Below are 57671 nucleotides of genomic sequence, written 5' to 3'. Positions count from 1 at the left end.
TTGCTGCTTACCGTTGCAATTTTTGTATTGCTGCTTCTGTAAGTGATCTTTGCCTTTGAAGTAGCTGTCGCCTTGATGGTTGTTGTTTTCTTTGTCTTTACAGTTACCGCAGTTTTAGACGTGATCTTCAGGCTGCCTTTTTTAACAGTGATCTTGCAGGTTGCTTTGTAACTTCCACATTTTACTGTGATCGTAGCTGTTCCGGCTTTTTTCGCTGTTATCTTTCCGCTTGTACTTACTGTGGCAACGGATTTACTGCTGCTTCCATAAGTTACTTTTCCGGTAAGCCCTGTTCTGTCCACCTTAACCTGACTTGTCCCGCCTACAAATAAAGTGTTTACGGATGCCGTAGCTTTTACAGTTGGTTTTTTAACGGTAATTTTGCAGGTTGCTTTATAATTACCACATTTTGCTGTAATTACAGCAGTTCCTGCTGACGCAGCAGTTACTTTTCCTTTTGCGTCTACAGAAGCAACGGAAGATTTACTGCTTGTATAAGTTACTTTTCCGGTAACACCTGCTGTTGTTGTTTTCAGTGTAACAGTAGCCGGAGTTCCTTTTACATAAAGTGTTTTTGCTGAAACATTCAGTTTCACGGATGGAGTTTTTACCGTAAGTTTGTACTGTGCAGTCTTTCCTGCTGCAGATGTTGCCATGATCACGGCTGTTCCCGCTGCCTTTGCAGTTACTTTTCCGTTTGCGTCCACAGATGCAACTTTTTCATTGTTGGAAGAATATGTTACATCTTTGCAGTTCTCACCTGTAGCTTCAAGCTGTCTGGAACTTCCAATGTAAAGAATTCCCGACTTTTCTTTAAAGGCAATTGTTCCATACACCAGCTGAACAGAAACATCCGCATGATCATCACTGGAAACTCTTACTGTATAGGTTTCATTTTCCGGTCTCGCTACAGTGGAATCCAGAGCAACCACTCCATCTGTAGTTACTGCATCCTGTACAAGATATGTTGTCTCTGAAGCATGTCCGACACCTGTTGTATAGAAAACAGATACCTTCGGATTTTTGTATTTATCAAGATTTGCAAGCTTAACATGGGTGCTGTCCGTAAATTCCGGAGAAACAGCCATCTCTTCTGTTGCCTGCGGTTTAACATAAATACCATCTGCAAATTCATATACATACGCGCCGTCTGCCATAATGTACGTGATCTTGTTTACGGTTTTTCCCTCAAGACCTGTATCTTTTGCAAAGGCAACCTTATACACCTTCAGCCACATCTCGTTCATATGACGCATGCCATATTTTCCGCCGTCTGTTGTTTCCAGGATCATTCCCTGAATCCCGGAGTTAACTGCAAAATCGGAATCACTCTTTGTATTGCGGAGATATTTTGTGCTGGTTTCTTTTACATCAATCTCATAATCTCCCCAGCGAGAAGATGTTTTGAGTGTTGCCTCCGCATCTGTCACAGTTGCTTTTACATTAAATTTTGTAGCACTATATGTTCCATCTGTATTCAGTGTTTTATACTGCCCAGGCTCTACCGTCGGAGTACGTCCCAGGGTGATCCCTGCTGCTTCTGTATATACTCCGCTTTCCGGAAGTTCTCCCGCTTCTGAAAGGATCTGTGCTTCTACATATGTTTTTGCATCTGCAGCAACACTAACCTTTTTTACTCCTGCGATCTCATAGCCATTTTCTGTCAGATTCTGAACATCTGCATTTCCGAAAGCAGTGCTTTTTCTGGTTGTGGCAGATGTAACGGAATCATATTTGCGGCTCGTTGCATCTCCTGCATAAAATTCCTCATATGTCAGAGTCGCTGTACCATAAAGATTTCCTGTCAGCGCTTCATGACCGTTTGCCACTTTATAATAAATATCACTTCCCGGAATCTGTGTATATCCTTCTGTTGCTCCTTTTACCCAGTAATAAGATACATTGGCAACTGTGATCGGCTCTCCTGTCAACGTGATATTCTTTGTCATATCCACGTAATTGTCGCTTAAGATCATAACTGTGTAGATCTCATCTTCTGCTCTGGCAACACTGCTGTCAAAAGTTACAATTCCGTTTTCTGCCACTGCATGGTCTACGACATAGGTTGTTTGCTTTCCATGTCCGCTTCCTGTTGTATAATAGACAGAAACTTTTGGATTTTCATATTTGTCAAGTCCGTCCACTTTAATCTGGGTTGTACTCTCTTTTACAAAAGCCGCCTGTACTTTCATTCCCTCTTCAGGCTGTTTTTTTACAAGAGGTGCTTTATCTCCAAACTCATATACGTAGGAACCATCCGGAGTAATATAAGTCACTTTTGAAATTTTTTCCCCGATAAGCCCGGACTCTGCTGAAAATGCAAGTTCATAAGGCTGTACCCAGATTTCATAGGTATGACGAAGTCCTACTTTTTTCCCACTTGCAGTCTCAAGGATGACTCCCAGTGTATTTCCACCCACTGCAAAATCATCTTGTCTGGAATTACGGAGATATTTTGTGCTGGATTCTTTTACTACCAGCATGTAATCCCCCCAGATCGACGGTGCCTGGATCTCAGCGGATGCATCTGTGACTGTTGCTTTTACATCAAATTTTGTTGCGCTGTATGTACCATCTGCATTCAGTGTTTTATACTGTCCGACTTCCTGTGATGGTGTTTCATTCAATGTGATATCAGCTGCTTCCGTATAAACGCCCTCTCTTGGAAGTTTATCCGCTGCTTTTAATGCCTGTGCATCTACATATGTCTCCGCCTCCACTGCAACACTTACATTTTTCACACCCTGGATCTGATATCCGGAAGATGTTACTTCTGTACTGTCCTCATTTGCAAAAATCTGACTTTTTCCAGTTGTTGCAGAGGTGATGGCATCATAGCTCTCCTGTGTGGTATCCCCGGCATAAAATTCCGAATAACTTAAAGTTGTCGTTCCGTACAGTTTTCCGTTCAGAGCGGTCTGTCCATCTGCCACTTTTACATAAACGCCTGTTGTTCCTATCTGTGTATATCCCTCTGCCGGCTGCATGGACCAGAGATATTTCACTCCTGCAACAGTGATCTCAGAAGCATCCTGAAGAACCTCGCCTGCTTCTGCCATAAATGCTTCTCCATCACCGAATACCTCTTCTGTATCCTCCTGGATCTGCGGTTCCTCTTCCTGTTGAATCTCTTCTGCTGAAATTTCTGCTACTTCTTCCTGAATAGCTTCTGCATCACTTTCTTCCGGCTCTTCCGACTGAATATCAGCTTCACCAACTTCCAACTGGTCCTGGGAAACCGACTCCTGATCCTCGTTCTCTCCTTCTTCCTGTGCTGTCTCTCCTTGTGTTTCTCCTGACACATCACTAAAAACTTCCGCCTCAGACGCCATTGCCGTTACCGGCACTCCTGACGCGATTACCGCTGAACTCAGAACGAGTGCAGCTGACTTCTTAAAAAGCTTCCACTTATGCATACCTGTCCTCCTCTTTGTCTTTTATATTACACGACTTTATACCAGATCATGACCTTACAGCTGCTCTGGTTAATTGAAATTTCTTCTGCAGAATATTCAACATATGTCATTTTCTGCAGAAGTGCTCTGTCAAGCACACTTTAGTTTGTTCAAACTAACATATCGTTATTTTATCAATGCCGGAATTATTTGTCTATACATATCTGCCAAAAACATCTCACGGTTATTGTTGTTTTTTTCTCAAGTAAAAATTATTTTCAAAATATTTCACATTATTATCTGATAATTCCAAAAAATAAAAAAAGTATATACCCCAAGACATCATTTCAGGAAATGGAACAGACATTGCCATTTCCTCCGACATTCTCAGATCATATACTTTTTATATTTCTATATTTTTGCTTTTTTTTATGCCCAGCGGCTCTTCTGTTCTTCGCAGATGCTGTTCCACTGGCAGTTTCCACAGATTTCCTTACGTTTATCCGTCGCAAGGATTTTTTCCTGGACTTTTTTTGTAAATTCGCTGAAGTGCAATGTCTGTCCGGCCTTCAGTCCACATTTTTTCAGCACGGCATTGTCATACTCTGCCACTTTATCTCCGGCTTCGCAATGTCCGCCCCGATTATTCGGACAGGCAGAGCAGATCTCATCCGTATCCGCATGAAGCCTTATTTTCTTTCCCTCCAGAAAAATCTTCAGCATCTCGGACATATGTGCAGTAAAACCGTTACTGTAGCCTTCCCCCTTAAAATATGCCAGGCACATACCATGATGAGGGCGCAGCGGAATAATCTTTCCCTCTGTGCCCTCATCGGAAGCATATGCCGTGGCAATGCTTTTATCTTGCATATTTACGTACCTTTCCTGATAAAACATAAGCCAGTGCGATCTTGATAAGATCCGGAATGATAAACGGGAATACGCACCAGCCAAGAACTGCCATCAGACCTACCGGACCTGTGCTTCTTGTGTAAGCAAACATAAACCATGCGGTTCCAAATGCATAGCATACGATCAGTCCAATGATCATGGAAATGATCTGAACAACCGGCTTTCTGCCAAAAACACTTTCAATGGCCCACATAACAAGTGCGGAAAAGATAAATCCGATAATATATCCACCTGCATTTCCAAGAAGAGATCCGATTCCTCCGGAAAATCCCGCAAATACCGGAACGCCTACAGCTCCAAGAAGAACGTAAACCAGAACTGCCAGAGTTCCCCTTTTTCCTCCAAGTACACCTACTGCCATAAATACACCAAATGTCTGCAAAGTAAATGGTATCTGTGCCGGAATGGAGATCCATGAGCAAACTGCCATCACTACTGCAAAAACCGCGATATAAACAAGATCGTAAGTCTTGCTTCTGGTTGCTGCCACTGTTGTCATAATAACCTAAGTCCTCTCTTTCTTTTTCTGCTTTCCCTGACGGAAAAACGTCTTACATCTTTTCCTAATGATTTCCGTCTTTTGCTGTTAATAATTTAACACAGCGTGTTTAGATTGTCAACCAATTTTCTCTCTTACAGTTTACGTTTTTTCTGCTTTCAAAATTTCTTCTCCGATGTTATACTGAAAGTAATGATTTTTCAGCCTAAAAAGGGGGATTTTTCCACATGGATATACATGATATACACAACATCAGCACAACCTGCACCCGGACAGAATTCGTGGGAACTGCAGTCCTTGACACCATCGGACTTGTGATTTCCGGAGTTGACGATTCCCTTCTTCAGCAGATGAATGTCGGCACCAAATACCACTGTCTCGGGCTTTTCAGTTCCCGTACAGGTGCTGCAGGCCAGATCACCGCCATTGACGATGCAGTAAAAGCAACCAACACAGAAGTGCTTTCCATTGAACTTCCAAGAGATACGAAAGGCTGGGGCGGACACGGAAACTACATTGTACTTGGCGGAAATGACGTATCCGATGTACGCCACGCCATTTCAATGGCCCTGGAACTGACCAACAAAAATGCCGGCGAAGTTTACATCAGCGAATCCGGACATCTGGAATTTGCTTTTTCTGCCAGCGCAGGCCCTGCAATCCATAAAGCTTTCGGCACACCACTTGGGGAAGCATTCGGATTTATGGCAGGCTCTCCCGCCGCGATCGGACTTGTTATGGCTGACAATGCCGTAAAATCCGCTGCTGTTTCCATCACAAAATACATGACCCCGGATATCGGTACCAGCCATTCCAACGAAGTGATCATCGCCATCTCCGGTGACGCCAGTGCTGTAAAAGCAGCTGTACTGGAGGGCCGTCAGACAGGGCTTGAACTCCTCATCGGCATGGGAACCTATCCGGAGATTCCAGGTATCCCATACCTGTAAAAATTTCCTGCATTCTTTTTTCAACACCCGGATAACAAGACAGGGCCTCTTATTTTTTAACCAAATCAAGCAAGTAGCGAAGCGGATTGCGAATATCCGCTTGACCCTTATTACTGCAAAAAGCGCCACAGAAGATCGTAACACGATCCTGTGGCGCTGCTTTCGTTTTATATATTTTCTCCTCTGTCAGAATCAGCCAACCTGATATACATCTGCAGACTGAAGTCCGAAGCTTAATGCCTCCTCATGGCTTCCGCAGTAGATATCCACATGTCCATAAGGAGTTCCAAGATCCTCTACCGTATACACATTACCATTGATCAGAAGCTTGGTTCCAAAAGGTACTCCTGCCATTGCAACTGTACGTCCTGCTGTCGGAACTGTACCACTGGCTGTAAGATTGCCTGCTGTACCACAGCACTGTGCACAGTTACAGTATGCTGTCAGTGTAAAGTTTCCAAGGTAGGTCCCCTGGCTGGAAGAACCGGAATCTGAAGTATCTGCCGCTGTATCTGAAGTATCTGCAGATGCATCAGAAGTATCCTCATAACTCTCATCTGTATCTTCTGATGCGCCACCAGCCTGTGCCTCGTCTTCCTCCGCATCCTCTTCCTCTACAACCACATCGGAACTTGTAGAACTGCTGGAAGATTCTGTAGTATCCTCATCCGGATCATATCCATAATCATCATAATTATCTCCTGCATCTTCAGAACTGCTGTCAGAAGAAGAATTGTCTGTATCTTCGTAACTGCTGTCAGAAGAAGCATCTTCTGTATTCTGCGCTTTTTCCTCTTCTGCCGCTTTCGCTGCAGCCTGTCGTTCAGCTTCCGCTGCCGCTTCGGCCCTGGCTTTCTCTTCTGCAGCTTTCTCAGCTTCTGCCTGCTGCACCAGTGCAGTAATATTACTGTCCGCATTACTGATATCTGCCATCAGCTGCTGTGCCTCTTCCTGGCTGGCGCTGATCTGATCTACATAAGAATTGATATCATCACTTGTACTTGCCGCCATGGACTGTACTTCCTGCTGCTTGGATGCACGCTCAGTCATCAGATTATCAATCTCTGCTGACTCTGTCTCGACCTTCTTCTCATTCTCCTGGATATTCTTCTGGAGGCTGACATATTTATCCAGCATATTTCTGTCATATGTAGAAATCTGGATCGCATTCTCCGCGCGGTTCAGAAATTCTGCAAGGCTCTCGGATGAGAGCAGTGTCTCCAATGCAGAAGTACCTGCATTCTCATACATATATGCGATTCGGAGTTTCATGGATTCATACTGATCCGCTGAAGCCTTCTTCGCCTTCTCAAGTTCTGTTTTTACTTTATTTAATTCGTCTTCCTTCTCAGCAGCCTGGATACTCAGTTCAGAAATGCTGTTGGTAAGATCTTCATACTGTGCGTTTAAATCGGCCAGATAGCTCTCCAGCTCCTGCTTCTTGCTCTCAAGGCTTCCGATGCTGTTCTGTACCTGTGCAAGTCCCTCCTGTGCGGCCTGTTTCTCCGCCTGAGCTTCTGCGATCGCAGCGTCTGTACCTGATGCATATACAGTGCTTCCCATGGAAAGGGTGAGCATACCTGTCAGCAGTAATGTGAAAACTTTTCTATTCTTCATATAAACACCTTTCGTCCTTTCATGGGTTATAGTATAACACATTTTTCACAGAAAGCAATACTTTTATTTTATTTCTGTAACAAATACGTAATAATTGAAATTTCTATGCAACAAAAGCACACCAAAAAAGCTGCTGTTTTGCAGATTTTCCACGCAAAACAGCAGCTTTTATTTATCTTATCCTATGCAGTCTCAATTCCCAAGTTGTCAGCTATGCGGATCTTTCTCCGCTGTCATTGCCATACACCCTAAGGCTGTGTCTACTCTGCAGCCTCCATAAGAACTTCATTCTCAGCTTCTTCAGCCATTACTTCCTGATACTTGTCCAGGATGATCTTCTGGATCCGCTCTCTTGTTGCAGAGTTAATCGGATGCGCGATATCGCGGTACTCTCCGTCACTTGCCTTACGGCTTGGCATTGCGATAAACAGACCTTTCTCTCCTTCGATCACCTTAATGTCATGTACCACAAACTCATCATCTATAGTAACCGACACAACGGCCTTCATTTTCCCTTCTTTTGCTACCTTTCTCACACGTACATCTGTAATATTCATTGTTACTTGCCCCTTTCATTTCGCTAAACATATCTGCGGGAATTTCTGCATTTACAATACGTAGCGCTCGTTTTTCTCCACGACGATCTTTACTTCTCCTTCTTCGCCGCAGTAATATGAATTCGCCCGGATAGTATCCCGGCTCTCAACAATGCAATTCTCAATGTGCGTATTATCTCCAAGGTATACGTCATTAAGGATCACAGAGTTTTTGATCACACAGTTATTGCCTACAAATACATCTCTGAACAGAACAGAATTCTCCACGGTTCCATTGATAATACATCCGCTGGATATCAGACTGTTCTTCACAGTTGCTCCCGGATTATATTTTGCCGGTGGCACGTCTGCAATTTTGGTTTTGATCGCAGGCTCCTGCTTGAAGAAATAATTGCGGATCTCCGGTTTCAGAAAATCCATGTTTGTCTGGTAATAAGCCTCTGCAGTAGAGATGTTATTCCAGTAGGTATCGATCTTATATCCATAAATTCTCTTCAGATTCTTATATCGGATGAGAATATCATTTACAAAATCATGTCTTCCCTCCTGGGCGGCACGTTCGATCAGCTCGATCAGCTGTCTCCTGCGGATGACATAGATACCTGTAGACACTGTATTATAAGAAGAAACAATCGGTTTCTCCTCAAATTCCTCGATCCGGCAGTCCTCATTCATGCGGAGGACACCAAATCTCTCAACCTGACTCTGATCCTGGCATGTGGTACATACAACGGTAACGTCTGCACGTTTTGCAATATGATACTCCAGAACTTTATTGTAATCCAGCTTGTAGATTCCATCGCCGGAAGCAATTACAACATACGGTTCATGGCTGTTCTTAAGGAAAGTCAGATTCTGATAAATCGCATCAGCAGTTCCCTGATACCATAAACTGTTGTCTCTGGTAATGGTTGGCGTAAAAACATAAAGCCCTCCCTGCTTTCTTCCGAAATCCCACCATTTGGATGAGCTTAAATGCTCATTGAGGGAACGGGCATTATACTGTGTCAGCACAGCAACCTTCTGGATATGTGAATTCGCCATGTTACTGAGGGCAAAATCGATCGCGCGGTAGCTTCCTGCAATAGGCATCGCCGCAATCGCTCTTTTGTTTGATAATTCTCTCATACGGTTATTGTTACCGCCTGCCAAAATAATACCTATCGCTCTCATTCTTTCCCACCGTCCTTTGCTGCAATTACCTGGCCAGCTGCCAGCTCTCCGTCAGGGTAGTCTTCTTTCGTTGTAACGCCTGAGATGGCGGTATTCTTACCGATTTTAACATTATCCGGAATCACGCTGTTTTCTCCGATTGCCGCAAGGCCGAAGGAATATACGGCAGGTTTCAGAACATTCGGTGCTTCCTCACCACAACCGATCACAACATTGTTTCCTACAACAACGTCCTCTGCCACAATGGCTTTATCCATAACAACATTCTCACCAACAGATGTGTTCTTCATGATGATAGAATCACGGATCACACTGCCCTTGCCAATAACAACATTCGGACCGATTACTGAATTATGTACTTCACCGTAGATTTCGGTTCCCTCACCAATGATGCACTTATCCACAACTGCATCCTCGGAAATGTACTGCGGCGGAATCACATCCCCCTTGGTGTAAATCCTCCAGAATTCTTCATAAAGATTAAACTCCGGAATGATGTCGATCAGCTCCATATTTGCTTCCCAGTAAGAACCAAGTGTTCCAACATCTTTCCAGTAGCCATTGTACTCATAGGCAAAAAGACGCTGGCCTTTTTCCTTACAATACGGAAGAATATGTTTACCAAAATCACATCCGTTCTGATCTTTCAATGCGATCAGCGCATCCTTAAGAACCGGCCATGAGAAAATATAAATACCCATAGACGCAAGATTACTGCTTGGATGCTCCGGTTTCTCCTCAAACTCAGTAATACGGTTACTCTCATCAGTGACCATAATACCAAAACGGCTGGCTTCCTCGATCGGAACAGGCATACATGCAATGGTAATATCTGCCTTGTTCGCCTTGTGGAAATCCAGCATCACTTCGTAATCCATCTTATAAATATGGTCACCGGAAAGGATCAGTACGTAGTCTGGATTATACTGCTCCATATAAGCCAGATTCTGATAAATCGCATTGGCAGTTCCTGTATACCATTCACTGCTTGTACTCTTCTCATATGGAGGAAGGACTGTAACACCACCTTCATTGCGGTCCAGATCCCACGGAATACCAATCCCAATATGTGTATTCAGGCGGAGCGGCTGGTACTGTGTCAGCACACCCACCGTATCAATTCCCGAGTTAATACAATTGCTCAGTGGAAAATCGATGATACGATATTTACCACCAAAAGCGACTGCCGGCTTTGCAACCTTTTCTGTCAAAACTCCTAACCTGCTGCCTTGCCCACCGGCCAAGAGCATGGCAATCATCTCTTTCTTAATCATGCGATCACCTCTTGTATGTTATGATTATTTAATTATAGCATACTTTACCGTATTAGTGAACATTTTTTACAATTATTTTGATTGTGTTTTACTTTTTTTATCGCTATTGTATACCACGAATTGGTAAGACTTGTCGTTTTTTTCGTTCTTCTGGTAATTTTCAACATTTTTTGATATTATTTTCTGGTTACTTTTATATTCCACAGAGAAGCATTTTTTTAGCCAAAAGTACCACTTTTCAATTGTTTCTGTTGGCGTTATAATAAAGCAGACAAAAGAACCCCGAAAATAACATATATATAAGGAGATTATTATGTATCAGATAGACTTTCATAAACCGCTTCATATTCATTTTATCGGTATCGGCGGCATCAGCATGAGCGGCCTTGCCGAGATCCTTCTTGAGGAAAACTTCCGTATCTCCGGTTCCGATGCCAAAGCCAGTCCTCTTACACGTACACTCGAGGAACGTGGTGCCGTCATCTACTACGGACAGCGTGCAGCCAATATCAAAGATGATGTCGATGTGGTTGTCTACACAGCAGCGATCCATCCGGACAACCCGGAATTTGCCTGTGCAAAAGAAAAAGGGCTCCCAATGCTCACACGTGCGGAACTTCTCGGCCAGATCATGCGTAACTACGATACACCGATCGCCATTTCCGGTACCCACGGAAAAACCACCACAACTTCCATGGTTTCCCACATCCTTCTTGAGGGCGACTGTGACCCCACTATCAGTGTAGGCGGAATCCTTCCTGCCATCCACGGGAATATCCGTGTCGGCAACTCTGAAACTTTCGTCACAGAAGCATGTGAATATACCAACAGCTTCCTGAGCTTCTTCCCTAAGATCAGCGTGATCCTGAACATGGATGCCGACCATCTGGACTTCTTCAAGGATATTGACGATATCCGTCATTCCTTCCGGAAATTTGCTGAGCTTCTTCCGTCTGACGGAACTCTGATCATCAATGCTGATACACCGGAATACGAGACTATTACCCGTGGCCTTCCATGTCATGTTCTCACCTATGGTCTGGAGCATGAGGCAGATTATACAGCCGCAGATATCACCTGGGATAAATACGGACATCCTTCCTTCTCCGTTCTCTTCCAGGGCAAAAAAATCGGCAGCTATTACCTTCGTGTACCGGGCATCCACAATGTTTCCAACGCATTGGCTGCCATTGCCGTAGGACGCCTTCTGGATCTTCCGGATGAGGTAATTGTCAAAGGCCTCGGAAGCTTTACAGGCACAGACCGTCGTTTCCAGTACAAGGGAGAAATCGGCGGCGTTACCATCATTGATGACTACGCACATCATCCAACAGAAATCGAAGCTACCCTTCACGCAGCGAAGAATTATCCGCATCAGAAAGTATGGTGTGTATTCCAGCCTCATACCTACACACGTACCAAGGCTCTTCTTCCTGAATTTGCAAAAGCCCTGACTCTGGCTGACCACGTTGTACTGGCTGATATTTATGCCGCACGTGAAACAGACGATCTTGGTATTTCTTCCCAGGATCTCCAGAAACAAATCCAGGAACTTGGAACCCCCTGCGAATATTTTCCGACTTTTGATGAAATCGAGAGCTTCCTCTTAAAAAGTTGTGCACATGGTGATCTGTTGATAACTATGGGCGCCGGAGACGTTGTAAACATTGGAGAACACCTCCTCGGAAAATAGTTATCCACATTATCCACATGCTTATGCACATTCCAGACGTGCCTGGCATGTGGATTTTTTTGTGCATAACCCACTTGACATAATTCAACGGCCAAATTCCACAAATACCGCATTTTCCCTGTAAAATCGAGGTTTTTATTAGTTGCTGATAATTTTATCCTCAAGGTTATCCACATTTTCCACATTTTCCACATGCTAATTGGTGCACAACCTCTGTGAAAATAAACTATTCTCAAGTAAAAGTGGTTGTGCTATAATCCTTTTTAGCAAACGCGGACTTTTAAATACCACATGACCATTGAAGAAAACAAAGAAAGGGAGCTGCTGATCATGAGCCTGATTTCACTTCAGAATTCCTCTGAACTGGAGGTAACGATTCTTTCCAATCGTTTTATTGACAATTTCATGCCTCGCGCCAATGGAGAATTCGTGAAAGTATATATCTATCTTCTCCGGGCAGTATCTTCTTCTCCTTCTTCTTTCAGTCTGGAGCATATGGCGGATCGCCTTTTCTGCACAGAAAGGGATATTTTCCGTGCACTGAAATACTGGGAAGGTGAGAAAATACTCTCATTAACTTATACCACAGACCGACAGCTTTCCGGAATCACTTTACTGGAACCTTTTGCGGATGTCGGTCATATGGAAAGCAGTGCTTCCAGTGAGAACATTTTTTCCACCGCCGGAACTTCCTCATCGCCAGTTTCCGCCCAGATGGCAGCCGGCATTTCACAGCCTGTGGCTCTTACCGGTTCAGCCCCAAAAAATGTCTCCCTCAGTTCCAGTAATTCTGCTGTTTCCGGCGGTACTTCTTCAGAACTTTCAACCTCTGCGGACTACATCCGCAGCCTTACACCTGACCACATCAGCGAACTGAAACAGAATGAAGAGGTCAGTCAGCTGCTTTATATTGCCGAACAATATCTGGCCAAGACGCTGACTCCTACAGAAATGCAGAAGATTTTTTTCTTCTACGATGAGCTCCATATGTCCGCAGACCTTATTGAATATCTGGTGGAATACTGTGTTTCCAGGGGCCGCAAGAGCATGCGTTATATCGAAACTGTTGCCCTTGCCTGGACCAGGGACGGTGTCACTACAGTTGAAATGGCCCGTGATGCCAGCTCCCGTTTTTCCAAAGATTATTACACGATCCTGAAAGCAATGGGAATCAGTGGACGTAATCCTGTAGAAAATGAGATCAGTTACATCGATACCTGGCGTAAGACCTACGGCTTTGATCTGGAACTGATCCAGGAAGCCTGCAGCCGTACTGTTCTCTCCACCGGCCAGCCAAGTTTCCAGTATGCAGACAAAATACTTTCCGGTTGGAAAAAGAAAAACGTACATACGCTGGAAGATGTCCGGCTTCTGGATGCCGAACACAAGAAACGTCAGCTTGAGAAAGCAGTTTCCCGTAAGAAGCAGCCTGCGGCTCAGTCCCAGAGCAATAACCGCTTCAATAACTTTCACCAGCGTGATTATGATTTTACAGAATATGAGAAACGTCTTTTAAATAACCAGTAACAGAAACTGGAAGGAGCTTTTTATGCCTTTACAGAATTTTCAGTATGATACTATAATGAGAGAATACAGCCGCAGGCAGGCACAGAATCACCGGATTCTGGAGAAACGCACTGCCGAGGCCTACGGAAAGATCCCCCGCCTGAAGGAAATTGATGACGAGGTGGCTACATTAAGTGCTGATAAAGTACGGCGTCTCCTGAACAGAGAAGAAAAGGGTACCGCAGATCTGAAAGCCGCCATTCAGGAACTTTCCGATGAGCGCATCACCCTTCTTGTTGCCAACGGCTTCCCCGGAGATTATCTGGAGATGCCTTATACCTGTCCTGCCTGCCAGGACACCGGCTATATTGGCAGCAAAAAATGCACCTGTTTCAAGAAAGCCGAGATCGAACTGCTCTATGCACAGTCCAATCTGAACGAAATTCTCGAAAAAGAAAATTTTGACAGCTTTTCATTTGACTATTATTCTGCTACAATAAAAAACGAAGCCACAGGACTGTCTGCCCTGGAAACAGCCAGACGGGCCTATGATACTGCACAGCGTTTTGTGCAGAACTTCGACCATAAATTTGAAAACCTGTTTTTGTATGGCGATACCGGTGTTGGAAAAACTTTTCTTTCACACTGCATCGCACGGGAGCTTCTCAGATCCACACACTGCGTCCTGTACTTTTCAGCCTATGATCTTTTTGATATGATGGCTGCAAATTCTTTTTCCAGAAAAGATACCGGCACGGATGAGGAACTGATCTATGACTGTGATCTTCTGATCATTGATGACCTGGGAACGGAACTTACCAACAGTTTCGTATCCTCGCAGCTTTTTCTCTGTCTCAATGAACGGATCATGCGCAGGAAATCCACGATCATTTCCACGAATCTGACGCTCAAAAATTTCTCGGATACCTATTCCGAGAGAACATTTTCCCGAATTGCCAGCAACTATCAGATGATATCGCTGATCGGGAAAGACATCCGTATACAGAAAATATTTTTAGGAGGAAATTAAAATGGCACAGGTAACTACAAAAGATTTTTCCACACTCCCGGTAGGAAGACTTGGACTGATTCCCCTTCAGAGCTGCAGCTCATTAGGTGCGAAGGTGAACGATTGGCTGGTTAAATGGCGTGCCGAAAGACAGTATCCTGGAATGGATTCCTTCGCATTCGAGGGATACAAACGTGATTCTTACATCATCGATGCCAAGACTCCACGTTTCGGCTCCGGCGAAGGTAAATGTACCATCAATGAGTCTGTCCGCGGTGATGACATCTACGTTATGGTAGATGTAACTAACTATAGCTTGTCCTATCCGATCGGACCTTACACGAATCTTATGTCCCCGGATGATCATTTCCAGGATATGAAGCGTGTTATCGCCGCTGTCGGCGGAAAAGCCCGCAGAGTCAATGTGATCATGCCATATCTCTATGAGAGCCGCCAGGACAAACGTGTCGGAAGAGAGTCTCTTGACTGTGCCAATGCACTTCATGAGCTGATCGATATGGGTGTTGAGAATATCATTACCTTTGATGCACATGATTCCCGTGTACAGAACGCAACTCCTCTTCACGGATTTGAGACTGTACAGCCATCCTACCAGTTCATCAAGGCTCTTCTTAAAAATGAAAAGGGTCTCCACATCGACAAGGATCATTTCATGACGATCAGCCCGGACGAGGGAAGCATGAGCCGTGCAATCTATCTTGCCAACGTTCTGGGTGTTGATATGGGTATGTACTACAAACGTCTGGATTACTCAAAATATGTAAACGGCCGTCATCCGATCGCTGCATATGAATTCCTCGGACCGAAGATCGAAGGCAAGGATATGATCCTCATCGATGATATGATCTCTTCCGGTGATACAATCCTGAAAATCGCTTCTCTCCTGAAAGAGAAAGGTGCAGGTAAGGTTTACATCTGCTCTACATTCGGATTCTTCACAGACGGTCTTGATAAATTCGATGATGCTTACAAAAAAGGCTACTTCGACAAACTCCTCACTACCAACCTGGTTTACCAGGCACCGGAGCTTCTTGAGAAGCCATACTACATCAGCTGTGATATGAGCAAATACATCGCACTGATCATTGATACCCTGAATCATGATACTTCTGTCAGCCACCTCCTGAATCCGGTAGACAGAATTAAACGCTGTGTAGCAAACTACATGAGCCAGTATGAGAAATAAATAATAATTTACAGGCGGCTGCATTTTCAGGATCACAGACTGATTCGCTGGAAACGCAGCCGCTTTTTAACCAAATCAAGTAAGTCCCCTGTGGCTTTTACGAATATCCACCTGACTTCTGCATAAAAAAGCAAAGCGGATATTTATTCCCCGCTTTGCCATATATTCCATAAAATTTCATAAAAATCTACATGGGAAGTTTCTGATATGGAATTCCTTCCTTATCCAGGATCTCCATTTCTCTCTTGTGGCAGGTACTTATGATCACCTGTCGTTCTTCTTTGTGAAGCCAGCGAAGAGCTGCTGCAAGACGTTCTTCATCATACATCCCAAACACATCATCCAGGATCACCGGAAACGGTTCTTCTTTGCAGAAAAGTTCACCTGCCGCCATACGAAGGGCAAAATAGATCTGTTCAAGAGTACCTCTGCTCAGACGTTCAATGGAAACCGTCCTCTCTCCGGTATTCACAGACATATGTAATTCCTCATCCATCAGAACTTCCCGGTACTTTCCTCCCGTAATCTCACTTAAGATCTGTGAAGTGCGCTGTTTCAGGCGAACTCCCACCTGATCTGTAATATTCCCGGAAAGTGCCTCTATCGTTTCCATAGCCATATTTAAAGCCTGAATCTCTGTTTCTTCCGGAGTAAGTACCTCTGTATTCTCTTCACACTCCTGAAGTTCTGCCTGAAGATTGGAAAGTGCAGTATGTTTTTCTTCGTGATCACTGTCCAGACTGTTCCGGTTCCAGGTCAGCTCATCGTGTCTGGAAAGCCATCGTTCTCTCTGGCGTTCCCTCCTGTTCAGCTCCCTGCTCAGACGAACACGGAAGAACAGAGCAGCTACCGTTATCCCCGCTGTCAGCACACCGGTAAGGATACTCAGGATCAGCTGGCTGGAAAAAGCGGCCAGACATCCGGTTCCGGCAATACCTGCCAGCAATACAACTGCCAGAACCGCCCCGTTAAGCTCCCGTCGTCTTTTTACCCGATCGATCCGGAGTTCCAGAAGATCTTCGGTACTCTTATCTCTGGTTCCCATATTCATTCCATCCTGCTGCTGCGTGATCCTGTCTCTTTTTTCATCCAGCTCCCTGATTTCTTTACGGATATACTCTATATTTGCAGAAATTTTTTCTTTTTCTTTTTCGAGGTCTTTTTTACGGCGGGCCGCCTCTGTCAGATATCCTTTTCTGGACATTTTCAACATCTGCATGGCACGTCCCATATCAACAGAGCTGTCGCCGGTTCCCTGATAGCTGGCCATATAATTCTGCAATTCACGGACAAGATCCTTTCCGGTAACACTTTTCAGCTGTGCCACGGATACGGTATTATCATAGACCGCCTCACTTACATTTCCGAGAACAGACTCAAGAGCTCCCTGTTCCGCATCCACAAGGCTTCCGTCATCTTCACAGAGAAGTTCTCCCATTTTCTTTTCTTTATAAAAATTTCTTGTAAGGCGATAATTCTTTCCTTTACTTGTAAACCACATGATCCCACCATATTCGGCAGGATTTTCCCAGGGTTCATATTTCGTATAAGTATCATTCTGTGCAGCTTTGCCACGGAGTCTGCGGACACCGTAAAACATGGATCGTATAAATGTATGCGTCGTTGTCTTACCGCTCTCGTTTTCTCCGTAAAGCACATTGATCCCGGGAATAAGCTCCATATCCCTGTTCCGGATCTTCCCGAAATTTTTTATTTTCAAACGTCTGATAACCATCTTGCGCTATCCTCCCGTGCTGTCCCTTTTACCGCCTGCTTCCGGTTTCAAGCAATGCCTGAAGACCATAATACAGTGCCTTTTTTTCTACCGTATCCATTCTGCCCTTTGCGAGAAAATAGCCGATATAATCACCGATCAGCGTACCACTGTAGCGTTTATAAAGCTCTTCCAGATCATATGCAGGCCAGGACTCATCCACAACATCGGTAATATTACCCAGACTCTTTAATTTCTCCGGAATCAGCAGAAGATCCGGCGAACGCATTCCCTGCAGAATAATGCGGTAAATATTACGCCCTCCCCGGCGGAATATCTGAGATTTCACAGCCTCTTCCAGCGATATCTGTGTCGTCTCTTCATGAAGCGGCATCACAAGTTGCTGATAAGACCGGCAGGCAAAAGGTACAAATTCTGTGCGGATACGACCGTTTACTACCCGTCCCTCCATATATCCATGTTCTCCGGTATCATTTCTGTCTATCGGTTCCAGAGCTCCGGAAAAAGCAGCCTGATCGCGGATTAGGATCTGTGGCTTGTGAATGTGTCCCAGTGCCACATAATCAAAGCCTGCTGCTGCCAGGGAAGCTGCACTAAGCGGAATGTGTTTCTCATCTCCGCCATGTGCAAGAAGAATATGGATTCCCTCCTCCTGCACCGGTACCGCCTTGTCATACAGGCCTTCTCTGATCTCACGGTCGTAATAGCTGAGTCCATACACATAGACATCCAGCTCCGGGTCCTTGACACAGGTCAGTTCTCTGTTTTTGAAAAAAGTCACATTGGAATTCCACTCAAAAGTACGATAAAAAGAATCACGGCTGATAAAATCATGGTTTCCTGCCATAAGATACACTCTGGTATCCGGAATAGTAGAAAACAGATAATTCACTTCCTTAAGTTCTCTCATAAGCGGCTGACGGTGGAACAGATCTCCGGATATAAATAACAAATCCACCGGGTCTTCGCGGATACCCGCAATAACCCGGCGGAAAGTGCTCCAGATCTCTTCCTCCCGCTCTTTGCTCCATGGGCATCCCCTGTCAGGAACAGCTCCCAGATGCAAGTCTGCAAGATGAATAAATCTCATGATGTTCTCCCCTGTGTATCAGTTACACATAGTCAATACTTATTGTCAGTTCCTCTCTGAGGTCTGTGATCAAAGATCGCAGTTCTTTACAGTTCTCGGGAATGGAATTACGTCGCGGATGTTACCCATACCTGTAAGGTACATTACACATCTCTCAAAACCAAGACCAAATCCGGAATGACGTGTAGAACCATATTTACGGAGATCCAGATAGAAATCATAATCCTCCGGTTTCAGGCCAAGCTCGTCCATACGTGCTTTCAGCTTGCCATAGTCATCCTCTCTCTGGCTTCCTCCGATAATCTCTCCGATTCCCGGTACCAGGCAATCCATAGCAGCAACAGTCTTTCCATCCTCATTGAGTTTCATATAGAAGGCTTTGATTTCCTTCGGATAATCGGTAACAAATACCGGTCTCTTATAAATCTGCTCTGTCAGATAGCGCTCATGCTCTGTCTGAAGATCGCATCCCCAGAATACCTTGTAATCAAATTTGTCGTTGTTCTTCTCAAGGATCTCAACAGCTTCTGTATAAGTTACATGTGCGAATTCAGAATTAAGCACATGGTTCAGTCTGTCAAGAAGCCCCTTGTCCACGAAGGAATTGAAGAAGTTCATTTCCTCCGGTGCATTCTCAAGAACGTAACGGATCACATATTTCAGCATAGCCTCCGCAAGTTCCATGTCATCCTGAAGATCCGCAAACGCACACTCCGGCTCGATCATCCAGAACTCAGCAGCATGACGGGTTGTATTGGAGTTCTCTGCACGGAAAGTCGGTCCGAATGTATAAATATTACGAAATGCCTGTGCAAAAGTCTCACCATTCAGCTGTCCACTTACGGTAAGATTGGTCTCCTTTCCAAAGAAATCCTGTGAATAATCAACCTTTCCGTCTTCTGTCATCGGCATATTCGCAGGATCCAGTGTCGTTACCTGGAACATCTCTCCAGCACCCTCACAGTCACTTCCTGTGATCAGTGGTGTATGCACATAAACAAATCCTCTTTCCTGGAAGAATTTATGGATTGCATATGCACAGAGAGAACGCACACGGAATACAGCCTGGAAGGTGTTTGTTCTCGGTCTTAAATGTGTCATGGTTCTTAAATACTCAAGGCTGTGACGTTTCTTCTGCAGCGGATAATCCGGTGCGGAGCTACCCTCTACAAATACCTCTGTCGCCTGGATTTCAAATGGCTGCTTTGCCTGTGGGGTAGCTACCAGTGTACCTTTTACAATGATGGCTGCTCCAACGTTCAGCTTGGAAACCTCTGCGAAATTCTCCATGTTATCATGATATACGATCTGAAGAGTTTCAAAAAAGCTTCCATCATGGAGTACGATGAATCCAAAAGCCTTGGAATCACGAACGCTTCGTACCCATCCGCCTACCGTGATCTCTTTATCAAGATACTGCTCACGGTTTCTGTAAATTTCTTTCACTGTTGTCAGTTCCATAATCTATACCTCATTCCTCATATTCAGGATTACACGTCCCTGCGGACCTCCAAATGTCCGTATCGAATTAAGTATAGACTATTCTTATGGTTCGTGCAAGGAGTAATTGCCCTGATACACAGAAAAATCCCGCATACCGGAAGCAGTCCGGTACACGGGATCATATGCCTGATCAGTAGATTGATGCATCAATGCTTCCTGTGTTCAGATATGTGATACAGTAATAATAAATTCTCTTAAATGTTTTGGTCGTGTAATGCAGTCCGTCATCAGAAGCAGCATCCGTTCCGGAATAAGAGGAATTCGTTCCGTAGCCCTTCTTCATCAGTACACTGTAAGTATCAATATACTTATAATTCAGTGAAAGTCCGGAGTGGATCTTACTGTTAAACTCTCTTACCTGCGCTTCTGTACGTGCACCTTTTCCTGCTTTCGTGATCATAACACTGTTGATCGGATTGACAGACATGTAAAACAGTTTACAGTTTTTGCTCTTCAGTGTAGAAGCAATGTCGGACATATAACTGATGTAATTGCTGATGTTTGCCATGTCGTTGATGCCCAGATTGAAAACAACCGCAATCGGTTTGCTTCCTTTGGTTTTGTTGATTTCGTTTATAAGCTGAGTATATCCTGTGCTCTGAAACCAGCTAAGTCCCTGTCCGGCTTTTGCAATAAAAGAAACATCGCTGGTCACGGAACTGCTTACCTGTTTATTCAGAGTTGCCTTCATTCCTGCAGTACGGGAATCTCCTACGAAGATCACCTTACTGTACTTCATTCCAATGGCAGGTTTTGACATATTTGCAGAACTGATATCTTTTTCCATTGTACGGTTGAACACCGTTGCATAAAGGGTCGTAGTCTTGCTTATTTTAACCAGCTCTCCGGCTTCATAATCCGGCGATGTTGCAGATCCTGTACGTCTGGTTTTTGACCATCCCATGAATGTATAACCCGTTGCATTGGAAGCTGACGGAAGCTTCAGGTATCCGTCTTTACCAAGTGTTACTGTTTTCCATACGCTTCCATTTGCTTTACAGAGATTCACACTTACAGACTGCATCTGTACTGCATAGTACTTGATATTTCTACTGATCTTAATCTTTGTTCCAGCCTTCTTTGCAGTGGATGTCTTTCCATTTACTGTCGTAGACCATCCAAGGTTCACATAGCCCGATCTGGATGGCACTGTCGGGAGAGTATAATAAGTGCCCTCTTCTACTTTTTTCTGAAGTTTCCGATATGTGGAATTACTGCTTCCATTTCCCAGATAAAAGCTTACTGTATAATACCTGCTTTTTCTGCGGACTGCGTACAGATTCATATCCCTGGTGACTTTTACACTTGCTCCGGCTTTATATACCACTTTGGTACTGCCTTTCTGTGTCGTCCACCCAAGATTCTGATATCCGACTGCCTTCGGAACACTTGGAAGCTTAATCGTGGTATTTAATGTTACGTTTCTTGTCAACGCTGTATATGTTTTGCTTTTGCTGGTACCTGAATTATTATTAAACTTCACAGTATAGACCATTTTGGCTGCCGATACTTTCTGGGAAGCTGCCGGCATTATGATCAGTGCTGCTGCGAAAAGTGCCAGCAAAAGCCACTTCATGTAAAAGGCTTTTCCGGTTCTTTCTGTTTTTTTCATTTAAACAAACTCCTTCTGAAATCCATATCCAGTCCCGGTGTGCCTCCTTTTTTACAGAGTGCTGATAAATCTCATAAATGCATCCCTGCCCTCTGGTGTGCATTTATAAACACCGGCATCCTCCAGAACATGAACAAATACATTGCCCACCTCTTTGCGGAGAACATCCTGAATATTATCTTTGTCAAGTTTCTCGTATTTCGGCAGAAATTCTGCAACCCATGCAGCATGTTTCTCGATCTTTTCATTAGAAGCGATATCCTTGCCGCTCAAAATATACTCTTCCAGAAGTTCCAGTTCTTCTTTCAGACGTGCCGGAAGAACGGCCAGGCCCATAACTTCAATGAGACCAATATTTTCCTTCTTGATGTGATGGTAACATGCATGTGGATGATAAACGCCAAGCGGATTCTCTTCTGTTGTAATATTGTTTCGAAGTGTCAGATCCAGCTCAAAAGTATCTCCCACCTTACGTGCGATCGGCGTGATGGTATTATGAGGCTCACCGTCTGTCTCTGCAAAAACAAATGCAGCTTCGTCTGTATAGCCTCTCCAGTTTTCCAGCACATGTGTCGCCAGATCGATCAGTCTCTTCTCATCTTTACTCCGGATACGCAAAACAGAAAGCGGCCATTTCACGATACCGGCTTCTACATCTTCATATCCTGGAATCGTCACATGCTTCTCGATCTCAGCCTTCGCCATGGCAAATGTATAATGTCCGCCCTGGAAGTGATCATGGCTCAGGATAGAACCACCAACGATCGGAAGATCCGCATTGGAGCCAAGAAAATAATGCGGAAACAGTTTTACAAAATCAAACAGCTTGATAAACGTGTTTCTCTCGATCTTCATAGGTGTATGTTTACTGTTAAATACAATACAGTGTTCATTGTAATAAACATATGGGGAATACTGAAAGCCCCACGGACTGTCATTGATCGTGATCGGGATAATTCTGTGATTTTCTCTTGCCGGATGATTTACTCTTCCTGCGTAACCTTCATTCTCCGGACAAAGCAGACATTTCGGGTAACTACTGGATTTCACAAGTTTGGCAGCTGCGATGGCTTTCGGATCTTTTTCCGGTTTGGAAAGGTTGATGGTGATATCGATCTTACCATATTCACTGTCTACTGTCCACTTCTGATCTTTTTTTACACGGTAGCGTCTGATATAGTTGCTGTCCTGACTCAGTTTATAAAAATAATCCGTTGCTTTCTCCGGATCTTCTTTATAAGCATCCCAGAATTCTTTCTGCACCTGCGCCGGACGCGGCATCAGACAGTTCATAAGTTTTGTATCGAAGAGATCTCTGTATACAACGCTGTCCTCAATAATCCCTCTCTTTACAGCTTCATCCAGAAGCTCATCGAGAGTCGCCTCAAGATCAATTTTAGCATACTCTGTCTCGGGTTCTGTATATTCACTTTCCCCAAAGGCATCCAGAAGAAGATTCGTCGCATAGATTCTTTCACATTCTGGTGTTATTCCTGTCTCCACTCCATACTGCACCAGTTTTTTGATACTTTCACTTAACATTACATTTTCCCCTTTCCTGTCGCGCTTTTTCCAAAAAAGGACAAATACACCTGTCCTTTTCTGATTTATGCCAAACGGGTCTTCCCGATTTGTCATCTCTGCTGTTACCCCACGGCTTTTATCCGGCCATTTATCTGCGTCACTCTGTAACGTTTTCTATATAGGTCAGGAATACATTTCCCGCACTTTCAAATAATGCTGTACTGTCATTCATTCCATATGGGCTTGTCTGTCCTGTAGACGGGTCATAAAGATACGTATTATATTCATCATAGCCTACGATCACAACGCTGGAATTCTCTCCGGTTTTGGCCACTACCGGCCTCTGGGCGCTGACCTCATAAAGGACATTATCAAGACTGCATCCGGTCAGATCGATCACAGTTCCTGTATCTCCCAGTCCATCCTGAAGTTCCTTCTTCTTCCAGTTAGCTGTCAGGATCGTATCCGGTACATCTTCTATATCCATCTGGATCTTTGTCTTTTTATTTCCACGTTCCCAGACATACTGCTGAGCACGGTTCAGGACAACTCCGGTCTGATTATCCGCACGTTTTACGGCTGCTGCCGGATCTGTATAAATCCGGTCAAGAGATCCATATGCATAAACATAATAAAGTTCTCCCTGCGGAACAGTCGTATCCAGTGTCACCGGTGAATCTTCTGTACTCTCGATCTTGGAATAAACAAGCAGCGGGCTGTCCGTCTCCGGCTTCTGGGTCATGGTCAGGCGGATCAGTGTTCCTGCGCGGTTTGTAGTGATCAGAGCCACATCTACCTGACTTCCGGATGCCTTTTTGTTATTCATGATATTATCTTTTTTCTGGACTGTATAAGTATTTCCTGATTTTGCGGAAAGCTCAAATTCCATCATGGTACTTCCAACCGTCACATTTGTGACATAAAGGCCATCCTGATGATATTCTTTCTTTACTTTACCCTTAAAGCTCTCAATGCGGAATGTACTGAGTCCTTCTGTTTCATGTCCGTTGGCATCTGTAAGAATATCCTCATCAGAAAGGATTCCATATACCAGATCTTCATTCATAAATCCCAGAGTTCTCAGTTTCTGCCCGCTTTCCGGCAGGAGATCTCTTGTTTTCAGTGAATCAAACTCGATTTCTCTGATCTTTCCTTTATCATCTCCGGAAGTGATCAGCCATGCCGCATGTGCCTTGGTCTCAGATACTACAAAATAATTCTGTTTAATACCATCTTCCAGGATCTCAGAAGTTCCTGTTTCAATATCTACCTGATACAGCTTCTGTGCAAAAAGAAGAAACAGCTGATTATTTTTGTTTACATAAGTAAGTGTTCCGAGATCTTCCTTCAGGAATTCGTAGGATTCTGTGCTCGGTATGAAAACCTTTTCTTCCACTACATTACGGTCACTGTTGTAATGATAAACACAGACTCCGCTGTATCCTTCATGAACACCACGGTTCATATAACCATAAAGTACAAAATCCACATCTCCACTGTCTGACACGCGGATGATCTTAATATCATGTTCCGTTCTCACATATCTGGAATCATTATTTTCATCTTTACGGAAACTGAAGATCCTTGTGATCTTACCGCTGGACGGTGCATAAGACCAGAGATCACCATCCTGCTCAAAAACAACGATCTTTCCATCACTGTTAGACGCATAGGTGACATTTTTATTTCGGATTCCCAGAAGAAGTCCCGCATCGGAAACAACCGTCTGAGAAGGATCAAAAACTTTTGTTGCAGAACGCTTGAAGTCCAACAGCATGATCCTGGTCTCCGTATAACGCATACGATAAAATTCCGTAACATCATAAATTTCTGTTTTATCCTCATCATCCTGTGCAGAAACCTGATAATTCAAAGTAATACTTGCGGTTGTTTCGTTGATATCATCGATCAAAGGCACACCTTCCATATACATTTTGGGTGAAAGTGATCCCCAGCTGATATTGGAAAGGCCTGAAGAGATGGTAATATTATTGAAATTGGTTCCACTGGTCGTATCTTCTGCCTCCAGATATCCCGTCAGAGTATCTGCCTGCTCTTTATCCAGACATTTGGAGGAAAAATCTTTTACAAACTGCAAATACGCCTCTGTATTTAACTGCGTTCTGGAAACAACTCTTGTATAGTAATAAACTTCCCCCTCGCTGGTATCCAGCGTGATCTGAAGAGAATATTCCTGGTTCATACGAAGATCACTGCCAATTTCGATCTCTGTACTTAAATATCCGTTTTCTTCTTTGGTAAGATTCTTGATCTTACGGTTCTCCATAACCTTGCTTCCATCTGAAGTACGCACCTCATACGCAAGGCCTGTTACTGTATCTGTGTATGGATTGATCTCAAATGTCAGCTTTTTCGTCGTATCCAGAGGTGTAATACTGCCTCGCATGAAATCGGTCTGCATCTGCTGCCTGTATCCATACATTTTATTTGCCTGTGTACTTCCCAGCTTTACCATAACTTCCGGAAGCGTGGCGTCATTCATATCTGAACGGTTATCCGTAGACTGACTGTTCATCAGAAGTGATGTACAGGCCACTACTGCTACGAAGATCACCAGAAGTATAGCTCCTTTACGTAGGATCTTTTTCATGTCATTCTCCCTTCTGTGAGATCGACTCTTCCGGATAAAGAAGCCTGTCCAGTGTAGGATTTACATGAAGCGCCTTCATGGAATCCGCAAAACTTTCTCTGTTCTTTTTCTTTCCGGTTTTTACTGCGCGGATCAGGATATTCTTTGGTGTATGCTCCATATCAATAAACTCAAGAAGCTGTGTCTCATAGCCTTTACTTTCCAGAAGCTCTGCCCGCAGGCCATCTGTGATCAGCGCAGCCATACGTTCTTTCAAAATTCCGTAACGCATGATCGGCTGCAGCATTTCATTTTTGATCTGGCGGTTCAGTTCATGCTGGCAGCATGGAACAGACAGGATCACCTGTGCCCCCCATTCCACGGCTTTCGCCAGGGCAAAATCTGTTGCTGTATCACAGGCATGAAGTGTCACCACCATATCTACGGAAGAAACTCCTTCATAGCCGGCAATATCTCCCTGATAGAAATGCAGTTTATCATACCCATAAGATCTGGCAAGCTCGCTGCAGTGTCGGATCACATCTTCTTTAAGATCAAGGCCTATGATGTTCACATCAAAACCCTCAAGCTCTCTGAGATAATAATACATCGCAAATGTAAGATAGGACTTTCCACAGCCAAAATCCAGGATTGTAATCTCCCGGTCTTTCGGAAGTTTGGGAAGAATATCCCGAATAAATTCCAGAAAACGGTTGATCTGCCTGAATTTATCATATCGGGAAGCAACTATCTTTCCATCTTTTGTCATAACTCCCAGATCCACCAGAAACGGAGCTGCGGTTCCCTCTTTCAGAATATACTGTTTCACACGGTTATGCGGTGCGATTTTTACACTTTCATTCTGAACAGCTTTATGATTTTTTGTTTTAATCGTTGCCTTGCCTTTTTTGCTTATGAGGATGCTTCCATCCTGGCTGCGTCCGATTACCTGAAGCTGACGGAATTCTTCCATTGCCTGCTCCAGATAATCGATAATCTCTTCCCTTGAATAATTTTTATGGTAAACCTTCGTTCCCTCTGTCACAGACGCCTGGTAACAAAGTTTCCCTTTCAGTTCCACAGGACGAAGCTTCACCTTGGAAGGTCCCTCACCAGTCCTGCGGCCACTTACAACAGCCTGGATCAGCTGTTCATTGATCTGTTCTTCTAAAAATTCCCTTATTGTCTTCATCATACTTCCATTATATTCATTTTCGTTTTTCTTGTATATGGACAGATGTTGGAGGAACCTGTCATTCATATTCTGTCATTACTGTTATCGCGGAAAATACTGTCGACATCTCCGGCGTCGGCATCTTCTCCGGGAAATTTCCTGATATACCAATACCTGGATAAGATCATCCAGAAATCCGCCCGGCATTTCCTGGGCACTGGCATCTTTGGTCATCTCATCTTTCACCAGACTGCAGATATGATACAGCATAAAACGATCCGGATACTCGTCATACAGGCGGCTTCCCTCATAGTCCAGAAGCTGACACTGCATTTCCGCCTTCTCCTGGATCTTTCTGGCTGTATCTGGGTAATAGGATTTCATCAGGTCAAACTCTCTCTCCTGTTCCCGCTCCTCATTATAAAAAACAGGATTTCCCTGTGCAGCATAAAACGGATAAAAGTCTCGATAAAGCATAATCGCTGCTGTCCTCTCTCTGCTATCTCTTACAGTATATGCAGAAAAGATATGACGGTTCCCCTGTTTCTGCAATTATGCCATGCGTTTCAGCATTCCCTGAGTCAGGCGCACGCTATGCTCAATGGCAAGTTTCTCAAATGCCGGATAATCCATGTTTGCGCTGTTATCAGCCTTGTCAGAAATCGCTCTGATGATCAGGAACGGGATTCCGTTAAGAGCTGCTGCCTGTCCGATCGCCGCACCCTCCATCTCAACTGCATATGCGCTGAACTCTTTTACAATGTTGTCCTTTACACCCTGATCACATACAAACTGGTCTCCAGAAGCAATTCTTCCTTCAAAAACCTGGATCTCCGGATTCACTTCCTCGCATACATCACGGGCGATCTTACGAAGACCCTCATCTGCCTGGAAAGAAAATTCTTTCATCTGAGGAATCTGTCCCTTCGGATATCCAAATCCTGTAGCATCCATATCATGATGAAGAACATCTGTAGAAAGTACGATATCTCCGATATTGATGTCGTTATTCAGGCTTCCTGCAATACCGGTATTGATCACAGCTTCCACCTGAAAAAGATCTGCCAGGATCTGGGTACACATACCTGCATTTACTTTACCGATTCCGGACTGCACTACAACAACTTTCTTTCCTTCCAGAACTCCCTCATAAAAGTCCATGTTTGCTCTTGTAGTGATGGACACATCTTCCATCACTTCTTTCAGTCTTGCAACTTCCTGTTCCATTGCGCCTATAATTCCAACACATTTCATGATCTGTAAGTCCTCTCTTTCAATATAATATCCTGCTGAATTTTCATTTTTCTTCTGTTCAACAGTACTTTTTCTTTTTCTACAACGTTCATTATAACAAATTTTATTTTTTATGGAAACTTTTTTTAAGAGATGATATAATTGGTAGATATGATACTGCTCTCCGGTACAAAACCATATAGATATTCTCTGTACCGGACGGCAAATAAATACAGGAGGAATTTTTATGACATATAAAACAAAAGGTGTCTGTGCTCAGGGAATTGAGTTCGAGATCGACGACAATAAGAAAGTACACAATATTAAATTTACAGGTGGATGCTCCGGAAATACACAGGGCGTTGCACATCTTGCAGAAGGAATGGATGCTGATGAAGTGATCAGCCGCCTGGAAGGTATCCGCTGTGGTTTCAAACCAACTTCATGTCCGGATCAGCTTGCAAAGGCAATCCGTCAGGCATTAAACGAAGGCTGATCTGTAAGATCAATCGCCACCCTGCAGAATCTTTTTTCTGCAGGGTGTTTTTTATATTTGTTTCTTCTGTCAGATATCTGTTCTGTCCCATTTATCACACAATGACTGGATATCTCTTGCAAAACGGTCCAGATCTTTGTTTGGGCAGCCTTCATTCTTACGGATAATCGTCATCAGGCGGCGTCCCATAGCCAGAAGCTTCTCATATGCACGGGCGGCTTTGGTCGTTTTGGGTGAAGCAGTGGCTTTCACAATGCGGACACCAACAGCTTCGTGGATACATTTGTTCTCCAGAAGATCATATTCTGTTCCGCTGAACGGCGCCGTTGCGTCATATCCCAGCTCTTCTTTCAGTCTCTGGGCAAAAACCTCCGTTACCGTATCATCTCCGTGAGTAACAAAGACATGCTTCGGCTTCGTTTCAAATGCTCTTGCCCAGTTCAGAAGGCCATTTACATCTGCATGACCACTGATTCCGGGCATTCTGCTGATTTCCGCTGCAACCTGCACCGTCTCTCCAAACAGTTTCATCTCTGTGGCCCCTTCCAGAAGTGCCCGGCCAGGGGTTCCTATCGCCTGATATCCAACAAAAAGAATGGTATTTCTTGGATCCCACAGATTATGTTTCAGATGATGTTTGATACGTCCGGCATCACACATACCGCTGGCAGAAATGATCACCTTGCAGTCTTCATCGAAATTAATCGCTCTGGAATCATCGGTAGTAACGGATGTCTTCAAGCCCGGGAATGACAGTGGATTGATTCCTTTGTTCAAAAGATCCATTGCTTCTTCATCGTAGCAGGTATAGGCATTTTCACTGAAAATCGTAGTTGCCTCATTGGCAAGAGGACTGTCTACATACACAGTAAAGCCATCATGCCCGTGAACAAGCCCCTGTTCTTTGATCTGACGGATAAAATACAGCATTTCCTGCGTACGGCCCACAGCAAAGGATGGAATCACCAGATTACCGCCTCTGTCAAAAGTTTTCTGAATGATTTCCGCAAGCATGACTGGATAATCCGGTCGTTCTCCATGACTTCTGTCTCCATAAGTAGACTCCATCACAACATAATCTGCCTCTTTAATATATACAGGATCCTTGATCAGAGGCTGATTAAGATTTCCGATGTCTCCGGAAAATACGATTTTCTCTTTCTTGTCATCTTCGGTAAGCCAGATTTCAATACTGCTTGATCCCAGGAGATGTCCCGCATCCACAAAACGAACCTCGATTCCTTCAGCAGGTTTGATAATTTTATCGTATGGACATCTGACAAAGTTTCGAAGAACACCCATTGCGTCTTCCATCGTATATGCAGGAATAAATTCCGGTTTTCCTTCTCTGCGCCCCTTACGATTTCTCCATTCAGCCTCAAACATCTGGATATGTGCGCTGTCACGGAGCATGATATCACAGAGATTACAGGTTGCTTCTGTGGCGTAGATTGGTCCCTGATAGCCTTTTGCATATAATGCCGGAAGATTACCGGAATGATCCATATGAGCATGTGTCAGGAGCACAAAGTCCAGGTCACCCGGAGCTACCGGTAACTCTTTATTCTCGTAATAATCTGGTCCCTGCTCCATTCCATAATCCACCAGAAACTTCCGCCCTGCTGCTTCCAGATAATAGCAGCTTCCGGTCACTTCGTGTGTTGCACCGATAAATGTTATCTTCATGCACAAGCCCCCTTTTCCGCTCTGCTATATGTTCATAAACGCAATCGACTTACGTTTAAGCAGAAATAATCGACTTTCTGTTTATTAACAGTTTTATTGTATTTATTATACACGAAATGTTTGGATTTTGACAGTCTTTTTGTGAAATATATGGAATTTTAAGAATTTATCTTTAGAAAGATTGTTAGATTTTTCAGAATTTTAAGATTCCCCAGCGAAGGTAATGTAAGTTTACTGGATTTTTTTGGTTTGTTGACATCGCTGGGGATGGGATGAGCTTATGCTATAAAATTATTTTACCAGGACTCCCTTGGTTACTGTTCTAACTGCTTCTTTACTTCCATCTTTTGCTGCATGGTAGCCACGGACTCTGTAGTAGTAGCCGCTTGGAACGATAACTTCTAAGCTTTTAGTTAAATGAGTAGCATTGTTTGTTGTAAAACTCCAACTTTTATACACTGAATAACTACCATTAACTTTTCTCTCTAAATACAGTTCCAAATACACTGTATCACATGCATGATGGCATTGTGTAATTCCAGAAACCCCTACTTTATTACTGGCTAACTTTGAAACCTTGGTAGTTCCATAATTTAAATTCGTCCCTCTAAGCACACTATAAACTGTATCTTCGGAAGAATCTAAATCTGTTTCCAGATCTGTTGCTTCTGTAATGTCTGATGTATCAGATGCCCAAACAGCACTAATATTTGTGCAACATAAAATTCCTACAAGCATAAATAATGTAATAAATTTAATGATCTTTCTTTCCATTTTTCCTCCTTCCAAACTCACATTCCTATCTTTAATACGATTTTTTCACTGCGTTTTCTCTCAAAATCTCATATTTTCAATCAATTTTTCAAATTCATTTTCTGGCATTTTCCCGCTGACTTGATAGTATACTTCTTCATATTTCCAATATGCTACATAGTTTTTTTCTTTATCCGCCTTATCTCTTACCGCTAATAAAGTAATTGTAATATTTTCATCATCAAATACTATTTTTTTTATTTGCTTACCATCTAACCCAATCGCAATACTATTTTGATTATCAATATTCTGATCCATATATAATGTTATTACTTTATCATCATGCTGATATTCCATAAATGCAAATTTTTGCATTTTATCAACCTCATAATCTAAATACTTAAATTTCTGCGGTCGATACATGAAATACGGAACTTTTATTCCCAATTTTTCAGTTATATCTGATATAGCATCATCTTCACACATATCCACCGAATCATTTCTGACGTCATTATCAACACTAATCTTCGTATCATTCCCCGTCCAAACCTTCACCGAATCAATAAAATAACTCCTGTTAGCCTGGCTGGTCATGCTTGCGGCGAATACGCCTGCTGCACACACGAGCACCGCCGCTGCCACCTTTGCTGCTTTATGCCTTTTTTTCTCAGGGAGGTAGACAATTTTTACTTTTTCAGGTTCATCTTCTTCATAAACGCCATCTGCTTTCAGTCGGTCCACAAGTTTTTTGTAGGCAGCTTTTGCCTCTTCTTCCGTTTCTCCATCATCAGGAAGAACTCCGTTCGGAAACAGAACTTCCTCCATCTCGTCTATTTCTTTTTCGTATTCTTCTGCCAACCATTTTTTCAGTTCATCATCCCTGAAATCTTCCATTATTTTTCTCCTGTAATCCTATCTTTCCTTGACAATTCCTCCGTTAGAGTTCATATTTAATGATAGTATATGACTATTCAGGAGGAATCCAAATGAAACACATCGTACTTACCGGCGGTGGTACTGCCGGCCATGTAACTCCAAATATTGCCCTGATCCCAAGACTTAAGGAGCTGGGTTATACAATTTCCTATATCGGTTCCTATGAAGGAATCGAAAAAAAACTGATCGAAGAACTTGGAATCCCTTATTATGGAATTTCATCTGGAAAACTGAGACGCTACTTCGATCTAAAAAACTTTTCTGACCCGTTTCGTGTCCTGAAAGGCTTCAGCCAGGCCAGAAAAATTCTGAAAGATCTGAAACCGGACGTTGTTTTTTCCAAAGGCGGATTCGTTACAGTTCCTGTTGTAATTGCGGCAAAACGCCTGAAAATCCCAGCACTTATCCATGAATCAGATATGACTCCCGGACTCGCCAATAAACTCTGTCTCTCATCTGCATCAAAAATATGCTGTAACTTCCCGGAAACTGTCAATAATCTTCCTGCTGACAAAGCAGTTCTTACCGGAACTCCGATCCGTCAGGAACTTCTTTCCGGAAATGCGGACGCTGGTCGTAAATTCTGTGGTTTCACTGCTGACAAGCCAGTAATTATGGTTATTGGCGGCAGTCTCGGCGCAGCTTCTGTAAACGACAATGTCCGTAAGATTCTTCCGGAACTTCTGAAAGATTTCCAGGTTGTTCATCTTTGCGGAAAAGGTAAAACCGATGAAAGTCTTAAAGGTACCACCGGGTATGTCCAGTATGAATATATCCAGGATGAACTTCCGGATCTGTTCGCTATGGCTGATGTTGTGATTTCACGTGCAGGTGCCAATGCAATCTGCGAAATCCGCGAGCTGCATAAACCTAATCTTCTGATTCCACTTTCCGCAAAAGCAAGTCGTGGTGATCAGATTCTCAATGCACGTTCTTTTGAACGCCAGGGATTCAGCATGGTTCTGGAGGAAGAAGAAATCACAGAAACAAAACTTCTGGACACCATCCACCAGCTTTATACTGACCGTCAGAAATATACAGAAGCCATGGCTGGAAACGGTCGTGTAGATTCTATCAGCAAGATCACAGAGCTTATTGAAGAATGCGCCCGTTCCTGATCATTCACTTTCTGTAAAAAACTCTGCCATTTCCAGGAAATGGCAGGGTTTCTTTTTATTCGTAAACTTTACGAAACTCTTCTTTCAGCCAGCGCTTTGCCTTATATATCCTGTTATTCACACCACTCTTTGTCAATCCAAACTCTTCTGCAACTATCTCAACTGGAATATCCAGATATTTGACCTGAATCAGGATTTCATAATTAAGAGGCTGTTCTTCACGAAATCTTTCCAACACCATGTACATAAATTCTTTCTTCTCTTTACGCAGAATTACTTCTTCCGCATCAACAGATCTCCGAACTTCCAGAATTTCCGAAATATCTTCTGTACAGACAAACTCATGTCTGGAACTGGACTTCTTTTTATAATCCATTGCTTTATTCACGGAAGATCTGCGTATCAGGGAATACATCATTTTTTCATTGTCAACATTCAGTCCTTTTCTCATGTTGTACATTTTATAAAGTACATCCTGGCTGACATCGTCTGCCATATTCCAGTCGTGCAGGATTCCGTATGCGTATGCTTTGGATATTTTTCGATATTTAAGGTAAAACTCTTCGTATGTCTGATTTTCATTTTTTCTCTTTAGTAGGTATTTATCAGTCTCTGACCTTTTTCAGAATTTCATCTCTCACCTCATCGCTGAGCTCTCCGGCTTTCCAGGTCAGTCCAACTTCATCACCTTTATATCTCGGAATCAGGTGCATATGAAAATGAAATACAGTCTGTCCTGCAATCTCTCCATTATTCTGGACAATATTAAATCCATCACAGTTTAATGCATCTGTCAGCTTTCCAGCCATTTTTTTTGCGAGGATCATTGCCTTTCCTGCTGTCTCATCTGGAAGCTCATAAATATTAGCTGCATGTTTTTTCGGTAAGATCAGAGAATGACCTTTACTTGCCGGACCCAGATCAAGAATTACACGAAAATCCTCATCCTCATAAAGTGTTGCTGCTGGAATTTCTCCATTTGCAATTTTACAAAATATACAATCTCCCATTGTTTTATCCTCCTAGCTTAAATAGTTGTTATTCTTATTTTGTCGTATTTTCTCGATTTTTTCAATACTGTTCTTGTTGATATTTGGAATTTCTGATGTTAATATTTTTTTGAGGTGATAACATGTGCAACGACGACACAGTTAATGAATTAAAAAAAGATTTTCATTACACACTTTCTAAATTTTCTCATGAAATCCGTAATCCGCTGACTCTGATCAACAGCGGACTTCAGATGATCGCATCCGCCCATCCAGAAGTTGAGGATTATGAACACTGGGATGATGTTATGGATAATCTCAGTTATGTGCGGGAACTTCTTGATGAACTTTCTGCATTTAATAACGCAGGACGGGTCAAACCCGAAGCAACCGATACCGGTATGTATCTGAAAACAGTTCTTTCTTCTGTCAAACCTACTCTGGACTATCTGGATATCCGTCTTGTGACAGACATTCCCAATGATCTTCCGACACTGATGCTAGACAGAATCCAAATCCGGCAGATGCTTCTGAACCTTCTTAAGAATGCCTGGGAAGCAGTTCCTGTTCCCGGCGGACAGATCTCTGTGACAGCTTTTACTGAAAAATCTGGTATTTGTATCAATATTCAGGATAATGGATGTGGAATTTCCAAAGAACAGCTTGCAAGTATCTTCCAGCCGTTTTTTACAACAAAAGAAAACGGCACCGGTCTGGGGCTTGCTATTTCCAGACAGGTAGCTGAAGCGCACCATGGCAGTATTTCCATAGAAAGTACCCCTGGTCAGGGAACCGTTTTCCATATTTTTCTTGGATGATAGAATATCACTGCAGTCAGAAAACCGCACAGCAAACCGCCAATATGAGCTATATTATCAACACCTTCACTTGCAAAACCAAAATACAGAGAAAACGCAGCCATGATCAGCATTTGTCTTATGGTCAGATCTGAAACTTTTCCTCTGTGACGGATTATCACATAGATCATTCCTCCCATAACTGCAAATACCGCACCAGATGCTCCTGCGGATAATGTGTATTTTTCTGTCTGCATATCAAAAAACAAAGAGAGCAGATTTCCTCCAAGACCTCCAAGAATATAAATCAGAATAAATTTTATTTTTCCAACAACCGGTTCCAGCCGTTGTCCGAGAACAAACAGTACCAACATATTATTGATCAGATGGGGAGCTCCGAAATGCAGGAACATGCTGGTAAACATACGATACCACTGTCCCTGTTCAAAGATCAGAGGTGCATAAACCGCACCACATTCCAGCATATGCTGTCCATTCTCAGAGCCACCGGTAATCTCTACAATGAGAAAAATTAATGCATTTAACAGAATCAGCAATATCGTCACAGGTTCTTTTTTTATTTCTTCCACTTAAGTCCTCTTTTCTGTAACATCTCCGGAAAATCATTTCCAGTTTGTGGTCAGTTTATTGGACTATTTTATCAGATTTTCATTATATAAACAACCTGCGGTCTTCTATATAATACGACATAAACCCTGTTTTTTCGCTTTGTTATCTCAAAAAAATATAGCGGGCCTGTGCAAAATCTACTTCATCCTCATCTTTCAATAGATGTTCTTCTCCAGCTTTCAACATCTGCCCATTAACAGATGTTCCATTTCTGGAATTCAGATCTGTCAGATAATATTCTCCGTCTCTTTTTCTGATCTTGGCATGAATCCGGCTGACCGTAGGCATATTGATCACAGCGTCTGATGCTGTCTCCAGTTTTCCGATCACAACAATCTCCTGTTCAAGATATATCGTTGCCAGTTCTCCCGGTTCACGGCTTACCAGTGTGGCCGGACCCTTCACCAAGCCTGACGTAAGAACCATGGTTTCTCCGAATCCCTCTTCTGCCTCTCTTATCATTTCCTGTTTTTCTCCGTGTTTCTTTGATGTTTTTTCCATTTTCTCTTCCCATTCCGTTTCTATTCCTTCCTCTATATCCGTATCCATATTCTTTTCTTCTGAATATGCAGAATCTTTTTTCACAGATTTTTTCTTTTCTGATATTTTCACCGGAAGATCCTGTTCTTTCCTGGAAAATCTTTTTATCAGCCAGAAAGATAACATCCCCAGGATCATTATTCCCAGAACTCCACACAGAAAAATTTCAGTGCTTACCCTGGGCAGGTATCCTGTTGCCATTCCCATGGCAGCTCCCAGCAGAACCAGAACAGCTGCCGCAAATCCCGCTGCTTTTTTCCCTATATCTGTTTTCTTTTCTGCATCCTCTTTCGACTTTTTCTTTTTTCTCTTTCCTGCCTTTTTTGATTTTTCTGTTTCTGCTTCAGAGTCCCGTTCCCAGTTTTCCATATCCCACAATTCTTTCTGTTCTTTCTCCGATGTTACTTTCTTCTGTACTGATACAGTTGCCTGTTTTTTTTCATATGCTTCAAAATCTTCCTGATTTCCATTGCTTACTTTATACAATTCTTCCTTGATATATTCCAGATGAAAGCTGTCCTCCAGTGCCCTTCTGTATACACTGTACCCCAGCATAACTGCCTTTCCATCCTCATGATCCAGTTTTGGAAGAAGATATTCTGCAAGATTCTGAAACTGCTCCTGTATCTCTCCATGAAATCCGGGCATATAGCAAAAGCGAACATTGTTCTTTTCCGCATCCAGATAAATATATTCCGGCTCCAGGATCAGCTGACAGGGATTCAGAAGATATTCCGACATCGCTTCCATCACCTGAATAAAACCGCCAAGAATTACCTGAAGTTCTTCCATTCCGATTTTTCTGTTTTCGAAAAGTGCAGTCATCGAATGTCTGGAAGTCACATCATAATACACCATAAATTTTCCATCGATTCCCTGAATACGGCATTGCAGAAGATCAGGTACCACATTTGCCACAATCATCCTCACCTGATAAGAATCCGTATTAATCGTATCTTCTCCTGTCAGTATCAGATAATTATGATTCATATCTCTTTTATATTCTGATCTCATTTTAATTTTTCACCTCTTTCAGCGCATCTGCCGCTCCCTTTATCCTGCGTATCCATCCTACAGGACGTAACGGTTTCGCTGTTCCGCTGACTGTAATATTCCATTTTTGTCCGAGAAACCCTGCCGGTATCTCCATACGATAAGTTACCTGCACATTTTTTCCCGCATTTGTCTGCATACTCAGGTTTTCCCCTCCAGGCAGTCCCTGGCTTCCAAGCATCCGTCCCTGAATATCCGCTGTCTCATATATATTTGCTTCTTTTTTATATCCTTCCATACTGCCACTTACTGCCGCCTCATATGCAGCTGCTGTCAACCACGCCCTATTATGTACAAAAAAATCCAGATACAACATACTCATAATAACCGTGAGCAATAACGGCATCAGCAGTGCCGCTTCCAACGTAAAACTTCCTTTTTTCAGTTTTTTCACAAAAATACACCTCCAAGATATCCTGCAAGCAAAAATGGTACAAACGGTATTTCAATATCCCTCTGTTTTTTTAACACGAGAAGCTGAATTCCGGAATATATCCCACACAGCAAAAGCGCAGCAAAAAGTATTCCGATCAGCTCTCCTGCTGTCATCACAGACCCCATTGCTATTATAAGGAGACCGTCTCCTGCTCCGATCTCTCCTCCTGTGAGCGCAGATATTATTGCGGCAAATATCCCGATTCCCATTGAAATCAGCCCATCCGGCCACAAACTTCCTTCTGTTATCCTCCACAATATACCTCCCACCAGGAACAGACAAAACACCGGAAAACAAATCTCTTTTTTCCGGATATCTGTCCATGTATTAATTCCAAGAAATGCCATCATACATATTTCGCCTCTGCTCATAGCTTCTCCTCTCATCCACAACGTCCACACGCATTCATTTCTCCGGATACTTCCGATTCTTTCACCATACGGACAGATCGTTTCAATGCACTGCAGCTTTCTCTGTTATGAAAACGATTGCTCTTTTTTGTGATATATACAACACCTGCGGGTTCCTGACCACGGCTGCACAGTTCACATGCCTGATACTTTTCGCCGTATGTATTTTTCATATTTTTCACAGCTGATCCTGATACCTGCTGTACCGACAGATTCAGATAGCTACATCCCAGTTTTCTGTGATATACAGTTCCTGACTCTGTGACATATACCATTGGCTGATTTTCTGCCGCCGTGTTTTCTTCTTCATATTTCACACCTGTCCACGCATGAACTTTTACTGTATTGTGGAAACAGACCCTTGGTAACGGCAGTAAACCGCCTACAGGCTGGCAGGAATATACATCTGGCAATACGATATTCTCCGCTCCGGAATTACCGGCTCCATATGCATACATTCCCGCCTCCTTGGCCTTCTGGCACAATTCTGTCAGATGCTCTGTCTGCACTTTATAAATATCCATAAACGAGATCAAAGTGATCACACCAAACAAAAATATCGGAAGAACCAGAGCAGCTTCCACGGTAAGACTTGCCCTTTTCAAAAAGGTGCACAGGGATGCCTTTCCAGAAAGTGGTTTCCTGCTCATCGGGGAAAGCAGAAAAAACCTTCTCGGAGAGCGCCTTTCTCTTTTCTGATCCAGTCTGTTTATCTGATTTTTATCTTCTTTTTCTTTCTGAAAAAGCATCCCTGTACACCTCTCTTTCTATTCATATGCATACTGTCGTGTGACTGTAAATGTTTTCTTGTTATTTGCTTTTACATCTGCAGAAGCTTCCAGGGCAACAATACAGTGATCCATCCGAAATCCCGGTCTTTTCCCTTTTTCGCGGATCGAACATTCAATCATATCCATTCCTCTTATCACCTTTTCCTGCTTTCCCTTGGCAATAAGAAGCACACGCAGATAATCTTCATAGGACATTCCCCCTTTAGAGTCTTTCCTCGATGTGTCCAGATGATCCAGAATGTGAGACAGGTTGCTTAATGACAACTGCCAGTCTGACGCATTTTTTACAAGAGGAACATGACCGCCCGCAAAAAGTTCCCGGACATCCAGTACGCTCTCCGCAAAAGCCCAGCATACGAGCAATGCCGCTTCGATCACTGCAGCTGCCGGCGGAACCAGAAAGCTGGATGCGATCGCCAGTGACAATGTCTCCAGCTGAATTCGTTTTCCTCCATCAGCTAATAGATGTGCCATATTAACGCCCTGCCGGATCAGGAGAAGTTTTGCAGCTACAGATTTGAGATTTTCTCTGTCACTGTTTTTTCCACCAAGAATATATTCCACCTGATAATTCAGCCCTGATGCAGCCGGCTTTCGGTAATTTCCCAGTTTTTTCAGTAGATACTGTCCGAAAAGAATTCCCGAAGTGTACGAATTATCGGTCTGTATGCCGGAATCCATCAGCATTCCTGTTTGAAGCGTTCTTCCAGATGTCAGTGTTCTTTTGTCCGTAACAGCATCTGAAATCCCACGTTCTGTCGGAACTACCAGATCGATCAGTCCCATTTTTCGTACTCTTCGAATCACAGGAATAGGATTTTCCACATCTTTGTTTACACCACCGGTAAAATCTTCACTGCTTCCTCCATCTCCAAAATCGCCCGAATCTTTCTGATTTTCCTGGTTCTTTTCGGCTTCTTCACTTTTCTGTGCAGCATCCGAAATCTCTGAGTCATAAGAATTCATTGTATCTTCATTTTCCGCCTGCTCTCCTTTTCGTTCTGCTGCTTCTGTTTTCTCTTCCTGGTCCTGTAATTTTCCAAGAAGGATCTGTACCCCCTGACTTCCCAGTGTTTCACGCATATATCTGACCGCCTGCCCAAAAAACACTTCGCCGTTTCCATCAGTCAGCATACGATATCCGTTAAAGCCACCCTGCAGAAGTTCCAGTTTCTGGCTGTTCTGTTTTAACACAGGCTTCATATAGGACTGAAAATTCTCATATACGGATGCCATATCCGGTTCCTCTTTCCCGCCTGCATATAATGCAAACAGGTCATAATCCTCCAGAAGTGTCCGGTCATACTGTCCGAACAGAGAATACAGACCGATATCCATACTGTTCAGGATCTGCGTTCTGGCAGCTGACATGCGTACTGATTCAATACTTGCGCTTACAAGAGACAGGATCAGACTTAAGATCAGTGCCAGAAAAATCGTGATACTGCCCTTTTTCACTGTTTTCACCAAGAGGGTACTCTCCTTTCCAAAACGTCAGGATATTCTACCGTTTTTTCTTATTCTCAGATTGCATTACTTTGTTTTGTGATTTTTGCAAGAATTTTTTTGACAAGAGCGGTAAGCTGTTCCTTAAAGATGACGACCAGACTGATCAGAACCACCAGAATCAGGATAATTTCCACAACTCCTACCGCATCTTCTTCTATCGCAAATTCTTTCACACATCTCCATATATTTTTCATTTGTCACCTCGCATTTCTGTTGCCCTGTGCTTTTTTATCCTCCATAAAAGGAAAGACCCGCAGGCAGCATAATTACTGCCATTACCACCAGCAGCATCAGTACCATTGGCAAAAGCAGTTTCGTTGCTGCCGCTTCGCCAAGTACTCTTGCTTTTCTTTTTCTTTCTTCCCATGCTTCCACAGATTCTTTTTCCAGCAGATCCGACAGATGCCTGCTTCCTTTCTGAAGATTCTGGATCAGCAGTGTTGCAAGTGTTTTATATTTTACCTGTCCACATCGCTCTCCAAATCTTCGATATGCCTCTGCCTCAGAAATTCCACTGTCCATTTCATAACATGTTGTCCGGATTTCTTCATAAGCCGCCCGCTCTTTTCCATTTTCTTTTTTTCCATAGTCCAGAGCGATCTTCTGAAATGCCTTTCTTGCAGTTAAACCAGCCTGTACCAGAAGTGTAAATTTCATGATCAGACCGGGATAATCCATCAGCATCTGCTCTTTTCTTTTTGCCTGAACAGTCTGCTTTTCCCTCTCTTTGCCAATTACCACCGCAAGTGCGGCTACCAGGCCAAGTGCGGCGATCAGATTTCCTTTCGTATCTTTCGGCTGCTCCCATTCCAGATGTTTTCCATTCCACGTATCCGGGAGATAATAATATTCCGGATCATTCTTTTTCTGGTTATACTGTGCGATCATATCCTGCAGTTCTTTCTCGCGCTGCTGTTCTTCGCTCAGTTCTTTTTCCGGCTCTGTCTCTTCTCCGGTATCTTCCGTTTCTTTCTCCGGTACCTGTACATACAGAGAACCAGATTCTTTTCCGTCTACAGATACTATGAATTTCTCTTCGTAAGCACCTGTCTCCTCTTTTTCCATACGGTAACCGGATGAATACACCGTGCCTCCTCCACTTTGTAATGTCAGGAGCATTCCGACGATGTTTCCGGCAAGTGCCACCAGGATAAAAAGTTTCTGTCTTTCCGTATTTTCTGCCCATGGCGGAAGCCGCCCCAGTTTTCCGGCAAGAACTGCCCCCAGAATAACCATAAATATCACAATATGTACCCACATCTCACACACCTACACTTCTATATCTACAATTTTCACACCCAGCCAGTATGACAACCCATAGATTCCCATACATACTGTCATTGCACAGATACCAAAAGGATTTCCATAAAGCACATCCAGAAATCCTGGCGATGTCAGTTTCAGATAACAGATGATTCCTGCCGGCATAATGCTCATAACCATCTGTTCTGCTTTTTTTGTAGCCAGTGTTGCCTCAATTTCTTTTTTAACTTCAATCTTGTCTCCAAGCATTCGTGCTACTTTCTGAAGCACCTGTGTCATATCTCCTCCTGTCCGTTTCGCGGTATAAAATACTGCCGCAAAATTTTCAATATCTTCCACTCCACTGCGCTTTCCCAGGTCCAGAAATAATTCTTCAACCGGAACGCTTAAACGCAGCTGACTTTCGATATAGCGGAATTCATCCAGAATATCACTTCCTTTTTCATAAAGTCTTGCCAGATCCTTCACTGTAGCACGTACCGCGTTTTCTGCGGAATACCCTGCCTGCACCGCCACATTCATGGACGTCAGTGCATCACGGAACTGATAATTCAGATTTCTTTTCTGGCGAACAATGCATTTCTTTTTCTGTATTTTCAGAAAAAGTACCGGCAGGGGAAGCATAAACAGCAGTACCAGCAGGCTCTGATAAAACAGATAATCGACTGCTGCGCAGATGACAGCTCCTTCCAGAAGATATTTCGCTGCTTCTTTCACCGTAAATTGATACTTCCTGTAATCTTTCCTCGTAAATTCCCATTTCTGATTCTTTCCTTTCTGCTTTTTCATAATCTGATTCCCGCCCGTTCCATTTTTTCACGATGTAAAAGTTCTCCGGCCTTTACAAGCCCTTTTCCTTCTTCCCAACGGTAAAGAGGTCTGGTCTGAATCTCTCCGTTCTGGAATCCACACACCTCTGTAACTTCCAGCAGTTTTCTGCTTCTGTCCCTCATACGTCCGAGATGTACCAGAATATCCACCCCTGATGCAATCTGTCGCCGTATTGCTTCCAGCGGAAGATCAATTCCCATCAGTGTCATTGTTTCAATTCTGGACAACATATCACGGCTGCTGTTTGCATGAAGTGTGGAAAGACTCCCATCATGGCCAGTATTCAGACTCTGCAGCATATCCATGGCCTCTCCGCCTCGTACTTCTCCGACTATTATCCGGTCCGGCCTCATTCGAAGAGCCGATTTGATCAGATCACGAATTGTTACAGATACAGCCCCTGTCATATTCGCCATCTTTGCTTCCAGACACACAAGATTGTCAATTCCTCGGATCTTAAGTTCCGCATTATCTTCAATTGTGATCAGTCGTTCATCTTTCGGGATATATTCCGCAACAGCACCAAGAAAGGTTGTTTTTCCGCTGCCTGTACCACCACCGATCACAATGGAATATCTGGCCTGCACCAGTTTTTTCAGAAATTGTGCACATTCCTCTGTAATACTACCCAAAGAAATCAGCTTTTCCATAGTTATCGGATCGTCAGGAAAACGCCGGATCGTCAGGATCGGACCATTTAACGCTACCGGATAAACAACTACATTGACACGTGCGCCGTTTTCCAGTCTTGCATCCACAATCGGCATGGATTCATTTACAACACGGTTACACCTCCCCACAATCTGCTGTATCACGTCCTCCAGCTTTTCTTTCGAGGTGAAAGTTTTATTCCATCTGGTAAGTTTTCCGGCCCTCTCCACAAAGATATTGTCCGGTCCGTTTACCATGATCTCCGTTACGCTTTCATCTTCGATCAGTTCCTGTAGAACATCCAGCTTTCGCACAGAACAGAACAGTTCCTGCCGAAGCCCCACTTTTTCTTTCAGGGAAAAAAACAACTCTTTTGACTGATTCAGTATCAGTTCATCGATCACCTCCAGGATTTCCTCATCAGACAGTTCCCTGGATACATCCAGCTGCTCCATAAGCAGATCATGTATTTCTCTGAATTTTTCTCTGTTCATGACCGCTCCTTTCTCAGAAGACTACGGATATAATCTCCCAGTTCACTCCAGACCAGCTGTTCTACATAAGTCTCGGAAGATATGTTATCCATATGAAAAGGCAAATGCACTTTTTCTGTTTTTTCCAGAATTTTTTCTTTATTCCAGATCTTCAGCAGATTTTCAAACTGCGTCATTTTGCATACAGAAACTGTATCATTCAGGACCGGCATATAAATTCTGCTGCACAGATCCAGAAGCTGAAAATTTTCATCTACATTTCCTCCCATATCCAGGATCAGCACTTCGTAGGAACTGTGCAACGTTATTTCCTGCAGAAGACGTTCCCAGTCTTCCCAGCATACCGTACGGATATCTGAAGGCATCCGCACAGGAGGTATAAAGTCCAGATTATTGATCGTCTGGATCATTCCGTTCATCCTGTGGATCAGATTCTCGTTTCCCTGTCTTACATAGTAAAAAAGATCGCTCAGATTCGTGGAAAATGATTTCCCAAGCAGTTCTTCAAATCCGGAATACTCTTCAAGATTCAAATAAAGAACAGCTCGTTCTCTGGCCAAAATCTGTCCAAGCGCAAGAGAAAACGATGTCTTCAGACATCTTCCAAGGGGTGAAAAAACACCTACGATCTCCATTGTTTTCTTCAGGGCCGGAAACGCTACCGGATTCAGCGCTTTCTCTTCTCCATAACAGGCCATTACTTCCCGTATTACATCTGCAGAAGACTGGTATTTATACACACTTGAATACTGATCCAGTTCCGGTGGGTGTACTCCCTCCGAAAGAATGATGATCTTCCCTATTCCGATCTCACGGATTTCTTTCCGCATAGCCTTATCGGAAATCAGCAGCAACTCAATATGATTTTCTTTTCCATAGGCAAGCAGACTCTCCGCTGTTGTAAATGCCTGGATTTCAAAAGGAAGATTTCTTTTCTGGTTCAGATAGTCCATGAAATTGAATGCATAATCCACCTCCAGATCACAGACTGCAAATATGTTTTTCTTCAATACACACCTCCTGCATAAAGCAATGCACTCAAAAAGATCGGCACTGTAAAATGAAAATTCTCCGGATGCTTCATTCCTTTTCTGTAATAAGGACGGATTTCGCCTGTACAGTAAAATTCATTCATATACTGATATAAATAGAGGATTCGCTGGCGGATACCGCCTGTAGAAATAAGAATTGCCAGAGAAATGCCTGCACCTGCAAGCAATGAATAAACGATACATTCTGTAACTGTCCGTGGACCCATGATTCCACCCAGAGCACACAAAATCTTAACATCTCCCGCTCCAAGCATCCGGAATATAAACAGAATTCCGAGAAGAATAAGTGGAACTGCTGCTCCTGTCAGGAATATGATCATGCCTTTCGGCCCCTTTTCCAAAAGCTGTAGTAAAAAACCTGCCATAATCGAAAAAAGTACCCAGCTATTATCCACAGCTTCCTCTCTGAGATCCATCCAGACGGCCATCGCAGAGATTACTACGGATAAAAAACCACCCAAAGATATACATGCCTCCTTCCATAAAATATATGTTTATTCAGTTATCATAAATGTGGAATTTCCCGCCTGACCTGGCGGTGATCGATACCAGAAGATCTCTGGTGAAACTTATTATAGGATTCTTAAAAGCTTTTGTCCAGCATTTTCGTTCGACAAATTCTGACATTCGGACAGATCTCTGCAACACACCTCTGCGCCGGATATCCTGATGACATTTTTGATGACACCCTGGTTCTTTAACGCTTTTCAAACAACGAAAAAAGCAGTTAGAATAAGGTTTCTAACTGCTTTCAGCTAATAGCCAGTACGGGAATCGAACCCGTGTTTCCGCCGTGAGAGGGCGGCGTCTTAGCCCCTTGACCAACTGGCCATGTTCATTTGTTTCTGTCGTTTAAGTTGTTTCCCTCAACCGACTTCGTTAGTATATAACACTTCTTTTCAAAATGCAAGTACTTTTTTTAATTTTTTTAAAAAAATTTCATGTTTTTCACGTTTATTCGTTTTTTACCCATTTTCCGATATTTCATGAGCTTGACCACTGTGAGTGTAAGTGCTACTATCAAAGCACGAAATGTTACAGAAAGAAGGAACTTTTATGCCCCGTCTCCTGTGTCTTGGCGACAGCATCACAGACTGTGGCCGACTTTTTTCCGCAGATCCGTCTGGAAACGGATATGTGAAGATTCTCTCCGGCCTCCTTCATAATGCCGGCTATGATTTTTCCATGGAAAACAGAGGAATTGATGGTTTTACCCTGGAACGGCTTCTTCAGAACATGGATTCCTGGCTGGAAGCCTCTGATCCGGATATTGTTACTGTGCTGATCGGAATCAACGATATTGGAATCATGATGAACACCCGCCGTTCGTCCGCACAACAGCAGGATTTAATGGAAATATTCGCAGCCCGGTATGAACAGCTTGCCCGAAAGCTCTCCGGCACAGGCTCCCGGAAACGGAAGCTTTTTTTCCTGGAGCCATTTGTTTTCCCATGGCCACGCTGCTACGCTTCCTGGTTCCCCCTTCTTTCTCAGATGTCCGTCCATATCCGAACAATCAGTCAAAAATACGGCGCCGTTTTTGTCCCGCTGCAAGACGATCTGAATCAGAAAGCTTCTCTGCATGGAATGTCAGCCATAACGGAAGACGGCATTCATCTTACCAGGCAGGGACACCGGATTCTGGCTGAAAAACTTTATACATTGATTACAGCAGAAAGGTAATGTTATGGAAAAAGCAATCAAAAAAATTGAAGATATGTCACTGAATGCATGGCCCTCCCATAAAATGGAACTTTATGACGGATGGATTCTACGTTTTTCTTACTTTTATACTCACAGAACCAACAGCGTGGAACAGTTTGGAACGTCCACCCTTCCATGGCGGGAAAAAATCCCCTACTGCGAGCAGGTCTATAAGCGCCTTGGAACTCCTGCGATCTTCAAGATCAGTCCACTTGTATCTCAGGATTTTGACTACATGCTGGAAAACCGTGGCTATTCCATTCAGCATGTGACCAATGTCATGACTGTAGATCTGGCCCAGGCTGTTCTGGACACGCCTGTCACCGATGTGCTCTTTACCAATGAAATTCCTGATTTCTGGATCCACAGTCTTTTTGACCTGAAAAAAACTACGAATCCGATCCACAGGAGTGTGGTTCCTTCCATGTACCGTGCAATTCTTAAAGAAACCGTCTGTGCTTCCATCACAAAAAACGGCCAGATCATTGCCACAGGGCTTGGAATTCTGGATCGTGATTATATCGGTATCTATGCGATCCATGTGCGTGAAGATTACCGCCGCAGAGGATACGCCCGTCAGATCTGCACCGGTCTACTTAATGAAGGCAAAAAAAGAGGCGCAAGCCACGCCTATCTTCAGGTGGTAAAAAATAATGATTCTGCAGAAAAGCTTTACAGCTCTCTTGGTTTCCAGTATTTTTATACTTACTGGTTCCGCGTACAACCTGTTGGAACACGCTTTCAGTAAATACAGGGATTTTCCAAAAATCCCTGTAGAAATCAAAAAATCTTTTTGCTATAATACTTTTAACATGTATAAAATCTTTCCTGCTTTCATATACTGATCCTTATCAATCAATAAGGAGACTGATTCCATGAACGATCCGCAGGAAAAAAACACAAAAAATCCCTATCATATTAATTACAAAAATTATCTGGATACCAATGCCTGTACTGAATGCACGGGTCTGATCAACCATGGAATAGACAGCCGTGAGCAATGGGAATCCTTCCGCCAGATCTTTGATTTTATGCCGGTACCGGAATCCCAGGACCTTACAGATAAACAGGACTGACCGTTATCCCAGGTCGGAGGACACAAATGAAAAAACTGTCTGCTGCATGTATGATTCTGGGCCTTTCCCTGTTTGTGGGCGGCTGCAGCAATGATCAGATCGATGATCACATTATTTCCCTTCAGGATAAAATTTCAGATGCCACATCTTCAGATCCCACCTCCCGGGAAGCATCGGATTCTTCCCTGGAAGAACGGGTTTATATGGATGAAATTACCGGCACACTGCAGAATTTTGACGGCACAAATATGACTATTTCCAGCGACGGAGAAACTTATGTATTTGACGTTTCCAGGACAAGACTGGAATGTAAATACGGTGTTGTATTCAGCGACCAGGTCAGCGTAATCTATCAGGGGCAGCTTTCCGGAACAGATATCAGCACCATTTCTCCGATCAAAGTAACTGACAAATATCATAACGAAACCCCTCTGGAAAATCGCACACTGAAGGGAAAAGTAAAAAAACTTACTTCCAATGCACTCGTTATCGTTACAGAAAAAGGAAATACCGTAACTTTTCCTGTCACCGGTGTCAGACAATACTATAAAAAAGGAATCAAAGCCGGCAGGTGGGTCTATGTCCATTTTCGCGGCAAATTCATTAACGAAACCATAGTTGGTGATAAACAGTACGATGGCAGTTTCACAAAAGTAATCAGTGTCTCTGATACCGATCCACTGAAAGTACCTGCGGCAACTCCCACCCCTTCTCCGGCACCGAAGAAAAAAGAACAGCATCTCCGGGCAAAAATTGTAAGTGTCAGCACCAGTACCATGACTGTTGTCCCTCAGACTACGGGGTCGGAACTGACTGTTCCACTCACTTCTGTTCCTGTATACTTTAAAGGCGGCATGGCTCCTGGTTCTTATGTAAATATTATTTATACCGGTAAATTTAATGGGGAATCCACTAACGGCATGAAAATCCGCGGAATTACAGGTGAAGATCCGGATACACTTTCTATCCGCAATATTTCTTCCACTGTAACCGGTACAATCCTCGGTACAACCGCCAATACTGTGCTGATCCAGACTTATGATGGAGTAAAAATCCTCTGCAGCCGTGAAAATGTCCAGGATCTTTCCACAAGCGGAATGGAAGAAGGTGCGGATCTCCGGGTTACCTTTAACCCTGCGAAATCACGCACCTCCAATATTTATACCTGTATTAAATTCGAAGACCCGTGACGGAAGAGAGTTCGGATTCTTTCTTCCCCCTCTTCCATCCAGGCGCATACCTCCGGTGTCTCACCCAAAATGTCAAAAAAAGCTCTGCATTCATCTTCCGTACCTTTTCCGTGAAGAACCTTAAATGCACCGGCATCACTGCCTACTGCCACATGCACTTTTTTCCTGAAAGCTTTTTTCAGATTTTCCTCGCCTGTCCGGATAATAGAGGACAGAATCTCATTTTCGAATCTTCCACAATCCATCAGATTCCGGACCGTCACAAGAGTAGGTACCCACACACTTCTGCTGTCTGCCAGCATGGAAAGCGTTTCTTCATCCATGTAATTGGCGTGTTCAATGCTGTCAACACCGGCTTCAACTGCAGCCTGCACTCCATAATTCCCATTGGTATGGCTCATCACTGCAAAGCCTTCTTCATGTGCAATATGTACCATTTCTTTTACTTCTGCCGCTGAAAGCGGAGTTCCCGTGATCTTTCCATGATCCTCAAAATCCAGAAGGCCGGTAGTCATGATCTTGATAAAATCCGCCCCTTCCTCAGCAGCTTCCAGAACCCTGCGGTGATATTCCTTCATATTCGAAAAACTTTTTCCGACAATTTTTCCATAATGCCCTTCTTTATAAATGGCAAAAACCGGCGTGCGGTAATCAATTCCATATTCACCGGCCAGCTGTGCGGTTCTTCTGGAAACACCATAATGATCTCCTCCGTCTCTTACAAAACGGATTCCTCTTTTCTGATATTCCTTAAGATGACTTCGGATCAGCGCATCCTGGGGCCCGTTTTTCTGTGTCTCAACGGCTTTCCGGTAATCGTAGCCGTTAAGAAATATATGTGCATGACATTCTCCAAACATTTTCATCACTGCTCAAAAAATCTTCGAATCTCTTCCTCTGTTGCCTGTACAGATCCCTGTACAAAGAATGGCTTTCCGCCTCCCCGTCCGTTTAATTTTGCATTCATTTCTTTTGTAAACTGGCGGAGATCGCCGTCTTTTTCACCCATTGCGTACTTGAAACTTCCATCTGCATTTCTGGAAAATACCGCACAACAACCCTGGCAGGTCTGTGTCACAGCATCTGCAAGTCTTCGCACACTGTCTGAATCCATTCCATCCATAAAGATGAGAACGCTTCCACTTCCTGCATAGCGCTCTGCCTCTTTCTGACACATATCATCCACCATCTGGCCAACCTGACCTTTCAGGCGGAAATTCTCCTCCTGAAGGCGTTCTACTGCCTGCGCGGTCTTGTCCATCTTTGCGGAAAGTTTTACGGAAATCTGATGGTTCTGGTCATTGACCATATTCAGGTAATCCAGCACACGTTTTCCACAGATCATCTCGATACGGACACCCTCACGGAATTTTTCTACGGAAAGAAGCTTCAGCATGCCGATCTCTCCGGTATGTGTCACATGAGTTCCACAGCATGCACAGATATCCACCCCTGGAAATTCAACAATACGAACCTGACCGGTGAGTTCTTTTTTGCTTCGGTAATCAATTTTTTCCAGTTCTTCAGCTGTAGGATATAAGATTTTCACCTCAGTGTCTTCCCAGATCTTTTCATTTGTTTTCTGCTCGATCTCGGCAAGCTGTGTCTCATCCAATGGACCATTCAAGTCTACAGTGATGGTATCGCTGCCCATATGAAAGCCCACATTATCATATCCATAGGCCTCATGGATCAGGCCGCTGACCATATGCTCACCGGAATGCTGCTGCATCAGATCAAATCTTCTTGCCCAGTCGATACGACCCTGTACTTCTGTTCCTGCTTCCAGCGGTTTATCTGTATAATGAAGAAGTTCTCCATCTTTTTCATGTACTTCTTTCACTTTCACGTCGTTCAGATATCCGGCATCACTTGGCTGTCCGCCGCCTTCCGGATAAAAGGCACTCTCGTCCAGAATAATGTGAAAGCCTTTTTTTGCTTCTCTGCACTCCAGGACTTTGGCTGTGAATTCTTTTTTATATACATCTTCATAATATAAGCGTTTTGTCTCTGTCATCTGTCTCATCCTTTCTGCATCTCTGCTTTGACGTTTTATAGTATAGACCAATTTGGGGTTCCCTGCTATAAGAATTCTATTTTTTTCAAAAAATTGCTTTTAAAACTGAAGTTTTATCTCTGTCTTACGCGTTATAATAAGTGAACGGGCAGAGAAAGGAGCTGATCTCATTACACGGGAAGAATATCTGGAATATCTGATTCATACATACCAAAATTTAATATTTTCCATTTGTCTGAAATCGGTGGGTAATCCATTTGACGCCGAAGACCTGACACAGGATGTTTTTCTTTCCGCCTACAAAAATCTCTCCCGTTTTGACGGTACCTACGAAAAAGCCTGGCTCAGCAAGATTGCAATCCGAAAATGCCTGGATCACCTGAAGGCTGCCGGCAGACGTACCATTCCCACAGAGGATACTTATTTTGAACAGCTCCGTGATAAAGAATTCTCCCCAGAAGAGGCCTGTCTGGACAAAGATTTCCAGAATCGGATCCGACAGCTTTGTTCCGATCTGAAAAGTCCCTACAGAGAAGTGGCCACCGCTCATTTCTGTGAAGAAAAAACTGCAGCCGAGATTGCAGCTTCACAAAATAAAAATACAAAGACAGTCCAGACTCAGATCTACCGTGCAAGATCTATGCTGAAGGCACTGTTGGAAAGGAGTGATTAGATGCATATACCACAGGATAAATTACAGAAATTTCAAGACGGAGCTATGAATACAGACGAAATGATCCATTTTCTGGAACATATAGATCAATGTGATTTCTGCCTGGAACAGCTGCTTCAGGATGAGGAAACTTCTTCTGAACATGCTCCTGCCTATCTTCAGGATAAAATTCTGAAAAAAGCAGCTTCTCCTGAAGTACAAACTTCCAGAAAAATACATGAAACTGCTTACTGGATGAAGCTTCTCTGCACAGGCTTACGTACTGCAGTGGGTATGGGTGTTGCGCTGATCATGCTTTTTTCTGTATCGCAGACAGATTTTACAGCTCTTCATACTTCACCGGAAACAAAAGCTAAGATATCTTCATCCCTTGACATTGGTTTCAATCTGAGCCGGCTTTCCAGGAAGGTAGGTTCCCAGCTCAGTGAAAATTCTCAGAATATCAGTGATAATCTGAGTGATCTTACGAATAAAATTATAAACGGAGGCAAGTAAATATATGAAAAAACAAAAACATGGTTTCTGGGTATTTATCTTTTCCCTGATCCCCGGTGCCGGAGAAATGTATATGGGATTCAAAAAACAGGGAATCAGTATTATGCTGCTGTTCTGGGGAGCAATTGCACTGGCTTCCATTACCGGCCTTGGATGGCTGGCCATGTTTCTCCCTGTGATATGGTTCTACAGTTTCTTCAATGTCCATAATCTGAAGTCACTGTCAGAAGAAGAATTTTACTCTATTGATGACAATTACGTTCTTCACATGGATCAGTTTTCCGGTAATATGGGAAAGTTCCTCCAGAAGCACAGAAATGTAACTGCATGGATTCTGATCCTGTTCGGTATCTGTATCCTGTGGAGCCGTTTCACAGCTCTTCTGTACCTCATTATACCGGATAATCTGTCCCACTATGCCTATGAAATCTGCAACAGTCTTCCTCAGATTGCCATTGCTATCGGTATCATTGCTGCAGGTATTTATCTGCTCACTCAACAAAAAAAGAAACTGGAGGAAGAAAAAAATAAAGATGAGCATTATTGGGAACCGTACCGTCCATATCAGCAAATAGCTTCCCCTGATGATAATTCAGAAGCTGCTGAAAAAAATCCTGAGACATTTTCTTCTCAGGACAATATTTCTTCTGAAAATAGTATTCCTTCTGAAAATACTGTCCTTTCCGAAAATAAGAAAGATACCTCTTCCTCTGAATAATCAGTAACTTCAAAAAAAGATCCGAAGTCTTCCGACAACGGATCTTTTTATTTTCATCAGCCTGTATACATAACCCTGGAAAACTGCGGTGACCCTGCATAGCCCTGTGATTCCTTAAATGTTACTGCTTTGATCCAGCCTGTTTTGGAACCATTTTTTACACGGATATACATCTTATTCCCAGCGGTCCAGAAATTCAGAATTTTCACACCCGTATTCTTGCGGATCACAAATGCTTTACTTCCGGAAGTGGGAGTTGTGTACGCCTGTATGTTCTTTGCCGCTGCAAAAAGTCCTGTTCTCTTGTTAGCAGCATTAAGTTTTATATATTTTCCGTAATTGGATGTACGAAGTAATGTTCCTTTCTGATATTTGTATGTAAATTCTGTTGTACAATATCCAAGAGAATATGACATAGCCTCCGTTCTTACACGAACTGTATTACCACTCAGGTAAATTTTCGCTTCATTTACCGGTCGTCCATATGTTTCATTAATGAAATTTACAACCTGAACGATTTTTCCGTTACGGTACTGATAAAGTCCGTGGAATACACTGATATCATTATCCGTGCCACCTCTCAGACACAGGAAAGGTTTTCCATTAGATAATGTAATAATACGAATGGACATATCCATAAAAGATTTATTTATTGCACAGACTTTTGTATTATTTACATAAATATCTGCACCATTCCAGCACCCATCATACTGACTTTTTTTCCGGACAACCTTAATCTTGTCTTTCTTTCCATCGCCGGTGATATCATACTTCGTCCAGGTTTTTCCCGGCTGAATTGTATACATCCTGGGTGCTGCCGCCTGCACTGGCAGTACGGAAAAGATCATGAAACCCATAAGAAATATACAGATGCCCAGTAATTTTTTTGCTCTTCCTTTCTTCATTTTTCTCCTCCTTTTTCTTTGCATACTCTGGCTTTTTTATATCAGTATAATAAAAAAGCACCTTTTGAATATTCTCTGTACAAAGCGGCTGTTCTCATTCCGCTCTGTCACATGGTCATAAACGTAACCAACTTATGATCTACGTTTATTTTACTATTCAACAGGTGCTTTCTGTAATATATTTTTTACTGCTTATGTGTTACTTTAAGACGTGTCATCGCTCTCGCAAGAGCCATCTGGTTCATATGATACTCCTGGATGCTCTGCTTCTGACGAAGCTGCTCTTCTGCACGTTCCTTGGCTTCCTGGGCACGGCGGATATCAATCTCCTCCGGGCTCTCTACGCTGAGGCAGAACAGCTTGGCACGGTTATTGATCATCTCAACAAAACCGCTGCTCACTGCAAAAACATGCTCATTGCCTTCTGCATCCTCAAAACGCATCTCACCGGGAATGATGGCTGCTACGACATTTGCATGATGAGCAAGAAATCCCTGCTCACCATCCACTGCCGGGATGATAAGCTTCTGGGCACGTCCTGCATAAGCCAGTTTATTGCTGGCATAGATTTCCAGGCCAAATGTCTCACTCATAGCCGCTCCTTACTGCCGGTTCTCCTCGGCTTTTGCTTTTGCAATTACGTCATCAATGGTTCCAACATTAAAGAATGCATTCTCCGGATAATTATCCATCTCACCGTCAATGATCGCCTTAAATCCACGAATCGTCTCTTTCAGTGGTACGTATTTACCTTTGATACCGGTGAAGTTCTCAGCTACATGGAACGGCTGAGAAAGGAATTTCTGGATCTTTCTTGCACGGAATACAGTCTGCTTATCTTCCTCTGAGAGCTCTTCCATACCGAGGATAGCAATGATATCCTGCAGTTCTTTATACTTCTGAAGAATCTCCTGTACTCTACGTGCTACTTCATAGTGTTCTTCACCGACAATATCTGCCTCCAGGATACGGGAAGTAGATTCCAGAGGATCTACAGCCGGATAAATACCCTGCTCAACGATCTTACGGGAAAGAACTGTTGTTGCATCCAGATGTGCAAATGTTGTTGCCGGAGCCGGGTCAGTTAAGTCATCGGCCGGTACATATACTGCCTGTACAGATGTAACAGATCCTTCCTTGGTAGATGCGATTCGTTCCTGCAGTTCACCCATCTCAGTTGCCAGTGTAGGCTGATATCCTACTGCGGATGGCATACGTCCAAGCAGAGCGGAAACCTCAGATCCTGCCTGTACAAAACGGAAGATATTATCAATGAAAAGAAGTACGTCTCTGTGTTCCTGATCACGGAAATACTCCGCCATGGTAAGTCCTGTCTCAGCAACACGCATACGTGCTCCGGGCGGCTCGTTCATCTGTCCGAACACTAAGGCTGTCTTCTCAAGAACACCTGATTCCTTCATCTCGGTCCAAAGGTCATTACCCTCACGGGAACGCTCACCGACACCGGTGAAAATAGAATATCCACCATGCTCGGTAGCGATATTCTGGATCAGCTCCTGGATAAGGACTGTCTTACCAACACCGGCACCACCGAACAGACCAATCTTACCACCTTTGGCATATGGTGCAAGAAGGTCGATAACTTTGATACCTGTCTCCAGGATCTCAACTGCCGGTTTCTGTTCTTCAAATGAAGGCGGATCACGATGGATGACCCAATGCTCTTCGCCCTCCAGAGATTCACCACCATCTACGGTATCTCCAAGAACGTTGAACAGACGACCAAGTGTTTTATCTCCAACCGGAACCTTGATGCCGCTTCCGGTAGCTGTTACTTCTCTGTCCCGCTGCAGGCCCTCACTGGCTCCCAGCATGATGCAGCGTACGATATTATTTCCAAGGTGCTGGGACACCTCCATAACGCATCTCTTACCGTTGTTCTCAACTTCAAGCGCATCCTTGATATTCGGAAGCTGTCCGTCTTCAAAAACAACGTCTACAACAGGTCCCATAACCTGTACAATCTTACCTTTATTCATAGTCATCACTTCCTTTTTTGTGCTTTAGCACCGCTGATAACCTCTGTGATCTCCTGCGTGATCGCAGCCTGACGTGCACGGTTGTACTGAATGGAAAGATCCTTCAGCATCGCCTTCGCATTATCTGTAGAGGACTGCATTGCTGTCATTCTCGCATTGTTCTCACTGGCATATGCCTCTACAAGACATCCATAGATCACACCTGTAAGGTAGTTCGGGATCATGGTATCCAGAAGTACATCCGCAGATGGAGATAACACGATCTCCTCCTGGTAAATGTCTGCCGGAACCTGACCAACTTTAAAATCAGCTTTTTTCAGCGGTAAAAGCTGCATATTGCACATTTTCCATCGCCATTGCATTCTGCATCTGTGTATAGACAATGTGAATTTCATCCAGCTCTCTTTCCAGAAATGCCCGTACGATTTCTTCTGTGATAAGACGCGCTCTGTGCATGGTCGGCTTCTGTACTGTATACTGAAAACTGCCGTCCATATCCACATCTCTCTTGCCGAAATACTGACGTCCTACCATACCCAGAACATACAGTTTATGATGTCCCGGTACCTCTTCCATGAAATCTTCTGTCATTTTCTGTACATTATGATTGTATGCACCAGCCATACCTTTATCACCTGTAATGACAATGGTACCTACCTTTCTCTCTTCCTTTGGAACAAGATGACGCTCACTGAAGAAAGGATGCTGGATATCCGGCATATGACGGAGGATTCTGGCAATGGCAGCCTGCATATTATAGAAATATGGTTCTGTATCCTGCAGAATCTTCTTCGCCTTCTGCATCTTGGAAGAAGAAATCATGTACATCGCATTGGTGATCTTCATGGTGTCCTGAATGCTTTTCATACGAGTCTGTATTTCTTTTGCATTTGCCATATCAACACCTACCTGCTCTTATCTCTGAATTCTTCTGCCGCCTTTATGATTTTCTCTACAAGCTCATCAGAGAGCTGTTTTGTAGTTTCGATCTCTTTGCCGATCTCTGGATATACATTATCAAAATACTCCAGAAGGTCTTTCTGATATTTCTTGATCTCTTTCTTTTCTACGTCGACCATCAGCTTGTGAGTTGCAACACAGAGAGTAATTACCTGCTGATGAAGACTTAACGGACTGCAAAGAGGCTGTTTCAGAAGTTCCATCAGACAGCTTCCGTATTTCAGCTGTGCAGTTGTAGCCTCATCCAGATCAGAACTGAACTGGGTAAATACTTCCATTTCTCTGTACTGTGCCAGATCGATACGTACGCTACCGGAAGCTTTCTTCATAGCCTTGGTCTGTGCCGCACCACCAACACGGGATACAGAAAGACCAACATTGACTGCCGGACGCATACCTGAGAAGAACAGATCACTTTCCAGGAAAATCTGACCATCTGTGATGGAAATTACGTTTGTAGGAATATATGCAGATACATCACCGGCCTGAGTCTCAATGATCGGAAGTGCTGTGATGGATCCGCCACCTGCCTCTTCACTCAGACGGCTGGAACGCTCCAGAAGTCTGGAATGGAGGTAGAATACGTCACCAGGATAAGCTTCACGTCCCGGAGAACGCTCAAGCAGAAGTGACAGCGCACGGTATGCCACTGCATGCTTGGAAAGATCATCATATACGATCAGTACATCTTTACCCTGATACATGAAATACTCTGCAAGAGCAGTACCAGCATAAGGAGCAATATACTGAAGCGGTGCACAGTCGCTGGCTGTTGCGGAGAATACGGTTGTATACTCCATTGCACCGTATTTTTCAAGATTGGAAACTACCTTTGCAACGGTAGAAGCTTTCTGTCCGATGGCAACATAGATACAGATCACATTCTTACCTTTCTGGTTGATGATCGTATCGGTTGCGATGGATGTTTTACCTGTCTGTCTGTCGCCGATGATCAGCTCTCGCTGTCCACGGCCGATCGGGAACATGGAATCAATAGAAAGGATTCCCGTTTCCAGAGGTACAGTTACAGACTTACGGTCGATGATTCCAGGAGCCGGGTTCTCGATCGGGCGGTATTCCTCTGCCTGGATCTCTCCCTTTCCATCAATAGGCTCACCAAGTGCGTTCACGATTCTTCCGATAAATTTATCCCCTACCGGAATACCTGCCTGCTTGCCAGTTCTGGCAACCTTGGTGCCTTCCTTGATTCCTGTATCCTTTCCGAAAAGAATACATCCCATGCTG

Annotated in this window: 56 protein-coding genes and 1 tRNA gene (2 of these 57 cut by a window edge); 15 read left to right on the top strand and 42 right to left on the bottom strand. The window is 43.5% G+C overall.

Annotated features, from left to right (window positions below; all coding sequences use genetic code 11):
* The 3 genes from AC04Q6_RS11315 to AC04Q6_RS11305 form a co-directional block, all read right to left on the bottom strand.
* Window positions 1-3416: the 5' portion of an Ig-like domain-containing protein gene (locus AC04Q6_RS11315; RefSeq protein WP_119248097.1), read on the bottom strand. It extends 91 nt beyond the left edge of the window; 3416 of the gene's 3507 nt are visible here — the first part of the coding sequence; the start codon lies at window positions 3414-3416; its stop codon lies off the left edge, out of view.
* A 408-nt stretch (window positions 3417-3824) separates the two neighbouring features.
* Window positions 3825-4265, bottom strand: coding sequence for a DUF1284 domain-containing protein (locus AC04Q6_RS11310; RefSeq protein ID WP_118071285.1), 441 nt, complete (start codon window positions 4263-4265; stop codon window positions 3825-3827).
* Window positions 4255-4806, bottom strand: a complete 552-nt coding sequence (locus tag AC04Q6_RS11305; protein ID WP_178744326.1) for a biotin transporter BioY — start codon at window positions 4804-4806, stop codon at window positions 4255-4257. The genes AC04Q6_RS11310 and AC04Q6_RS11305 overlap by 11 nt, the downstream gene beginning before the upstream one ends.
* Window positions 4807-5033: 227 nt before the next feature.
* Here AC04Q6_RS11305 and pduB point away from each other — a divergent pair, with 227 nt between their 5' ends.
* Window positions 5034-5756, top strand: a complete 723-nt coding sequence (gene pduB, locus AC04Q6_RS11300) for a microcompartment protein PduB (RefSeq protein WP_178087504.1) — start codon at window positions 5034-5036, stop codon at window positions 5754-5756.
* Between the two features lie 192 nt (window positions 5757-5948).
* On the opposite strand, the gene AC04Q6_RS11295 is transcribed toward pduB, so the two are convergent.
* The 4 genes from AC04Q6_RS11295 to AC04Q6_RS11280 form a co-directional block, all read right to left on the bottom strand.
* Window positions 5949-7373 (bottom strand): PcsB-like coiled-coil domain-containing protein, encoded by a 1425-nt coding sequence (locus AC04Q6_RS11295; RefSeq protein WP_118071287.1) that lies wholly within the window; start codon window positions 7371-7373, stop codon window positions 5949-5951.
* 260 nt (window positions 7374-7633) lie between these two features.
* Window positions 7634-7930 (bottom strand): septation regulator SpoVG, encoded by a 297-nt coding sequence (spoVG, locus tag AC04Q6_RS11290; RefSeq protein ID WP_119248096.1) that lies wholly within the window; start codon window positions 7928-7930, stop codon window positions 7634-7636.
* Window positions 7931-7981: 51 nt separating this feature from the next.
* Window positions 7982-9103 carry a glucose-1-phosphate adenylyltransferase subunit GlgD gene (gene glgD, locus AC04Q6_RS11285; protein WP_118062376.1) on the bottom strand — a complete coding sequence of 374 codons (1122 nt, stop codon included), beginning with the start codon at window positions 9101-9103 and terminating at the stop codon, window positions 7982-7984.
* Window positions 9100-10377 carry a glucose-1-phosphate adenylyltransferase gene (locus AC04Q6_RS11280; RefSeq protein ID WP_118071288.1) on the bottom strand — a complete coding sequence of 426 codons (1278 nt, stop codon included), beginning with the start codon at window positions 10375-10377 and terminating at the stop codon, window positions 9100-9102. The genes glgD and AC04Q6_RS11280 overlap by 4 nt, the downstream gene beginning before the upstream one ends.
* 313 nt (window positions 10378-10690) lie before the next feature.
* Here AC04Q6_RS11280 and murC point away from each other — a divergent pair, with 313 nt between their 5' ends.
* The 4 genes from murC (at window position 10691) to AC04Q6_RS11260 (ending at window position 15792) form a co-directional block, all read left to right on the top strand.
* Window positions 10691-12070, top strand: coding sequence for a UDP-N-acetylmuramate--L-alanine ligase (murC, locus tag AC04Q6_RS11275; protein WP_119248095.1), 1380 nt, complete (start codon window positions 10691-10693; stop codon window positions 12068-12070).
* 330 nt (window positions 12071-12400) lie between these two features.
* Complete coding sequence (locus AC04Q6_RS11270) at window positions 12401-13597, top strand: DnaD domain protein (protein WP_119248107.1); 1197 nt, start codon at window positions 12401-12403, stop codon at window positions 13595-13597.
* 22 nt (window positions 13598-13619) lie between these two features.
* Window positions 13620-14606, top strand: coding sequence for an ATP-binding protein (locus AC04Q6_RS11265; RefSeq protein WP_021977385.1), 987 nt, complete (start codon window positions 13620-13622; stop codon window positions 14604-14606).
* 1 nt (window position 14607) lies between these two features.
* Entirely contained in the window at window positions 14608-15792 is a 1185-nt protein-coding gene (locus AC04Q6_RS11260; protein WP_118071290.1) for a ribose-phosphate pyrophosphokinase, read from the top strand.
* 187 nt (window positions 15793-15979) lie between these two features.
* On the opposite strand, the gene AC04Q6_RS11255 is transcribed toward AC04Q6_RS11260, so the two are convergent.
* The 9 genes from AC04Q6_RS11255 to AC04Q6_RS11215 all read right to left on the bottom strand — a co-directional run bounded on the left by AC04Q6_RS11255 (window position 15980) and on the right by AC04Q6_RS11215 (window position 28274).
* A complete protein-coding gene (locus tag AC04Q6_RS11255; protein ID WP_021977383.1) occupies window positions 15980-17527 on the bottom strand; it encodes an ATP-binding protein in 1548 nt (515 codons plus the stop codon).
* Between the two features lie 28 nt (window positions 17528-17555).
* Window positions 17556-18617, bottom strand: coding sequence for a metallophosphoesterase family protein (locus tag AC04Q6_RS11250; protein WP_021977382.1), 1062 nt, complete (start codon window positions 18615-18617; stop codon window positions 17556-17558).
* 69 nt (window positions 18618-18686) lie between these two features.
* Window positions 18687-20078, bottom strand: coding sequence for an asparagine--tRNA ligase (gene asnS, locus AC04Q6_RS11245; RefSeq protein ID WP_021977381.1), 1392 nt, complete (start codon window positions 20076-20078; stop codon window positions 18687-18689).
* Between the two features lie 172 nt (window positions 20079-20250).
* Window positions 20251-21732: an InlB B-repeat-containing protein gene (locus AC04Q6_RS11240; RefSeq protein WP_119248094.1), complete on the bottom strand. Its 1482-nt coding sequence runs from the start codon at window positions 21730-21732 to the stop codon at window positions 20251-20253.
* Window positions 21733-21783: 51 nt separating this feature from the next.
* Window positions 21784-23274, bottom strand: a complete 1491-nt coding sequence (gene galT, locus AC04Q6_RS11235; RefSeq protein ID WP_118062406.1) for a UDP-glucose--hexose-1-phosphate uridylyltransferase — start codon at window positions 23272-23274, stop codon at window positions 21784-21786.
* Window positions 23275-23413: 139 nt separating this feature from the next.
* Window positions 23414-25867 (bottom strand): hypothetical protein, encoded by a 2454-nt coding sequence (locus tag AC04Q6_RS11230; RefSeq protein WP_021977377.1) that lies wholly within the window; start codon window positions 25865-25867, stop codon window positions 23414-23416.
* A 1-nt stretch (window position 25868) separates the two neighbouring features.
* Window positions 25869-27038, bottom strand: coding sequence for a class I SAM-dependent methyltransferase (locus tag AC04Q6_RS11225; protein WP_021977376.1), 1170 nt, complete (start codon window positions 27036-27038; stop codon window positions 25869-25871).
* A gap of 84 nt (window positions 27039-27122) precedes the next feature.
* Window positions 27123-27497, bottom strand: a complete 375-nt coding sequence (locus tag AC04Q6_RS11220) for a hypothetical protein (protein ID WP_118062370.1) — start codon at window positions 27495-27497, stop codon at window positions 27123-27125.
* Between the two features lie 75 nt (window positions 27498-27572).
* Entirely contained in the window at window positions 27573-28274 is a 702-nt protein-coding gene (locus AC04Q6_RS11215) for a 5'-methylthioadenosine/adenosylhomocysteine nucleosidase (RefSeq protein ID WP_021977374.1), read from the bottom strand.
* A gap of 226 nt (window positions 28275-28500) precedes the next feature.
* On the opposite strand from AC04Q6_RS11215, the gene AC04Q6_RS11210 reads away from it, so the two are divergent.
* Complete coding sequence (locus AC04Q6_RS11210; protein WP_021977373.1) at window positions 28501-28749, top strand: TIGR03905 family TSCPD domain-containing protein; 249 nt, start codon at window positions 28501-28503, stop codon at window positions 28747-28749.
* 69 nt (window positions 28750-28818) lie between these two features.
* Here the strand turns inward: AC04Q6_RS11210 and AC04Q6_RS11205 are convergent, their stop codons facing one another.
* The 3 genes from AC04Q6_RS11205 to AC04Q6_RS11195 form a co-directional block, all read right to left on the bottom strand.
* Window positions 28819-30435 (bottom strand): MBL fold/beta-CASP domain-containing RNA metallo-hydrolase, encoded by a 1617-nt coding sequence (locus AC04Q6_RS11205; protein WP_021977372.1) that lies wholly within the window; start codon window positions 30433-30435, stop codon window positions 28819-28821.
* 291 nt (window positions 30436-30726) lie between these two features.
* The gene (locus tag AC04Q6_RS11200; protein WP_021977371.1) at window positions 30727-31209 is read right to left on the bottom strand and encodes a DUF6147 family protein; all 483 of its coding nucleotides are present in this window, start codon (window positions 31207-31209) and stop codon (window positions 30727-30729) included.
* A 60-nt stretch (window positions 31210-31269) separates the two neighbouring features.
* On the bottom strand, window positions 31270-32082 hold the full coding sequence (locus tag AC04Q6_RS11195; RefSeq protein WP_021977370.1) for a DUF4367 domain-containing protein: 813 nt from the start codon (window positions 32080-32082) through the stop codon (window positions 31270-31272).
* A gap of 92 nt (window positions 32083-32174) precedes the next feature.
* Here AC04Q6_RS11195 and AC04Q6_RS11190 point away from each other — a divergent pair, with 92 nt between their 5' ends.
* Complete coding sequence (locus AC04Q6_RS11190; RefSeq protein ID WP_021977369.1) at window positions 32175-33242, top strand: undecaprenyldiphospho-muramoylpentapeptide beta-N-acetylglucosaminyltransferase; 1068 nt, start codon at window positions 32175-32177, stop codon at window positions 33240-33242.
* A 55-nt stretch (window positions 33243-33297) separates the two neighbouring features.
* Here AC04Q6_RS11190 and AC04Q6_RS11185 read toward each other — a convergent pair whose 3' ends face one another.
* Window positions 33298-33702, bottom strand: coding sequence for a hypothetical protein (locus tag AC04Q6_RS11185; RefSeq protein ID WP_476389685.1), 405 nt, complete (start codon window positions 33700-33702; stop codon window positions 33298-33300).
* 145 nt (window positions 33703-33847) lie between these two features.
* The gene (locus AC04Q6_RS11180) at window positions 33848-34252 is read right to left on the bottom strand and encodes an HIT family protein (RefSeq protein ID WP_021977367.1); all 405 of its coding nucleotides are present in this window, start codon (window positions 34250-34252) and stop codon (window positions 33848-33850) included.
* Window positions 34253-34374: 122 nt separating this feature from the next.
* Here AC04Q6_RS11180 and AC04Q6_RS11175 point away from each other — a divergent pair, with 122 nt between their 5' ends.
* On the top strand, window positions 34375-35049 hold the full coding sequence (locus AC04Q6_RS11175; RefSeq protein ID WP_021977366.1) for a two-component system sensor histidine kinase NtrB: 675 nt from the start codon (window positions 34375-34377) through the stop codon (window positions 35047-35049).
* On the opposite strand, the gene AC04Q6_RS11170 is transcribed toward AC04Q6_RS11175, so the two are convergent.
* The 13 genes from AC04Q6_RS11170 to AC04Q6_RS11110 all read right to left on the bottom strand — a co-directional run bounded on the left by AC04Q6_RS11170 (window position 35016) and on the right by AC04Q6_RS11110 (window position 45519).
* A complete protein-coding gene (locus AC04Q6_RS11170; protein ID WP_021977365.1) occupies window positions 35016-35618 on the bottom strand; it encodes a rhomboid family intramembrane serine protease in 603 nt (200 codons plus the stop codon). The genes AC04Q6_RS11175 and AC04Q6_RS11170 overlap by 34 nt on opposite strands.
* Window positions 35619-35760: 142 nt before the next feature.
* Window positions 35761-37212 (bottom strand): DUF6382 domain-containing protein, encoded by a 1452-nt coding sequence (locus AC04Q6_RS11165; RefSeq protein WP_118071299.1) that lies wholly within the window; start codon window positions 37210-37212, stop codon window positions 35761-35763.
* Between the two features lies 1 nt (window position 37213).
* Complete coding sequence (locus AC04Q6_RS11160; RefSeq protein WP_242997086.1) at window positions 37214-37645, bottom strand: TadE family protein; 432 nt, start codon at window positions 37643-37645, stop codon at window positions 37214-37216.
* On the bottom strand, window positions 37642-38034 hold the full coding sequence (locus AC04Q6_RS11155; protein WP_330597605.1) for a prepilin peptidase: 393 nt from the start codon (window positions 38032-38034) through the stop codon (window positions 37642-37644). The genes AC04Q6_RS11160 and AC04Q6_RS11155 overlap by 4 nt, the downstream gene beginning before the upstream one ends.
* A gap of 35 nt (window positions 38035-38069) precedes the next feature.
* Window positions 38070-38846 carry a TadE/TadG family type IV pilus assembly protein gene (locus AC04Q6_RS11150; RefSeq protein ID WP_118071301.1) on the bottom strand — a complete coding sequence of 259 codons (777 nt, stop codon included), beginning with the start codon at window positions 38844-38846 and terminating at the stop codon, window positions 38070-38072.
* Window positions 38847-38864: 18 nt separating this feature from the next.
* Window positions 38865-40355 carry a DUF5702 domain-containing protein gene (locus AC04Q6_RS11145; RefSeq protein WP_243003839.1) on the bottom strand — a complete coding sequence of 497 codons (1491 nt, stop codon included), beginning with the start codon at window positions 40353-40355 and terminating at the stop codon, window positions 38865-38867.
* Window positions 40356-40411: 56 nt separating this feature from the next.
* Window positions 40412-40591, bottom strand: a complete 180-nt coding sequence (locus AC04Q6_RS11140; RefSeq protein WP_021977359.1) for a Flp1 family type IVb pilin — start codon at window positions 40589-40591, stop codon at window positions 40412-40414.
* A 34-nt stretch (window positions 40592-40625) separates the two neighbouring features.
* The gene (locus AC04Q6_RS11135) at window positions 40626-41657 is read right to left on the bottom strand and encodes a type II secretion system F family protein (protein WP_119248241.1); all 1032 of its coding nucleotides are present in this window, start codon (window positions 41655-41657) and stop codon (window positions 40626-40628) included.
* A 9-nt stretch (window positions 41658-41666) separates the two neighbouring features.
* The gene (locus AC04Q6_RS11130) at window positions 41667-42449 is read right to left on the bottom strand and encodes a type II secretion system F family protein (protein WP_118071302.1); all 783 of its coding nucleotides are present in this window, start codon (window positions 42447-42449) and stop codon (window positions 41667-41669) included.
* Complete coding sequence (locus AC04Q6_RS11125) at window positions 42446-43636, bottom strand: TadA family conjugal transfer-associated ATPase (RefSeq protein ID WP_021977356.1); 1191 nt, start codon at window positions 43634-43636, stop codon at window positions 42446-42448. The genes AC04Q6_RS11130 and AC04Q6_RS11125 overlap by 4 nt, the downstream gene beginning before the upstream one ends.
* Complete coding sequence (locus tag AC04Q6_RS11120) at window positions 43633-44646, bottom strand: P-loop NTPase family protein (RefSeq protein WP_021977355.1); 1014 nt, start codon at window positions 44644-44646, stop codon at window positions 43633-43635. Before AC04Q6_RS11120 ends, AC04Q6_RS11125 begins: the two co-directional genes overlap by 4 nt.
* The gene (locus tag AC04Q6_RS11115) at window positions 44643-45149 is read right to left on the bottom strand and encodes an A24 family peptidase (RefSeq protein WP_021977354.1); all 507 of its coding nucleotides are present in this window, start codon (window positions 45147-45149) and stop codon (window positions 44643-44645) included. The genes AC04Q6_RS11120 and AC04Q6_RS11115 overlap by 4 nt, the downstream gene beginning before the upstream one ends.
* 298 nt (window positions 45150-45447) lie before the next feature.
* A tRNA-Glu gene (locus tag AC04Q6_RS11110) sits at window positions 45448-45519 on the bottom strand.
* 225 nt (window positions 45520-45744) lie between these two features.
* Between AC04Q6_RS11110 and AC04Q6_RS11105 the strand changes: the two genes are divergently transcribed.
* From AC04Q6_RS11105 to AC04Q6_RS11090, 4 genes are all read left to right on the top strand, one after another.
* Window positions 45745-46371 carry an SGNH/GDSL hydrolase family protein gene (locus AC04Q6_RS11105; RefSeq protein WP_021977353.1) on the top strand — a complete coding sequence of 209 codons (627 nt, stop codon included), beginning with the start codon at window positions 45745-45747 and terminating at the stop codon, window positions 46369-46371.
* A 4-nt stretch (window positions 46372-46375) separates the two neighbouring features.
* Window positions 46376-47140, top strand: a complete 765-nt coding sequence (locus tag AC04Q6_RS11100; protein ID WP_118071305.1) for a GNAT family N-acetyltransferase — start codon at window positions 46376-46378, stop codon at window positions 47138-47140.
* A gap of 127 nt (window positions 47141-47267) precedes the next feature.
* Window positions 47268-47468, top strand: a complete 201-nt coding sequence (locus AC04Q6_RS11095; RefSeq protein WP_021977351.1) for a hypothetical protein — start codon at window positions 47268-47270, stop codon at window positions 47466-47468.
* Between the two features lie 26 nt (window positions 47469-47494).
* Window positions 47495-48658 (top strand): hypothetical protein, encoded by a 1164-nt coding sequence (locus AC04Q6_RS11090; RefSeq protein ID WP_118071306.1) that lies wholly within the window; start codon window positions 47495-47497, stop codon window positions 48656-48658.
* On the opposite strand, the gene AC04Q6_RS11085 is transcribed toward AC04Q6_RS11090, so the two are convergent.
* Window positions 48628-49518: an amidohydrolase family protein gene (locus AC04Q6_RS11085; RefSeq protein ID WP_118062401.1), complete on the bottom strand. Its 891-nt coding sequence runs from the start codon at window positions 49516-49518 to the stop codon at window positions 48628-48630. The two genes, AC04Q6_RS11090 and AC04Q6_RS11085, sit on opposite strands and share 31 nt — an antisense overlap.
* A gap of 5 nt (window positions 49519-49523) precedes the next feature.
* Entirely contained in the window at window positions 49524-50726 is a 1203-nt protein-coding gene (locus tag AC04Q6_RS11080) for an alanyl-tRNA editing protein (protein WP_330426517.1), read from the bottom strand.
* Window positions 50727-50919: 193 nt separating this feature from the next.
* Between AC04Q6_RS11080 and AC04Q6_RS11075 the strand changes: the two genes are divergently transcribed.
* Genes AC04Q6_RS11075 through AC04Q6_RS11065 form a run of 3 tightly spaced genes read left to right on the top strand, consistent with a single transcriptional unit; the run spans window position 50920 to window position 52561 of the window.
* A complete protein-coding gene (locus AC04Q6_RS11075; RefSeq protein ID WP_243003837.1) occupies window positions 50920-51348 on the top strand; it encodes an RNA polymerase sigma factor in 429 nt (142 codons plus the stop codon).
* Window positions 51349-51843: a hypothetical protein gene (locus AC04Q6_RS11070; protein WP_291543019.1), complete on the top strand. Its 495-nt coding sequence runs from the start codon at window positions 51349-51351 to the stop codon at window positions 51841-51843. It begins immediately after the preceding gene.
* 4 nt (window positions 51844-51847) lie between these two features.
* On the top strand, window positions 51848-52561 hold the full coding sequence (locus AC04Q6_RS11065; RefSeq protein ID WP_291543018.1) for a hypothetical protein: 714 nt from the start codon (window positions 51848-51850) through the stop codon (window positions 52559-52561).
* Window positions 52562-52617: 56 nt separating this feature from the next.
* Here the strand turns inward: AC04Q6_RS11065 and AC04Q6_RS11060 are convergent, their stop codons facing one another.
* From AC04Q6_RS11060 to atpA, 6 genes are all read right to left on the bottom strand, one after another.
* A complete protein-coding gene (locus AC04Q6_RS11060; RefSeq protein ID WP_291543016.1) occupies window positions 52618-53466 on the bottom strand; it encodes a hypothetical protein in 849 nt (282 codons plus the stop codon).
* 185 nt (window positions 53467-53651) lie between these two features.
* Window positions 53652-54059, bottom strand: a complete 408-nt coding sequence (atpC, locus tag AC04Q6_RS11055; protein WP_173737923.1) for an ATP synthase F1 subunit epsilon — start codon at window positions 54057-54059, stop codon at window positions 53652-53654.
* 9 nt (window positions 54060-54068) lie between these two features.
* Window positions 54069-55466: a F0F1 ATP synthase subunit beta gene (atpD, locus tag AC04Q6_RS11050; protein ID WP_291543012.1), complete on the bottom strand. Its 1398-nt coding sequence runs from the start codon at window positions 55464-55466 to the stop codon at window positions 54069-54071.
* Window positions 55467-55471: 5 nt separating this feature from the next.
* The gene (locus AC04Q6_RS11045) at window positions 55472-55828 is read right to left on the bottom strand and encodes a F0F1 ATP synthase subunit gamma (protein ID WP_476389684.1); all 357 of its coding nucleotides are present in this window, start codon (window positions 55826-55828) and stop codon (window positions 55472-55474) included.
* Entirely contained in the window at window positions 55773-56363 is a 591-nt protein-coding gene (locus AC04Q6_RS11040; RefSeq protein WP_476389683.1) for a F0F1 ATP synthase subunit gamma, read from the bottom strand. The genes AC04Q6_RS11045 and AC04Q6_RS11040 overlap by 56 nt, the downstream gene beginning before the upstream one ends.
* 8 nt (window positions 56364-56371) lie before the next feature.
* On the bottom strand, window positions 56372-57671 hold the 3' portion of the coding sequence (gene atpA / locus AC04Q6_RS11035) for a F0F1 ATP synthase subunit alpha (protein ID WP_021977340.1). It continues 209 nt past the right edge of the window; 1300 of the gene's 1509 nt are visible here — the last part of the coding sequence; its start codon lies beyond the right edge, outside the window — the gene reads right to left on this strand; it ends in the stop codon at window positions 56372-56374.

It is taken from the genome of Blautia sp. HA9023, assembly GCF_056504095.1.
This window is presented reverse-complemented; position numbering and strand designations above follow the sequence as displayed.

Coding starts and splice junctions, on each gene's coding strand:
- AC04Q6_RS11205 (WP_021977372.1), bottom strand. CDS start 30,435: ATGAAGATAACATTTATCGGTGCAACACACGAAGTGACCGGAAGCTGC.
- AC04Q6_RS11210 (WP_021977373.1), top strand. CDS start 28,501: ATGACATATAAAACAAAAGGTGTCTGTGCTCAGGGAATTGAGTTCGAG.
- AC04Q6_RS11305 (WP_178744326.1), bottom strand. CDS start 4,806: ATGACAACAGTGGCAGCAACCAGAAGCAAGACTTACGATCTTGTTTAT.
- atpC (WP_173737923.1), bottom strand. CDS start 54,059: ATGAGTGAGACATTTGGCCTGGAAATCTATGCCAGCAATAAACTGGCT.
- AC04Q6_RS11265 (WP_021977385.1), top strand. CDS start 13,620: ATGCCTTTACAGAATTTTCAGTATGATACTATAATGAGAGAATACAGC.
- galT (WP_118062406.1), bottom strand. CDS start 23,274: ATGTTAAGTGAAAGTATCAAAAAACTGGTGCAGTATGGAGTGGAGACA.
- AC04Q6_RS11150 (WP_118071301.1), bottom strand. CDS start 38,846: ATGCTTTTTCAGAAAGAAAAAGAAGATAAAAATCAGATAAACAGACTG.
- AC04Q6_RS11090 (WP_118071306.1), top strand. CDS start 47,495: ATGAAAAAACTGTCTGCTGCATGTATGATTCTGGGCCTTTCCCTGTTT.
- AC04Q6_RS11125 (WP_021977356.1), bottom strand. CDS start 43,636: ATGAACAGAGAAAAATTCAGAGAAATACATGATCTGCTTATGGAGCAG.
- AC04Q6_RS11100 (WP_118071305.1), top strand. CDS start 46,376: ATGGAAAAAGCAATCAAAAAAATTGAAGATATGTCACTGAATGCATGG.
- AC04Q6_RS11190 (WP_021977369.1), top strand. CDS start 32,175: ATGAAACACATCGTACTTACCGGCGGTGGTACTGCCGGCCATGTAACT.
- atpD (WP_291543012.1), bottom strand. CDS start 55,466: ATGAATAAAGGTAAGATTGTACAGGTTATGGGACCTGTTGTAGACGTT.
- murC (WP_119248095.1), top strand. CDS start 10,691: ATGTATCAGATAGACTTTCATAAACCGCTTCATATTCATTTTATCGGT.
- AC04Q6_RS11185 (WP_476389685.1), bottom strand. CDS start 33,702: ATGTACAACATGAGAAAAGGACTGAATGTTGACAATGAAAAAATGATG.
- AC04Q6_RS11295 (WP_118071287.1), bottom strand. CDS start 7,373: ATGAAGAATAGAAAAGTTTTCACATTACTGCTGACAGGTATGCTCACC.
- AC04Q6_RS11155 (WP_330597605.1), bottom strand. CDS start 38,034: ATGGCATTTCTTGGAATTAATACATGGACAGATATCCGGAAAAAAGAG.
- AC04Q6_RS11260 (WP_118071290.1), top strand. CDS start 14,608: ATGGCACAGGTAACTACAAAAGATTTTTCCACACTCCCGGTAGGAAGA.
- spoVG (WP_119248096.1), bottom strand. CDS start 7,930: ATGAATATTACAGATGTACGTGTGAGAAAGGTAGCAAAAGAAGGGAAA.
- AC04Q6_RS11165 (WP_118071299.1), bottom strand. CDS start 37,212: ATGAGATCAGAATATAAAAGAGATATGAATCATAATTATCTGATACTG.
- AC04Q6_RS11175 (WP_021977366.1), top strand. CDS start 34,375: ATGTGCAACGACGACACAGTTAATGAATTAAAAAAAGATTTTCATTAC.
- AC04Q6_RS11140 (WP_021977359.1), bottom strand. CDS start 40,591: ATGAAAAATATATGGAGATGTGTGAAAGAATTTGCGATAGAAGAAGAT.
- AC04Q6_RS11230 (WP_021977377.1), bottom strand. CDS start 25,867: ATGAAAAAGATCCTACGTAAAGGAGCTATACTTCTGGTGATCTTCGTA.
- asnS (WP_021977381.1), bottom strand. CDS start 20,078: ATGGAACTGACAACAGTGAAAGAAATTTACAGAAACCGTGAGCAGTAT.
- AC04Q6_RS11270 (WP_119248107.1), top strand. CDS start 12,401: ATGAGCCTGATTTCACTTCAGAATTCCTCTGAACTGGAGGTAACGATT.
- AC04Q6_RS11240 (WP_119248094.1), bottom strand. CDS start 21,732: ATGAAAAAAACAGAAAGAACCGGAAAAGCCTTTTACATGAAGTGGCTT.
- AC04Q6_RS11220 (WP_118062370.1), bottom strand. CDS start 27,497: ATGCTTTATCGAGACTTTTATCCGTTTTATGCTGCACAGGGAAATCCT.
- pduB (WP_178087504.1), top strand. CDS start 5,034: ATGGATATACATGATATACACAACATCAGCACAACCTGCACCCGGACA.
- AC04Q6_RS11255 (WP_021977383.1), bottom strand. CDS start 17,527: ATGGTTATCAGACGTTTGAAAATAAAAAATTTCGGGAAGATCCGGAAC.
- AC04Q6_RS11045 (WP_476389684.1), bottom strand. CDS start 55,828: ATGCAATGGCGATGGAAAATGTGCAATATGCAGCTTTTACCGCTGAAA.
- AC04Q6_RS11280 (WP_118071288.1), bottom strand. CDS start 10,377: ATGATTAAGAAAGAGATGATTGCCATGCTCTTGGCCGGTGGGCAAGGC.
- AC04Q6_RS11095 (WP_021977351.1), top strand. CDS start 47,268: ATGAACGATCCGCAGGAAAAAAACACAAAAAATCCCTATCATATTAAT.
- AC04Q6_RS11065 (WP_291543018.1), top strand. CDS start 51,848: ATGAAAAAACAAAAACATGGTTTCTGGGTATTTATCTTTTCCCTGATC.
- AC04Q6_RS11195 (WP_021977370.1), bottom strand. CDS start 32,082: ATGGAAGATTTCAGGGATGATGAACTGAAAAAATGGTTGGCAGAAGAA.
- AC04Q6_RS11180 (WP_021977367.1), bottom strand. CDS start 34,252: ATGGGAGATTGTATATTTTGTAAAATTGCAAATGGAGAAATTCCAGCA.
- AC04Q6_RS11215 (WP_021977374.1), bottom strand. CDS start 28,274: ATGAAATGTGTTGGAATTATAGGCGCAATGGAACAGGAAGTTGCAAGA.
- AC04Q6_RS11135 (WP_119248241.1), bottom strand. CDS start 41,657: ATGTGGGTACATATTGTGATATTTATGGTTATTCTGGGGGCAGTTCTT.
- AC04Q6_RS11085 (WP_118062401.1), bottom strand. CDS start 49,518: ATGTTTGGAGAATGTCATGCACATATATTTCTTAACGGCTACGATTAC.
- AC04Q6_RS11310 (WP_118071285.1), bottom strand. CDS start 4,265: ATGCAAGATAAAAGCATTGCCACGGCATATGCTTCCGATGAGGGCACA.
- AC04Q6_RS11130 (WP_118071302.1), bottom strand. CDS start 42,449: ATGAAAAAGCAGAAAGGAAAGAATCAGAAATGGGAATTTACGAGGAAA.
- AC04Q6_RS11200 (WP_021977371.1), bottom strand. CDS start 31,209: ATGGAAAGAAAGATCATTAAATTTATTACATTATTTATGCTTGTAGGA.
- glgD (WP_118062376.1), bottom strand. CDS start 9,103: ATGAGAGCGATAGGTATTATTTTGGCAGGCGGTAACAATAACCGTATG.
- AC04Q6_RS11225 (WP_021977376.1), bottom strand. CDS start 27,038: ATGAAGACAATAAGGGAATTTTTAGAAGAACAGATCAATGAACAGCTG.
- AC04Q6_RS11105 (WP_021977353.1), top strand. CDS start 45,745: ATGCCCCGTCTCCTGTGTCTTGGCGACAGCATCACAGACTGTGGCCGA.
- AC04Q6_RS11250 (WP_021977382.1), bottom strand. CDS start 18,617: ATGAGATTTATTCATCTTGCAGACTTGCATCTGGGAGCTGTTCCTGAC.
- AC04Q6_RS11060 (WP_291543016.1), bottom strand. CDS start 53,466: ATGAAGAAAGGAAGAGCAAAAAAATTACTGGGCATCTGTATATTTCTT.
- AC04Q6_RS11040 (WP_476389683.1), bottom strand. CDS start 56,363: ATGGCAAATGCAAAAGAAATACAGACTCGTATGAAAAGCATTCAGGAC.
- AC04Q6_RS11070 (WP_291543019.1), top strand. CDS start 51,349: ATGCATATACCACAGGATAAATTACAGAAATTTCAAGACGGAGCTATG.